51 protein-coding genes and 2 tRNA genes (1 of these 53 only partly in view) are annotated in these 56913 nt (G+C 66.7%); 29 read left to right on the top strand and 24 right to left on the bottom strand.

Annotation, left to right across the window (positions count from 1 at the left end):
- Nucleotides 1-545: the 5' portion of an energy transducer TonB gene (locus IE191_RS18605; protein WP_191325875.1), read on the bottom strand. 220 nt of this gene lie to the left of the window's left edge; only the first 545 of its 765 coding nucleotides appear in the window; its start codon is at nt 543-545; its stop codon lies beyond the left edge, outside the window.
- Nucleotides 546-898: 353 nt separating this feature from the next.
- On the opposite strand from IE191_RS18605, the gene IE191_RS18600 reads away from it, so the two are divergent.
- Complete coding sequence (locus IE191_RS18600) at nt 899-3298, top strand: TonB-dependent receptor (RefSeq protein WP_229815631.1); 2400 nt, start codon at nt 899-901, stop codon at nt 3296-3298.
- 83 nt (nt 3299-3381) lie between these two features.
- Here IE191_RS18600 and IE191_RS18595 read toward each other — a convergent pair whose 3' ends face one another.
- From IE191_RS18595 to IE191_RS18580, 4 genes are read right to left on the bottom strand one after another with little or no spacing between them, the layout of a single operon-like run.
- Nucleotides 3382-4359, bottom strand: a complete 978-nt coding sequence (locus tag IE191_RS18595) for an FAD:protein FMN transferase (RefSeq protein WP_308432947.1) — start codon at nt 4357-4359, stop codon at nt 3382-3384.
- 17 nt (nt 4360-4376) lie between these two features.
- The gene (locus tag IE191_RS18590; protein ID WP_191325874.1) at nt 4377-5378 is read right to left on the bottom strand and encodes a DUF4198 domain-containing protein; all 1002 of its coding nucleotides are present in this window, start codon (nt 5376-5378) and stop codon (nt 4377-4379) included.
- A gap of 14 nt (nt 5379-5392) precedes the next feature.
- Complete coding sequence (locus IE191_RS18585; RefSeq protein WP_191325873.1) at nt 5393-5899, bottom strand: DUF2271 domain-containing protein; 507 nt, start codon at nt 5897-5899, stop codon at nt 5393-5395.
- A gap of 21 nt (nt 5900-5920) precedes the next feature.
- Complete coding sequence (locus IE191_RS18580; protein WP_373299337.1) at nt 5921-6658, bottom strand: PepSY-associated TM helix domain-containing protein; 738 nt, start codon at nt 6656-6658, stop codon at nt 5921-5923.
- A 202-nt stretch (nt 6659-6860) separates the two neighbouring features.
- On the opposite strand from IE191_RS18580, the gene IE191_RS18575 reads away from it, so the two are divergent.
- Nucleotides 6861-8663, top strand: coding sequence for a methyl-accepting chemotaxis protein (locus IE191_RS18575; protein WP_191325871.1), 1803 nt, complete (start codon nt 6861-6863; stop codon nt 8661-8663).
- A gap of 18 nt (nt 8664-8681) precedes the next feature.
- Here IE191_RS18575 and IE191_RS18570 read toward each other — a convergent pair whose 3' ends face one another.
- Together IE191_RS18570 and glpX are read right to left on the bottom strand one after the other, a co-directional pair.
- The gene (locus IE191_RS18570; RefSeq protein WP_191325870.1) at nt 8682-10340 is read right to left on the bottom strand and encodes a hypothetical protein; all 1659 of its coding nucleotides are present in this window, start codon (nt 10338-10340) and stop codon (nt 8682-8684) included.
- A 108-nt stretch (nt 10341-10448) separates the two neighbouring features.
- The gene (gene glpX / locus IE191_RS18565; RefSeq protein ID WP_268249458.1) at nt 10449-11444 is read right to left on the bottom strand and encodes a class II fructose-bisphosphatase; all 996 of its coding nucleotides are present in this window, start codon (nt 11442-11444) and stop codon (nt 10449-10451) included.
- A 110-nt stretch (nt 11445-11554) separates the two neighbouring features.
- On the opposite strand from glpX, the gene IE191_RS18560 reads away from it, so the two are divergent.
- Nucleotides 11555-12067, top strand: a complete 513-nt coding sequence (locus tag IE191_RS18560) for a hypothetical protein (RefSeq protein ID WP_191325869.1) — start codon at nt 11555-11557, stop codon at nt 12065-12067.
- An 87-nt stretch (nt 12068-12154) separates the two neighbouring features.
- Here the strand turns inward: IE191_RS18560 and IE191_RS18555 are convergent, their stop codons facing one another.
- Complete coding sequence (locus tag IE191_RS18555) at nt 12155-13477, bottom strand: homoserine dehydrogenase (protein WP_191325868.1); 1323 nt, start codon at nt 13475-13477, stop codon at nt 12155-12157.
- Between the two features lie 131 nt (nt 13478-13608).
- Nucleotides 13609-14475 (bottom strand): hypothetical protein, encoded by an 867-nt coding sequence (locus IE191_RS18550; protein ID WP_229815629.1) that lies wholly within the window; start codon nt 14473-14475, stop codon nt 13609-13611.
- Nucleotides 14476-14829: 354 nt separating this feature from the next.
- Here IE191_RS18550 and IE191_RS18545 point away from each other — a divergent pair, with 354 nt between their 5' ends.
- The 4 genes from IE191_RS18545 to IE191_RS18530 all read left to right on the top strand — a co-directional run bounded on the left by IE191_RS18545 (nt 14830) and on the right by IE191_RS18530 (nt 17498).
- A complete protein-coding gene (locus IE191_RS18545) occupies nt 14830-15492 on the top strand; it encodes an energy transducer TonB (protein WP_191325867.1) in 663 nt (220 codons plus the stop codon).
- Between the two features lie 84 nt (nt 15493-15576).
- Nucleotides 15577-16338 carry a MotA/TolQ/ExbB proton channel family protein gene (locus IE191_RS18540; protein ID WP_191325866.1) on the top strand — a complete coding sequence of 254 codons (762 nt, stop codon included), beginning with the start codon at nt 15577-15579 and terminating at the stop codon, nt 16336-16338.
- Between the two features lie 126 nt (nt 16339-16464).
- Nucleotides 16465-16995 carry an ExbD/TolR family protein gene (locus IE191_RS18535; protein WP_191325865.1) on the top strand — a complete coding sequence of 177 codons (531 nt, stop codon included), beginning with the start codon at nt 16465-16467 and terminating at the stop codon, nt 16993-16995.
- A 65-nt stretch (nt 16996-17060) separates the two neighbouring features.
- The gene (locus IE191_RS18530) at nt 17061-17498 is read left to right on the top strand and encodes an ExbD/TolR family protein (protein ID WP_191325864.1); all 438 of its coding nucleotides are present in this window, start codon (nt 17061-17063) and stop codon (nt 17496-17498) included.
- Nucleotides 17499-17655: 157 nt separating this feature from the next.
- On the opposite strand, the gene arsC is transcribed toward IE191_RS18530, so the two are convergent.
- The 4 genes from arsC to panC are packed head-to-tail and all read right to left on the bottom strand — an operon-like array spanning nt 17656 to nt 20832.
- Nucleotides 17656-17997, bottom strand: a complete 342-nt coding sequence (gene arsC / locus IE191_RS18525; protein ID WP_191325863.1) for an arsenate reductase (glutaredoxin) — start codon at nt 17995-17997, stop codon at nt 17656-17658.
- 28 nt (nt 17998-18025) lie between these two features.
- Complete coding sequence (locus tag IE191_RS18520) at nt 18026-18535, bottom strand: (2Fe-2S)-binding protein (protein ID WP_191325862.1); 510 nt, start codon at nt 18533-18535, stop codon at nt 18026-18028.
- A gap of 30 nt (nt 18536-18565) precedes the next feature.
- A complete protein-coding gene (gene dacB / locus IE191_RS18515; RefSeq protein WP_229815628.1) occupies nt 18566-19981 on the bottom strand; it encodes a D-alanyl-D-alanine carboxypeptidase/D-alanyl-D-alanine endopeptidase in 1416 nt (471 codons plus the stop codon).
- On the bottom strand, nt 19978-20832 hold the full coding sequence (gene panC / locus IE191_RS18510) for a pantoate--beta-alanine ligase (RefSeq protein WP_191325860.1): 855 nt from the start codon (nt 20830-20832) through the stop codon (nt 19978-19980). Before panC ends, dacB begins: the two co-directional genes overlap by 4 nt.
- 118 nt (nt 20833-20950) lie before the next feature.
- Between panC and IE191_RS18505 the strand changes: the two genes are divergently transcribed.
- The 7 genes from IE191_RS18505 (at nt 20951) to IE191_RS18475 (ending at nt 30906) form a co-directional block, all read left to right on the top strand.
- Complete coding sequence (locus tag IE191_RS18505) at nt 20951-21775, top strand: division plane positioning ATPase MipZ (RefSeq protein ID WP_191325859.1); 825 nt, start codon at nt 20951-20953, stop codon at nt 21773-21775.
- Complete coding sequence (locus IE191_RS18500) at nt 21772-22056, top strand: J domain-containing protein (protein WP_191325858.1); 285 nt, start codon at nt 21772-21774, stop codon at nt 22054-22056. Before IE191_RS18505 ends, IE191_RS18500 begins: the two co-directional genes overlap by 4 nt.
- A 32-nt stretch (nt 22057-22088) precedes the next feature.
- Nucleotides 22089-23492: a phosphoglucomutase/phosphomannomutase PgmG gene (gene pgmG / locus IE191_RS18495; protein WP_191325857.1), complete on the top strand. Its 1404-nt coding sequence runs from the start codon at nt 22089-22091 to the stop codon at nt 23490-23492.
- A gap of 84 nt (nt 23493-23576) precedes the next feature.
- A complete protein-coding gene (locus IE191_RS18490; RefSeq protein ID WP_191325856.1) occupies nt 23577-25283 on the top strand; it encodes an Hsp70 family protein in 1707 nt (568 codons plus the stop codon).
- A gap of 24 nt (nt 25284-25307) precedes the next feature.
- Nucleotides 25308-27413, top strand: coding sequence for a hypothetical protein (locus tag IE191_RS18485; RefSeq protein WP_191325855.1), 2106 nt, complete (start codon nt 25308-25310; stop codon nt 27411-27413).
- Nucleotides 27414-27543: 130 nt separating this feature from the next.
- Entirely contained in the window at nt 27544-28419 is an 876-nt protein-coding gene (locus IE191_RS18480; RefSeq protein WP_191325854.1) for a transferrin-binding protein-like solute binding protein, read from the top strand.
- 57 nt (nt 28420-28476) lie between these two features.
- Nucleotides 28477-30906: a ligase-associated DNA damage response DEXH box helicase gene (locus IE191_RS18475; protein ID WP_191325853.1), complete on the top strand. Its 2430-nt coding sequence runs from the start codon at nt 28477-28479 to the stop codon at nt 30904-30906.
- Between the two features lie 357 nt (nt 30907-31263).
- Here IE191_RS18475 and sucD read toward each other — a convergent pair whose 3' ends face one another.
- The gene (gene sucD / locus IE191_RS18470) at nt 31264-32148 is read right to left on the bottom strand and encodes a succinate--CoA ligase subunit alpha (protein WP_191325852.1); all 885 of its coding nucleotides are present in this window, start codon (nt 32146-32148) and stop codon (nt 31264-31266) included.
- 3 nt (nt 32149-32151) lie between these two features.
- Nucleotides 32152-33351 (bottom strand): ADP-forming succinate--CoA ligase subunit beta, encoded by a 1200-nt coding sequence (sucC, locus tag IE191_RS18465; protein WP_191325851.1) that lies wholly within the window; start codon nt 33349-33351, stop codon nt 32152-32154.
- A gap of 195 nt (nt 33352-33546) precedes the next feature.
- On the opposite strand from sucC, the gene IE191_RS18460 reads away from it, so the two are divergent.
- The gene (locus IE191_RS18460; protein WP_191325850.1) at nt 33547-34329 is read left to right on the top strand and encodes a 3'(2'),5'-bisphosphate nucleotidase CysQ; all 783 of its coding nucleotides are present in this window, start codon (nt 33547-33549) and stop codon (nt 34327-34329) included.
- Between the two features lie 125 nt (nt 34330-34454).
- On the opposite strand, the gene IE191_RS18455 is transcribed toward IE191_RS18460, so the two are convergent.
- Both IE191_RS18455 and IE191_RS18450 read right to left on the bottom strand, forming a co-directional pair.
- Complete coding sequence (locus IE191_RS18455) at nt 34455-35465, bottom strand: aldo/keto reductase (protein ID WP_191325849.1); 1011 nt, start codon at nt 35463-35465, stop codon at nt 34455-34457.
- A 149-nt stretch (nt 35466-35614) separates the two neighbouring features.
- Complete coding sequence (locus IE191_RS18450; RefSeq protein ID WP_191325848.1) at nt 35615-36304, bottom strand: YiaD family glycine zipper/OmpA-like lipoprotein; 690 nt, start codon at nt 36302-36304, stop codon at nt 35615-35617.
- A 193-nt stretch (nt 36305-36497) separates the two neighbouring features.
- On the opposite strand from IE191_RS18450, the gene IE191_RS18445 reads away from it, so the two are divergent.
- Nucleotides 36498-37823, top strand: coding sequence for a hemolysin family protein (locus IE191_RS18445; RefSeq protein ID WP_191325847.1), 1326 nt, complete (start codon nt 36498-36500; stop codon nt 37821-37823).
- A gap of 17 nt (nt 37824-37840) precedes the next feature.
- On the opposite strand, the gene IE191_RS18440 is transcribed toward IE191_RS18445, so the two are convergent.
- Entirely contained in the window at nt 37841-38464 is a 624-nt protein-coding gene (locus IE191_RS18440; RefSeq protein ID WP_191325846.1) for an HAD family hydrolase, read from the bottom strand.
- A 176-nt stretch (nt 38465-38640) separates the two neighbouring features.
- On the bottom strand, nt 38641-38766 hold the full coding sequence (gene ykgO, locus IE191_RS18435) for a type B 50S ribosomal protein L36 (protein WP_008069451.1): 126 nt from the start codon (nt 38764-38766) through the stop codon (nt 38641-38643).
- A gap of 267 nt (nt 38767-39033) precedes the next feature.
- Here ykgO and IE191_RS18430 point away from each other — a divergent pair, with 267 nt between their 5' ends.
- From IE191_RS18430 to IE191_RS18415, 4 genes are all read left to right on the top strand, one after another.
- Nucleotides 39034-39795: a DUF4136 domain-containing protein gene (locus IE191_RS18430; protein WP_229815626.1), complete on the top strand. Its 762-nt coding sequence runs from the start codon at nt 39034-39036 to the stop codon at nt 39793-39795.
- 98 nt (nt 39796-39893) lie between these two features.
- The gene (locus IE191_RS18425) at nt 39894-40508 is read left to right on the top strand and encodes a DUF4136 domain-containing protein (RefSeq protein WP_191325845.1); all 615 of its coding nucleotides are present in this window, start codon (nt 39894-39896) and stop codon (nt 40506-40508) included.
- Nucleotides 40505-41665 (top strand): M14 family metallopeptidase, encoded by a 1161-nt coding sequence (locus IE191_RS18420; RefSeq protein ID WP_191325844.1) that lies wholly within the window; start codon nt 40505-40507, stop codon nt 41663-41665. The genes IE191_RS18425 and IE191_RS18420 overlap by 4 nt, the downstream gene beginning before the upstream one ends.
- A 64-nt stretch (nt 41666-41729) precedes the next feature.
- The gene (locus IE191_RS18415) at nt 41730-41918 is read left to right on the top strand and encodes a hypothetical protein (RefSeq protein WP_191325843.1); all 189 of its coding nucleotides are present in this window, start codon (nt 41730-41732) and stop codon (nt 41916-41918) included.
- A gap of 39 nt (nt 41919-41957) precedes the next feature.
- Here IE191_RS18415 and IE191_RS18410 read toward each other — a convergent pair whose 3' ends face one another.
- Nucleotides 41958-43925 (bottom strand): putative bifunctional diguanylate cyclase/phosphodiesterase, encoded by a 1968-nt coding sequence (locus IE191_RS18410; RefSeq protein WP_191325842.1) that lies wholly within the window; start codon nt 43923-43925, stop codon nt 41958-41960.
- A 216-nt stretch (nt 43926-44141) separates the two neighbouring features.
- Nucleotides 44142-44215, bottom strand: a tRNA-Gln gene (locus tag IE191_RS18405).
- A 270-nt stretch (nt 44216-44485) separates the two neighbouring features.
- Here IE191_RS18405 and IE191_RS18400 point away from each other — a divergent pair.
- The 4 genes from IE191_RS18400 (at nt 44486) to IE191_RS18385 (ending at nt 48120) form a co-directional block, all read left to right on the top strand.
- Nucleotides 44486-45832 carry a Ppx/GppA phosphatase family protein gene (locus tag IE191_RS18400; protein ID WP_308432945.1) on the top strand — a complete coding sequence of 449 codons (1347 nt, stop codon included), beginning with the start codon at nt 44486-44488 and terminating at the stop codon, nt 45830-45832.
- Nucleotides 45829-46509, top strand: a complete 681-nt coding sequence (locus tag IE191_RS18395; protein ID WP_191325841.1) for an RlmE family RNA methyltransferase — start codon at nt 45829-45831, stop codon at nt 46507-46509. The genes IE191_RS18400 and IE191_RS18395 overlap by 4 nt, the downstream gene beginning before the upstream one ends.
- A 122-nt stretch (nt 46510-46631) precedes the next feature.
- Nucleotides 46632-46705: transfer RNA gene (locus tag IE191_RS18390), tRNA-Cys, on the top strand.
- A gap of 164 nt (nt 46706-46869) precedes the next feature.
- Complete coding sequence (locus IE191_RS18385) at nt 46870-48120, top strand: tyrosine-type recombinase/integrase (RefSeq protein WP_191325840.1); 1251 nt, start codon at nt 46870-46872, stop codon at nt 48118-48120.
- Here the strand turns inward: IE191_RS18385 and IE191_RS18380 are convergent.
- From IE191_RS18380 to IE191_RS18370, 3 genes are all read right to left on the bottom strand, one after another.
- Nucleotides 48115-48378: a helix-turn-helix domain-containing protein gene (locus IE191_RS18380; RefSeq protein WP_308432944.1), complete on the bottom strand. Its 264-nt coding sequence runs from the start codon at nt 48376-48378 to the stop codon at nt 48115-48117. The genes IE191_RS18385 and IE191_RS18380 overlap by 6 nt on opposite strands.
- Complete coding sequence (locus IE191_RS18375) at nt 48375-48683, bottom strand: hypothetical protein (RefSeq protein ID WP_191325839.1); 309 nt, start codon at nt 48681-48683, stop codon at nt 48375-48377. The genes IE191_RS18380 and IE191_RS18375 overlap by 4 nt, the downstream gene beginning before the upstream one ends.
- 496 nt (nt 48684-49179) lie before the next feature.
- Nucleotides 49180-50175, bottom strand: coding sequence for a GlxA family transcriptional regulator (locus tag IE191_RS18370; RefSeq protein ID WP_229815625.1), 996 nt, complete (start codon nt 50173-50175; stop codon nt 49180-49182).
- Between the two features lie 74 nt (nt 50176-50249).
- Here IE191_RS18370 and IE191_RS18365 point away from each other — a divergent pair, with 74 nt between their 5' ends.
- The 5 genes from IE191_RS18365 to IE191_RS18345 all read left to right on the top strand — a co-directional run bounded on the left by IE191_RS18365 (nt 50250) and on the right by IE191_RS18345 (nt 56598).
- Nucleotides 50250-51050, top strand: a complete 801-nt coding sequence (locus IE191_RS18365; protein ID WP_191325838.1) for an SDR family NAD(P)-dependent oxidoreductase — start codon at nt 50250-50252, stop codon at nt 51048-51050.
- 42 nt (nt 51051-51092) lie between these two features.
- The gene (locus IE191_RS18360) at nt 51093-51857 is read left to right on the top strand and encodes an SDR family oxidoreductase (RefSeq protein ID WP_191325837.1); all 765 of its coding nucleotides are present in this window, start codon (nt 51093-51095) and stop codon (nt 51855-51857) included.
- Between the two features lie 42 nt (nt 51858-51899).
- Nucleotides 51900-52427 carry a carboxymuconolactone decarboxylase family protein gene (locus IE191_RS18355; protein ID WP_191325836.1) on the top strand — a complete coding sequence of 176 codons (528 nt, stop codon included), beginning with the start codon at nt 51900-51902 and terminating at the stop codon, nt 52425-52427.
- Between the two features lie 593 nt (nt 52428-53020).
- A complete protein-coding gene (locus IE191_RS18350; RefSeq protein WP_191325835.1) occupies nt 53021-55540 on the top strand; it encodes a DegT/DnrJ/EryC1/StrS family aminotransferase in 2520 nt (839 codons plus the stop codon).
- Nucleotides 55537-56598, top strand: a complete 1062-nt coding sequence (locus IE191_RS18345) for a glycosyltransferase family 2 protein (RefSeq protein WP_191325834.1) — start codon at nt 55537-55539, stop codon at nt 56596-56598. Before IE191_RS18350 ends, IE191_RS18345 begins: the two co-directional genes overlap by 4 nt.
- Nucleotides 56599-56913: the final 315 nt, after the last annotated feature.

Genomic DNA, 56913 nt, shown 5'->3' with positions numbered 1-56913 from the left:
GGCGGTGTCGCCTCGATCAGATTGGCCGTGAGGTCTCGCTTGGGTGCTGAGGTCAGGGAGGCTGGTGCCGGTGCCGGGGCGGCGGGCGCAGCGGCTACGGGGGCTGGTGCCGGCACGACCGCCGGAGCCGGTGCGGGCGCGGTGGCCACGGCCGGCGCGGGCACGGCCAGGGTGATCGGCGGCGGGGGCGCCACGATGGGCGAGGCGGGCAGCAGCGGCGACTTCTGCTGTTGCGGTGCAGCCTGGGGCGGTGGCGGCGGGGTCGGGGTGAGATCGGCGGTGAGGCGCACCGCCGTCAGCGTTTCGCGGTGTGGCTTGGCGCCGATCACGCCGAGCGACAGGAACGCGGCCAGCAGGCCGGCGACGGCGGCCCCGGCGCCGACCAGCGCAAATCCGCGTGGGCGGCTGCTGGCCTGATAGCGCGATGGCTGCCAGGCGGCCGGACGCAGTGGCACCACTTCGCCAAGCGGCTGCCCTGGAATCGGGCGGAGCGTCAGGGCGGGCGCGTGGTCCGGCGTGACGATCAAACTGGCCTGGCTGCTCACTATTCTGGCCCCCGTTGGCGGTTCGGCAGGTTATTGAGAGTCATTCGCATAGCATGTTGCATAGTCCCGGTCCAGCGAATTGATCGCAATAGCATTATATTTGTCGCAACCTGAAACCCGCGGAGCGGCAGATCGAGCGGCCCCGGGCCACGCTAATGGGGCGATCCACCTTGGCGTTGATATAGGACAAAACGGCGAATCATTATCAATAGCGTTGCGAGTGATAGCAACTCGCATTAAGGCGGGCTGCGCGACGGATGGTGTCGCGGTGGGGATGCCAGGCAAACGACCGGCAAACGCATTAGCCCCTGCCAAGGACACAAGCCTGGACAAGCCAAGCAAAGGATTGATGAGTGAGGGATTCAGTTGATCGCAACGGTGCCGCCGGCGCCGCCCGTTTCTTGGCGCTGGGCTGCATCGGCCTGCTTACCGGAACCGGCCCGGCCCTGGCCCAGGACAGCACCGCCACGGCAGCGCAGCCGCGCGTGCTGGGCGGCGTGACGGTGACCGACACTGCAATCACCGAAGGCAGCTACAAGACCGAGCGCGCCGCTTCGCCCAAGTACACCGCGCCGCTGCTCGACACGCCGCGCACCATCACGGTGATCCCGTCGCAGGTGTTGCAGGACAATGCCACGGCCAGCCTGGCCGATGCGCTGCGCTTCGTGCCCGGCATCACGCTGGGCGCGGGCGAAGGCGGCAACCCCCAGGGCGACCGCCCGTTCATTCGCGGCTCGGATTCGCAAAACAGCCTGTTCCTCGACGGTGTGCGCGATATCGGCGCGCAATCGCGCGATGTCTTTGCCGTCGATCAGATCGAGGTGGTCAAGGGATCGGACAGCACGATGAACGGGCGCGGCAGCGTGGGCGGGGCGATCAACCTCGTCTCCAAGCAGCCAACCGCGCAGCGCTTCGCCAATCTCTCGGCCGCAACCGGCACCGCAGAATACCGCCGCGTGACCGCCGACGTGAACCAGCCGATCGGCAATGTCGGGCTGCGCGTGGCGGCGATGTATCACGACCAGCACGTCGCCGGCCGCGATGCGGTGTGGCAGGATCGCTGGGGCGTGGCGCCTTCGGTCAAGTTCGGCCTCACCGGGCCGACCAGCCTGACGCTGGACTATTATCACCTGGAGAGCCACGAACTGCCGGATTCCGGCATTCCCTATCTTTACACCACTGCCAACGCGCCGGCCGGTTATAGCGAAACGACCGTGGTCAATACGCCGCGCACCGCGTTCTATGGCCTGGTCGATCGCGATTTCCGGCACACCTTGGTCAACACGGGCACGGCCCGGTTCGAGCACAAGTTCGCCAACGGGCTGACCTTGCGCAACACCACGCGCTATGGCGTGTCGAGCCAGGGCTATGTGCTGACCCAGCCCGACGACAGTCAGGGCAACGTGCTCAACGGCCTCGTCTGGCGCCGCGCCAACACGCGCTACAGCCGCACTACCGGCTTCATCAACCAGACCGATTTCTACGGCACGTTCACGCTCGGCGGGATCAAGAACAGCTTTGCGATCACTGGCGAGGTGAGCCGCGAGACGGCCAATGTCGGCGCCTATCAGTCCAACGCCAGCACCGGCACAGCGCTGGCCACCGGGATCAATGCGGTGGGCGGCCGTTGCGGCGCAGCTTCGATCGCGGCCTACAACTGCACCAGCCTGGCCAATCCCAACCCCTATGACCCCTGGGTCAGCTATACCGCAGACGGTTCGGGCGTGACCGCGCCGATCATGCTGTCGGCGGAAAAGACCTGGACCAAGGCGCGCACCAACACCCAAGCGGTCTCGGTGTTCGACACGGTCAGCCTGAGCGATGCGCTGCTGGTCAACCTTGGCCTGCGCTATGACCATTATGTCACGCGCGTCAGCCCCGGCCTGGCCGCCACGGCGCCCGACGAAAGCGGCCGCGCCTGGTACAGCCGCATCGACAACCTGTGGACCTGGCAGGCCGGCCTGACCTGGAAACCGGCGCCCAACGGCAGCGTCTATGCCTCGGCATCCACGGCCGCCACACCGCCGGGCTCGTATCTTGCCAATGGTAGCGAAAGCAACGCGCTCAACACCACCAGCCAGGCCATCACCGATTCGCTCAAGGTGGAGCGCACCCGCAGCTATGAGGTGGGCACCAAGTGGAACCTGCTGGCCGAGGCGTTGTCGCTGACCTTGGCGGCGTTCCAGACCGAAACCACCAACGCGCGCGCGACCGATGCCAACGGCACGGTGGTCTTCGTGGGGCGCAAGCGGGTCAAGGGCATCGAGCTTTCGGCGAGCGGCAACATCACCGAGCGCTGGGCCGTCTTTGGTGGCTATACCTACATGGATTCGACCATTCTCGATGGCGGCACCACGGCGGTGACTTCAGGCGGGGTGACCTACTACGTGCCCTCGCCAAGCACTGGCCAGCGTTTTCCCAACACGCCGGATCACAGCTTTACCGCCAACACCACCTACAAGGCGACAGACCGCCTCACGCTGGGCGCCAACGCGCTCTACATGAGCAAGGTCTATGGCGGCTATGGCGCGGCGGTCAGCGGCGGCACGGTGACCAAGACGCTGGCGCGCTATGTGCCCGGCTACTGGCGGTTCGACGCCAATGCCACGCTTCAGGTAACGCCGCGCTTCTCGCTTCAGGCCAACGTCAACAACCTGTTCGACAAGCGCTATTACGACAAGGCCTATGCCTCGCACTTCGCCAGCCAGGCGGCTGGCCGCACCGCGATCCTGACGGCCAACGTCAAGTTCTAAAGCGGTTTGCGCTGTTCATGGAAAGAGGCCGTCGGGGCAACCCGGCGGCCTCTTTGCTGACTATGATATGAATTGTATTACTTCTATTCCAGCATGGTCCGCAAAGCCGGGCTGAGCCATTCCTGGCCAGTCGCACACACCAGCCTGACGGCAAGATCGTGCTGCTCGGCAAGGGCCTGTGCGGCGGGAAACGGGGAGACCAGCAGCGCGCTGGCCCAAGCATCGGCCAGAGCGCAATGGGCATGCAGCACGGTGGCGGCCAGTGCGCCGAACACCGGCTGCCCGCTGGCAGGATCGAGAGTGTGATCGCCCAGGTAGCGGCCCGAGGTGGCCATGCCCATCTGGTGCAGCGCCACCCGCAGCGGCGCCAGGGTGGTGCCCGGCGGGCTTTCCACATCGACCCACCACGGATCGCCATCGGGCCGCATGCCGCGCCCGGTGCATTCGCCGCCCACTTCGACCAGGGCATGGCGCAAGCCGAGGTCTGCCAGCATATCGGCCACGGCATCGGCGGCATGGCCCTTGGCAATCGCCGAGAGATCGAGCCAGAGGCCGCCGGGCTGGGCGAGCCAGCCTTCCGCCATGACCAGCCGCTGCCAGCCCGAGGCAGCGCGCGCCGCACGAAGCGTGGCGACATCTGGCGGCGCGGCGTGGCGATTGGGGCCAAGGCTCCAGGCGTCGGTCAGGCGGCCGATGGCCGGATCGAACGCGCCCTGGCTGGCGCGCGCTACCGCCAGGCCGTGCGCCAGCACTTGGGCGAGATCGCCGGGCATGCGGCACCACGTGCCAGGTAGGGCGTGGTTGAAGCGCATCAACCGGCTTTGCCCGTCCCAATGGCTGAGCGTGCGTTCCATCCGGTCGAGCCGGGCCTGGATCTGCGCGCCCAGCGCTTCGGTGGAAGGGGCGCCCAGGATATGGACGCCTGAAGGATGGGCAAGGCGCACCTGCCATTGCGTGCCCATGGTCAGGCCGGACAGGGCGATGACCGGGGCATGGGGATCGAACCCGGCCAGGCAGGCCGGGTCGATTGCCGGGGGCACGGCGATCCGCAGCATGGTCATCGCCGTGCCGGGCGGGGTCAGGGGGCCACCACTTCCAGCGTGGCGGTATAGCTGGTGCGGCGGTGCGCGGCGCGCGGGTTCGACGGGTGATCGTCGGCCAGGCTGGCATTGAGCCAATAGAACCCGGCGACCGGCCACTTGACCGTGACCGTGCCATCGGCCGCCGTGGTCAGTTCCTGCGCGCCTTCGATATCGCGATAGCGCTTGCCGCCGGGGATCACCGTCACCTTGAGCTTGGCGGCCGGCTGCCCGTCGATCAGGAAGCGGAACTTGCCCGGCTCGTCGGTCACCAGTTCGTCGGGGTGAGTCACCGGTACCATTTCCAGCCCCTTGTTGGTGGGCGTGAACGCCTGCGTGGTGGGCGAGCCGGCAGTGACGAACACGAAGTTGCGGTTGAGCGTCTCGGTCAGATCCACGTCGGTGGCGTTGGCCGGAATGTCGGCCACGCTGGCCACCATGTGATCGGGCGCGATCTGCGGGCGCGGCCCGCCTTCACCGCCTGGGCCACCGGGACCGCCCGGCCCGCCGGGGCCACCGGGGCCGCCTGGCATCATCCCGCCCGACATCATCCCGCGCGGCGGCATGCCTGGGCCACCGGGGCCACCGGGGCCGCCCGGAGCACCCGGTCCGCCCATTCCGCCCGGACGGCGCATGCCCACGCCCCACAGCTCGCCATTCACTTTGAACGTGCCCGAAAGATTGGCCATCTCGGTGCCGATCTTCCAGGTGCCGGGCTTGTCGATCGCCACGTCGAACACCGAGCGGGTGCGCAGGCGGGCGGCGTTTTCCACCTTGCCCGCCGTGCCATCGGGCGCCCAGACTTTGACTTGTTCCACCCCCAGCGGGAAGTGGTCGGGATAGAACAGGTCGTTGGATACGGCCGCGTCCACCGTCACCGACTGGTTGGTATCGGCCAGCACCGTGATCGAGGGCAGCAGCCACATGCGGTGGGCCTGGGCCGGGGCGGCCAGGGCCAGCGCCAGCAGCGGCGCGGCGAGAAGCAGGGTCTTGCGATTCATCGGCATCGGTCCTGTCAACGGAGGGAAACGGAAACCTGGCCCAGTTCGGCCCGGCCGCTGGTTCCGGCGGGAGCGGGCTTCACCGGCACGGAGAACGGCACCTGCACCAGTTCACGCCCCCCGGTTTCGCGCGCCGCTTCCACGAAGAGGGTGTAGGCGCCCGGCTTGAGCCCGGCGGGCAGGGGAATGCGATAGGCGCCCGGCGCGCGGGTCTGGCCCGACAGGCCATCGGCGGGCAGGGCGAGCGAACGGCCGCCCTTGCGCCACCAACTGCGCAAGTCGCCCAGCCACTTGGTCCCCGGTTCGCGGCCGACCTTCTTGATATCGTACCACACCCACAGCGTGCGGGCCTGGCCGCCGCCGGTGGGCTCGATCCAGCCGGCCACATAGGGGCGGTGGTATTCGGCCACGCTCAGGCGCGGGATGGTGACGGTGATCGTGCCGGCGGGCGCGGCGGGCGCCGCCACGGCGAGGTGCGGTGCGGCCAGCACGCCAGTGGCCAGGGCAAGGGACTTGCGCATCGGACGGGGGCTTTCTTGCGGTCAGTGGATAAAGAAAAGGGCGATGCCCGCCGGAATCACCAGCCCCAGCGCGACCAGGGGCCATGTGGCGGGGCGATGGCGGGCGTGAAGCTGCAGCAGGATCAGCCCGGTCAGCGTGAACACCACGCAGGCCAGTGCGAAAAGATCGATGAACCAGAACCACACCGAGCCGGTGTTGCGGCCCTTGTGCAGGTCGTTGGCCCAGGAAATCCAGCCACGGTCGGTCTTTTCCGCGGTGATCGCGCCGCTCTGCCGGTTGATGCTGACCCAGCGATCGGTGCCCGGCCCGGGCATGGCGACATAGACTTCGTCATCCGACCATTCGCCCGGCCGCCCCTTGGGATCGATTCCCACGGCCTGGGCCACGGCCTTGGCCACCGCATCGGGCAGCGGGGCATCGCTGGCGGCTGGTGCCGGCGCGATCTGGCGCAGCAGCGGCTGGGGCAGGGTGGCGTTGCGATCGACCACCACCGGCTGGGCGTTGATCTGCGCGGCGTGGTTGAGTGTGAGGCCGGTGATCGCGAACAGCATCATGCCGACCAGCGCGATTGCCGCGCTGATCCAGTGCCAGGTGTGCAATTGCTTGAGCCAGAACTGCCGTGCCTTGCGCGCTTTCTTGCCCGCATGGCGCGTGCCTGCGCCCGCAGCGGCGGCGGGTGCCGACACGCGGAACGGCGTATCGGCAGCAGGCCGGTGAAGCGCAGGGCTGGGGCGATCGATCTCTTCAAGCGTGTGCAAGGGATGGTCCATCGAAGGCAAAGGATGCCTTGCTCCTAACCTAATGCGAGTCATTTGCAAGTTTGCCATTGTATCAATTCTGTTACGGAATTTGCCGTGCTCCGCACGGTTCTCTCCGCATTTCTCCGCAAGCCGCGCAGCCCAAGCATTAAGCATCCCGTGGCTAGGAAAATCGGGAAATCCGTCCACCGGAGTGTTCTCGATGCTGAGCGTGCAAACCCGGCAAGCAACACGGCTTGTCATCGGCCTTGTTGTTCTCGCCCTTGCGCTGGCCGCGTTCGTGGTGGCGCAGATTCGCTTTGGCGGCCCGATGCATCATGAAAGCCTGCTCCAGGACGAACTGCTGGCCGACATTCTGCCGCCACCGTGCTTCGTGGTGGAGCCCTACCTGCACACCACGCTGATGCTGACCGATCCCGGCCATGTCGAGCCCGGGATGAAGGCGCTTCAGGAAGAGGAAGCCCAGTTCCGGCAGCGTCTGGCCTATTGGCAGGCGGCCCCCGTGCCCGATGACATGCGCGGCGCGGTCAACGCCACGCTCGATGCCGAGGTGGAATTCTGGAAGACCGTCGACGACCAGTTCCTGCCGGCCGCACGGCGTGGCGACACTGCCATGATGCGCACGGTGCACGATGGCGCGTTGAGCCAGGCCTACCAACGCCAGCATGATCGCGTGAATGCCCTGGTGACCCTGTCCAATGCGGAGCGGGCGCGTCTGCTCGATGCCGGATACCGGCGGGTGCTGGTCTCGCTGGCGTTGTCCGGGCTGCTGGCGCTGGCGGTGCTGGGGGCCATCGTCTGGGCCGGGGTGCAACTGCGCCGCCGGGTGATCGCGCCGCTGGTGGATACGGCCGCGGGCATTCAGGAAATGGCCAAGGGGGATTACGATTACCCGATCGACGGCAACACCCGCCCGGACGAGATCGGCGAGATCGTGCGTGCGCTCGATGTCTTCCGTGGCGCTGCCAAGCGCAGCCAGGCCGGCCGCCGCGATCAGGAAATGGTGGTCACGGCCCTGACCCAGGGGCTCGACGTCATGGCCGCGCGCAATCTGGAAGTACGCCTGGAAGAGCCGTTCCCCGGCAATCTCGATACCTTGCGCAACAACTACAACTCGGCTGTCGGCGCCATGGCCGAGGCGCTGCGCGCGGTGCGCGTGGGGGCCAACAAGGTATCGCGCGCGATTGCTGAGATCCGCGCCGCGTCCGAAGACCTGGCCCAGCGCAACGAGCAGCAGGCCGCCAGCCTGGCGACCACGGCCCATTCGCTCGACACGGTGACCAGCAGCGTGGGCGAAACGGCGGCTCGCGCCGCCAGCGTGCAAAGCGCGGTCGGTGCCGCGCAGCGCGAGGCGGAGGCGGGGGGAGAAGTGGTGACCCGCGCCGTGGCAGCCATGGCCGGGATCGAAGCCTCGTCCGAGAAGATCGGCCAGATCATCAGTGTGATCGATGGCATTGCCTTTCAGACCAACCTGCTCGCGCTCAACGCCGGGGTCGAGGCGGCGCGCGCCGGGGACGCGGGCAAGGGCTTTGCCGTGGTTGCCAGTGAAGTGCGCGCCCTAGCCCAGCGCTCTGCCGATGCGGCGCGCGATATCAAGGAACTGATCGGCGAAAGCACGCTGCAAGTGAGCCAGGGCGTGACTCTGGTGGGCGAAACCGGCGAACGGCTGGGCGATATCGTCGCCCGCGTCGGCGAGATCGGCGGCCTGGTCTCCGGCATTGCCGAAGCGGCGATCGAGCAGGCCGACAAGCTGCGCGACGTGAACCGTGCCGTGAGCGACATGGACCGCATGACGCAGCAGAACGCCGCGATGGTCGAACAGTCTTCTGCCGCGACGCGCAGCCTGGCGACAGAGGCCGAGGCCCTGGCCCAGCTCGTTGGCACGTTCCAGACCCGCGACGTCGCCAACCGCCCCGCCCATGTGGCCAAGGCCACAGACCTGCGTCGCGATTCGATGCTCGATCAGGACCGCCCCGGCCCGCGCCTGGCGCTGGCGGCGGGCTGACCAGGGGCGCCTGTCCCGCTATTTTGCCGCTGCGCCGGCCTTGGCGCGCTGGGCCAGTGCGTCGGGCGAGGGGATCACCTGGCCCAGTTCGGCAATGACCGGATCGGGATCGATCAGCAGCGCTTCAGTCGCGCGGCCGTCGCCCTTGGTGCCCAGGCGCACCCAGGCAATCGACGGTTTCTGGCCGTTGACGAAGAAATTGAACATCTTGCCCTGTGCCTTGGCCATGAGCGCGGCATGCAGCAGCAAGGCATCGGGCTGGGTCAGGGGCGCGCCATCGTTGAAATAGGCCACCAGGCCATTGGGCCTCGGCTCCTTGGGCATGATCGCCATTTTCGATTTCTGGGTGTTCCACACCTGCTTGCTCTGCGCCTCGAACGCACTGACGGCGGCGTAAGGGAGGATGTAGGAAAACAGCGTGCGGTTGTTCTTGTCGCGCTCGGCCAGGGCGGCCAGCATCCGTTCACGCTGGCGGTTTTCGCGCTGCAGCCGCGTTTCGGCCAGCATGCCGATCCGCTCTTCGGGCTTGCAGCCGGGCAGCAGCAGCGCGGCCACGCCTTCGGCGGCCCCTATCGAGGGGGCAGTCCATTCGCTGCGCGCGGTGAACACGCGCCGGGCTTCGGCTACCTTGCCGGCGTGGAACGCGGCCACCACGCCGTAAAGGTCCAGCAATTCCACCACGTTGCTGGCGTCTGTCTCGGCCTTGCCAGCGGCACGGCGCGCTTCCAGATTCTGGCGCGCCTCTTCGGCCCGCTTCGCCGCCTGTTCCCACTGGCCGGCCAGCGCAAGCGTGAGAGCGCTGCCAGCATAGACCGCGGATTCGCGCGTTTCGGCCAGTTGCGACTCAAAATCAGCCAGCAGCGTCTCCCGCCGTGCGGCTGCCTCGGCAAAGCGGCCGGCATCCTCCAGGCGGATCGCAGCGCGCAGCAGGCTGAGGGTATCGAGCACGGCGGCCTGGTCGTAGAAGCGCAGCTCGTCTGCGGTCAGGGCCATGCCCGCCACGAAATAGGGCTGTGCGGTGACTTTGGGATACCAGGACCATGGCATCTTCAAGGCGCCGCGAATCCGCACGGCGGTCGAGCCTTCGGGGTCACCCAGTCGCAGCCGTGCCTCGCTTTCCAGCAGGTCGAACGACAGGCCCATCGACCGGTCGAAATAGGGATTGCCGATCAGGTTTGCCGCCTGCGCCTCGGCACGGGCCTTGCCCACGTCGGCCGCGGCGCCGCTGAAATCCTTGGCCTCAATGCGGTGCGCGGCGCGCGCCAGGATCAGTGGCAGGCGGCGGATCACGTTGTGCTCGCCTTTCTGCGGATCGTCGATCAGGCGAGTGCAGGCTTCCACTCCCTTGGCGCCGAACTGGCGTTTTGCGGGATCGGCCAGCTCGCGCGCGGGGGCCAGCAGGCCCAGCAGCGTGACAGCCCCCACCAGCCGGGCAAAGCTTTCGCCTCCGGTCAGGTTGTTGGGATTGCCGTCGCAGCGCAGGTACCATGAGCCGTTCTTGCGGAAATCTTCCAGCTCGGCTGCCTTTGCGGCGGCCTCTGCATCGCGTTGCTGTTCCTTGGTCAATGGGGCAGGCGGTGCTGTGACCGGCGCAGGCGGGGCGGTATCGGCGGCCTGCGCCACGGCGCCATGCAAAATGGCCAGGGCAGCGGCCCCGGCCAGGATGAATCGGTTCATTATGTCTTGCCCCCTGCTGCGTTCGACGACGCTGCCCAGCAAACTGCATTTCACAGTGTTTCGCAATATGTCGCTTGCGCGCGATCGTGGGCAAGGCAAGCTGAAGGCTTACCGCGTCCCGCGGTGCTCCCCTTTCACCCAGCGCACCGTGCCCGACGACGCGCGCATCACCACGCTGTCCGTGGTCATCACGCCGTTCTTGCGGATCTTCACGCCATCGAGCAGCGAGCCATCGGTCACGCCGGTTGCGGCAAAGATGCAGTCGCCCTTGGCAAGGTCGTTGAGATCATAGATCTTGTTGAAATCGGTGATGCCCCATTTACGGGCGCGGTTGCGTTCGGCCTCGTTGCGGAACAGCAGGCGCCCCTTGAACTGCCCGCCCACGCAGCGCAGCGCGGCCGCCGCCAGCACGCCTTCGGGCGCGCCGCCGCTGCCCATGTAGAGATCGACGCCCGTGTCTTCGTTGGTCACCGCGATCACGCCGGCCACATCGCCGTCGGGGATCAGGCGGATGCCGCAGCCCAGCGCGCGCAGTTCGGCAATCATCGCTTCGTGCCGCGCGCGATCGAGCACGCAGACCACGATGTCGGACGGTGCCACGCCCTTGGCGGCGGCCACGGCGCGGACATTGTCGCTGACCGACTTGTCCAGATCGATCACGCCGGCGGGATAGCCGGGGCCGACTGCCAGCTTTTCCATGTAGACGTCGGGCGCGTTGAGCAGCCCGCCTTCCTCGGCCACGGCCAGCACGGCCAGCGCGTTGGGACCAGCCTTGGCGGTGATCGTGGTGCCTTCCAGCGGATCGAGCGCAATATCGATGCGCGGGCCTGCGCCTGGGGCAGAGCCGACCTTCTCGCCGATATAGAGCATCGGCGCCTCGTCCCGCTCGCCTTCGCCGATCACCACCGTGCCATCCATGTAAAGTTCGTTGAAGGCGGCGCGCATGGCCTCTACAGCAGCAGCGTCGGCTGCTTTTTCGTCGCCGCGGCCGATCAGGCGTGAAGCACCGATCGCCGCAGCTTCGGTGACACGAACCATTTCGAGCACGAGGACACGGTCCAGAACCTGGGATGCTGCGGGCGTCTCGGGAGATTGGGCGGTCACGATGGCTCCTCTATGGGCGAACTGCGCAGTCGTATGCACGATAGGTCTGGGCAGCCCCTAGACGGGAGGTAGCCGTGTTGTCGAGAGTCCCGCTTGCGAAGATCGCGCCGATGGCAGCGGCCCTGTTCGGGCTGGTTCTGGCGGTTGTGCCCGGCGCCCCGGCACAGGCCCAGAATGCAGCAGCCGCGTCGGCTCCGGCCGATCCGGCACCGATCGATCCGGCCCAGGCCATCACCGTGCCGCAGGTGGCCGGGCCGGGCCTGCCCACCCTGGGCGATACCGACGGCAATCTCGCCCAGCGCATCATCACCGGCAGCCAGGCCACGCGGTGCCGTCCCGGCCGGGCGGCAGACGGCTCGATCGTGGTGTGCCGCGATGCGCAATCCCGCGAAAAGGAACGCCTGCCGCTCCGCGACCAGACCGACACCGCGCAATCGACCAACGATGGCCTGCCGCGCGCGCCCAACGTCTCGGGCCTGCCGGAATGCTCGGGCAAGCACACCTGCCTGGGCTTTGGCAGCGTGCCGCCGCCGATGTACTATTTCGACATCACCGCGCTGCCGCCGCCGCCGCCCGGCTCCGACGCCGATCGCATCGCCAAGGGCGAAATCCGCGCGCCCTGACAGCCCGCGTCGCTCAAACGACAAGAGCCGGGAAAGGCTGTCCTTTCCCGGCTCTCGCGGATGGGTGTCAGAGTGCCGAGCGGGCGCTCATTCCTCCAGGATCGGCAGCACCACCGGCGGCTCGGTCAGGCACGGCGAATCGCACAGCAGCGCCATGGCGCGCTGGATCGCGCTTTCCGGGCCATCGTGGGTGACCATGTGGACCAGCACCGTATCGGCATCGCCCGCCGCTGCGCCGGGCGTGCCCTTCTGGATCAGGCTTTCGATCGAAACTCCGGCATCGCGCATCGCGGCGGTGATTTCCGCCAGTGCGCCGGGGCGGTCGGCCACGTTGAAGCGGATATAGGCGCTGCCGATGCGGTCGCCGGTCTGCGCGGGCGGGGCTTCACCCAGTTCGGCCACGGGGATCGAGAACGGCGCGCCGATATCGCCACGGGCAATGTCGATCAGGTCGGCCACCACGGCGCTGGCGGTGGGGCCATCGCCTGCGCCGGCGCCCTGGAACAGCAGGCGGCCGACGAAGTTGCCTTCGGCGACCACGGCGTTGGTCGCGCCGTCGACGTGTGCCAGGGGATGATCGCGGTGGACCAGATGGGGCTGGACGCGCTGCACCAGGCGGCGCTGGCCGGCTGCGTCCACTTCGGTATCGGCCATGCCGATCAGGCGGATGTAATAGCCCAGCACGTCGGCCTGGGCGATGTCGGCAGCGAGCAGACGGCGGATGCCGCGCGTGGTCACGCTCTTGAAATCGATGCGGGTGCCGAACGCCACGCTGGACAGGATCGCCAGCTTGTGCGCCGCGTCGATCCCGTCGATGTCGAACGTCGGATCGGCTTCGGCATAGCCCTTGGCCTGCGCCTCGGCCAGCACGTCGGCAAAGTCGCGGCCGGTGTCTTCCATCGTGGAGAGGATGTAATTGCAGGTGCCGTTGAGGATGCCATAGACGCGGCGGATCTCGTTGGCCGCCACGCCTTCCTTCAGGCTCTTGATCACCGGGATGCCGCCGGCCACCGCCGCTTCGAACTTGAGCGCGGCGTCGGCCTGTTCGGCCAGCGCGGCCAGTTCCAGGCCATGGTGGGCGATCATCGCCTTGTTGGCGGTGACCAGGTCCTTGCCGGCATTGAGCGTGTTGCGCGCCAGGGTCAGCGCCGGACCATCGGACCCGCCCACCAGTTCGACGACAACGTCCACGTCCGGCCGGGCGGCCATCGCGGTCATGTCGTCTTCCCAGGCATAACGCGAGAGATCGACACCGCGATCCTTGCTGCGATCGCGCGCGGCCACGGCCACGATCTCGATCCGCCGCTCCGCCCGGCGGGCGATGAGGTCGGCATTGGTTTCGATCAGTCGGATCACGCCACCACCAACGGTGCCGAGGCCGGCGAGCGCGATGCGCAAGGGTTCGCTCATGGTCTTCCCACTCTCGTCATGTTCTGGCCGGTGCCCTAGGCGAGCCTCGGCCAAAAGGCCAGAGGTCCGGTCTCGGCGCCTCAGCGGTGCCGCACGGAAAATGCGCCTTGGCGCATTTTCCAAACCGGCTTTCAGCCATGCGGGCGGTTGCGGGTGCAGGCGCCCAGTTCGCGCACCACCTGGGCATAGTCTTCCTGGGCGATCTGCTGATCGTCCGCGCTGCCGCCGATCAGGCTGCGCGCCGGCAGTTCTGCCGGCAGGGCGCAGGCCAGGCGATACCAGGCCAGCGTTTCGGGCTGTGGCGGCTTGGCCGACTGGTCGACGATCTCGGAAAAGCTCACGCCCCAGGTGGTCGGCTGGCCGGGGCGGCGCAAGATCGAAAGCGAGGCCGGCTTGCCCCCGGTGGTGGACAGGAACACCTGCGTCTCGCCTTCGCCGGTCAGGTTGCCGGGCACGTGCATGGTCTCGCGTACGCCGGTGATCACCGGCGGCTGGCCGGGGTTGACCAGTTCGGTCAGGATCGGGCGCAGCCGCGCTTCCAGCTCCGGCGTCCACGGCAGCATGGCATCGGGTGCCACCAGCCTGAGCTCGCCAGGGCGGCCAGGCACCGTATCGCCCAGTAGCAGCACGGGCATCTTGCGCAGCTTGGGCACCTTGCCGCGCGCATCGAGCGGCACGTCGGCCAGGAAGCTCAGCGTCTCGCCGATGTCCGTGCCCACCAGCAGCGCGGTGGTGCGCGCCTCGATATAGAGCCGCACTTTGCCGGGGGCCACATCGGTGGCGATTGCGGGGTTGATCGTGGAGACGGCCGTGATATCCGCCTTGACCACCACGTGCGCGGGCAGAGAAAGATCGACAAGGTCGGCGTAGGTCAGCGCCGGGGCGTCAAGAGTGCGAATCGTGGATGGCGCGCCTTGCGCATGCAAGGGCGCCGAAATGCTGGCAAACAGCAGCGAGCCGGCGACAAAATTTCGCACCGGATGCGCAGATTTGGCCATATTCCTCCTTCCGTGCGGCGCAGCGCCGCAAAATTGCTAAGATTTCCTTGCGATTGCGGGACGCATCGCTGAATCATCCCTTAACCGATAAAGCATTTGCGCCCTTATGGGTTCGGCGTTAAAGCTCCCGGTCGTTCGGGCAAACAAAAAACCAAGTCCGAACCATGCCGCCGCCGGGCCCTCTGCGTCCGATGTCGGCGGTCCGGGTTGTTCGGCAGGGTGGAATGAAATCGCTGGATTGTCTCGTCGGCCGGAACGGTGATTCCGGGCGTCGGTCCTTTCTGGGCGCGATGGGCGTTGTCTTATGGGCGATGTATCGGGCCTGGCCGGGACGTTCAGGAGTATTGGAGCTGAATGGCATACGCTGACCAACAGATGAGCGGTAACAAGATCACCGCGCTCATCATCGTTGCTGTTCTTCATGTCGTCGTGGGGTATGCGCTGGTCACCGGCCTTGCCTACTCGGCGTTCAAGAAGATCAAGGACGTGACCACCGCGGTCAAGATCGAGGAAGAAAAGCCGAAGGAGCCGCCGCCGCCGCCCCCGAAGCAGCCTGATCAGCCGCCGCCACCGATCGTTGCGCCGCCGCCGCCGATCAACCTGAATCTGGCCCCGCCGCCGATTCAGGCTGTGACGACGCCGCCGCCGGTCGCCCCGCCGCCGGCTCCGGTCGTGCTGCCGCCGGCTCCGCCGGCGCCGCCCCCGCCTCCGCCTCCGCCGCCGCCGGTTCCCGGCACGCCGCGTGGCAACCCGGGTGACTGGGTGACGCCGAACGACTATCCGTCGCGTGCACTCCGTGAAGGCGCCACCGGCACGACCGGCTTCCGTCTGGATTATGACGCAAACGGTAAGCCGACCAACTGCGCGATCACGCGTTCTTCGGGCAACCAGGAACTTGACGCGGCGACCTGTCAGAACCTGATGCGTCGCGCCCGTTTCAAGCCGGGTACGCAGAACGGCCAGCCGGTCGGCAGCTCGTACAGCAGTTCGGTGCGCTGGCAGATCCCGAAGGACTGATGCCCGGCATCACCCTATCGGACCTGCCACCGTCCATGCGCAGCTTTTTGCACTTGCTATCGAATTCTTGAGAGGAAGACCCGAATGTTTATCCAGACGCTTGCCGCTGCTGCGGCCAATGCCGCGCCGCAGAACAAGTTCGGCTTCGTTGAAGCCCTGCAGGCCGGCGGTTTCATTTCGTACGCCACGGTGACCATCCTCGGCATCATGTCGTTCGGCTCGTTCTTCATCCTGTTCACCAAGTTCTTCGAACAGTCGAAGATCCTGGGCCAGTACAAGGCTCTCGCCAACTTCTGGCGCGCGCCCACGCTGCGTGAAGGCGCTGCCAAGCTGGACAAGAACAGCGCATGGCGCCAGCTCGTCGACGACGGCATCGCCGCCGAAGACCAGCACGCCAAGATGACCGACGCCCTGGAAGCCCATGACTGGCTGCACGGCTCGCTCGCTCGCTCGGAAGCCGCGATCAACGCGCGTCTCGCCGGCGGCCTGCCCTTCCTCGCCACCGTGGGCGCGACCGCGCCGTTCATCGGTCTGTTCGGTACCGTGGTCGGCATCTATCGCGCCCTGATCGCCATCGGCCTCGCCGGTTCGGCCTCGATCGACAAGGTCGCCGGTCCCGTCGGTGAAGCTCTGATCATGACCGCGCTGGGTCTGCTGGTCGCCGTGCCGGCCGTGCTTGCCTACAACTGGCTCCAGTCGCGCAACAAGAAGATCGCCGAGCTGCTCCAGGGCTTCTCGACCGACGTTCTGGCCAACATCACCTCGAAGGGCGCCGTGAAGCCCGCCGTTGGTCCGGCTCCGGCCGCCAAGCCGGCTGCCCCGGCTGCTGCTCCGGTCAAGAAGTAAGCTGTCACCCCAAGACCGGTGGCATCCGCTACCGGTCTTGTCCGCAGAACGCGGGTCATGGCCAGGGCGGCCTTCCAGCCCACACCCTGGCCCCTCCCGCGGCTTCAATCGGATAGGATGTAACCAATGGCAATGTCTGTAGGCGGCGCTGGCGGAGAAGAACGCCCGATGTCGGACATCAACACCACGCCGCTCGTGGACGTGATGCTGGTGCTGCTGATCATCTTCCTCATCGCGGTTCCGGTCGCGATCCAGACCGTCGAGAAGCTCAAGGTTCCCGTTCTTGCCTCGGAAGAAACCCAGGACAAGGTCGAAAACCTGCTTCTCGCCGTTGTCTCGACCGACGCGAACGGCCGCAGCCCGCGCGAACCTGGCTACCAGGGCTCGACGCGCAACGGCGAATGCCGCGTCTATTTCAACAACGTGACTCCGGTGGACAACACCGAGCTGTACAAGCAGGCTTTCGATCGTCTCGACGCGATCGTGAAGCGTGAAGGCGGCGCGGCCAACATGGACCCGGAAAAGATCCCCGAAGTGCACATCCGTGGCGACGTCAATGTTCCGTGGAAGTGCATCGCCGGTGCGATCTACAACGTGCAGGCTGCGGGCTATCCCAAGGTCGGCTTCATCTCCACCCCGGTCGATCCCAACGGCTAAGCCCTGACGGAGACCGTCCGGGGCGCGCCTTTCGGGGCGCGCACGGCGAACAGGAGTAACACACCATGGCAATGAGCGGCGGCAAGGACGATGGCGCGCCGATGATGGAAATGAACACGACGCCGTTGATCGACGTCATGCTCGTGCTCCTCATCATGTTCATCATCACCATCCCCGTGGCCACGCACTCGGTCAACGTGAACCTGCCGCAGGCGACTCCGCCTACGAACCAGCCGCACGTCGACCCGGTGAAGAACAAGCTGATCCTGACGCAGGACGGTCAGATCCTCTGGAATGGTTCGTCCATCACCGAAGGCAACCTGATCTCGCTGCTCCAGGCGACCAAGGCGATGAACCCGGAGCCGGAACTTCAGTTCCAGCCGGACGCCTATGCCAGCTATGAAACGGCCAACCGGCTGCTGAAGGACATCACCGAATCCAAGGTGACCAAGTTCGGCTTCGTCGGTAACGAAAACTTCGCCACCTTCGGGAAGGCGCAGTAAGGCTTCACGGCCCGTTTCCTCCGGCAGCCACGCCGGGAAACCCGATCCCAAAGATCGAATAAAGAGGGGTGGAGCAATCCGCCCCTTTTTCTTTGCCTTCCCGCTTTGCGCAGGGCGCCGCTGTCCTTCGCGGGAAGCCCGGTTTGGCAGTCCCCGCTCAGAGAATCTCCGCCACCTTCTCCTTGGGCCGGCACAGGCGCACGCCCTTGTCGGTTTCCACCAGGGGGCGCTCGATCAGCTTGGGCTCAGCCACCATGGCGGCGAGCACGGTGGCATCGTCGGCCTGGGGCAGGCCGCGCTCCTCGGCATCGGTGCCGCGCAGGCGCAGGCCCTGTTGCGGCGTCAGGCCCGCGTCGCGATAGAGTTGGGCTAGCTTGGCCGCGCTGGGCGGGGTCTTGAGATATTCGATCACGGTGACCTCGGCGCCAGCCTCCTGCAACAGAGCAAGGGTATTGCGCGAGGTGCCGCAGGCGGGGTTGTGCCAGATCGTGGCGTGCATCGCAGTCTCCTGAATGGTTGGTATAAGGTCAGAACCCGCCGGTCGTGGCGGTGCGTGGGGCGGGCAGGCGCACGGGGCGTTCCTGCCCGCGCAGGATGCGGCCGGCGCGTTGCACCGCGCGCACCAGCCGGGGCTGTACCCCGCAGCGGCAGACATGCGGCAGGGCGGCAAAGACATCCGCCTCGCTCGGATCGGCATTGTGCGCCAGCAAGGCCGCTGCGGCCATGATCAGGCCGGGAGTGCAGAACCCGCACTGGATCGCCTGCTCGGCGGCAAAGGCCTGCTGCACCGGATGGTTGCGATCCGGCGAAAGGCCTTCGATGGTAGTGACGCTACGGCCCTCCGCTTCACCCAGCGACAGCGTGCAACTCGGCATGGCCTGGCCATCGACGATCACCGTGCAGGCTCCGCATTCACCCGTGCCGCAGCCATACTTGGTGCCGGTGAGATTGGCAGCGTCGCGCAAGGCCCACAGCAGCGGCGTGTCTTCCGGCAGGCGGATGTCGAGCGGCTGGGCATTGATCGTCAGGCTGGCCATGGCCGGGTTATAGAGCGGCCGGGCGCAGGCTCAATGCCCGGCGGTGTCATACCCGCCCAACGCCAGCAGCAGGGCATCGACCACCGGAACGGCGCTGGTGCCTTCGGGCAGGTCGTTCACCAGCGCGGCAAAGGTCAGCATGTGCCCATCAGTGCTGGGCAGGATGCCGGCGAGAGTCTGCGTGCCCAGCAGCGTCCCGGTCTTGGCGCGCAGCCGGCCATCGAGTGCGGTGCCGCGCAACCGGCCTTTCAACGTGCCGCTCTGGCCCGCAACGGGAAAGCCATCGAGCCAGGCGGCGCCCCAGGGTTGCGCCTGTCCCCAGCGCAACAGGTTGACCAGCGCGCGCGGCGTCACGCGGTTGTGGGCGGACATGCCCGAGCCGTCATAGAGGCTGACGCTGCCCGGCGCGAAGCCGACTGGCGCCAGTGCGGCACCACGCGCCGCAAGCCCGGCGCTCACCGTGCCGGACGGCGTCAGGCGGCGCAGCAGCAACTCGGCATGCAGGTTCTGGCTTTGGCGCAAGGTGAGCGCCACGTCCTGCACCAGTGGCGGTGGGACCAGGCGCGCGAGCGGCGCCGGTTCCGCCCCGGGCACATCGTCGGCGCGATGGCGGGCAAGCACTGGGCCGCTCACGGTAACGCCGCGCGCCACCAGCATGGCCCACAAGACCGCAGCGGCGCGGGCGGCCGGGTCTGCCACGGAAAGCACCAGCCGTTGCGTCGTGCCGGGCGCGATCGTGCCGGACAGGCGCCAGATGTCGGATCCGGGCAGCGTGCTGCGCGCGATGGCAGGCTGCGCCGTGCCCGTCAGGATGGTGCCGCTCACGGTGATGCCGGCAGGCGGCTCGATCCGCGCGGGCGCTCCTGAGGCGCCGCCGATCACCTGGGCCACGGCGATATTGTCGTCCAGCGTCAGCGCCGAGACAGCCGTGGCCGAAACCGTGGCCATGTTGTCCCAGCCCATGCCCGAGGGCCAGCGCTCGTCGGCCATGGCGCTGTCGTCACCGATCACGCGGCCGACGCGATGGGTGCGGGCGGCCACGGCGTCGGCCAGGGTCGCCAGGCAGTCGCTCCGGCAATCGGGGGCGGAGGACAGCCGGGCATCGCCATGACCGCGCAGCACCACGTCAGGCGCACGGGGCGATCCTTCCAGCGTGACACTGGCGCCGCCGGTGGCATCGGGCTGATCGGTTGCGGGGAGCAGGGCCAGCGCGGCGGCGGTGGTGAACAGCTTGGTGGTGGAGGCGGGCACCATGCGCGCATCGGCATTGCGCTCTGCCACCACGGCGCCGGTTTCATCCACCACCAGCAGGCCGATCCGCGCGCCGCTGGGCAGCCGCGCTAGGATCGCGTCAAGCGCAGCGGCATCCACGCCCCGGCCCTGCGCCACGGGCGCCACCAGCAGCAGCGCCAGAGCCAAAGCCAGGCGACGGCCGCCCCGCATCATTCCACCGGCCAGTTGTCGATCAGCCGCGCCTTGCCCAGGTGTGCGGCCACCAGCACGCGGGCCGGGCGGCTGCCGAGGCCATCGAGCGCTTCGAGCGTCTCGGCATCGCGCAAGTCGGCATAATCGACGCGGGCAAAGCCGCCGCGCAGCAGGGCGGTGCGCAGGTCTTCCAGCGCGGCATCGGCATCGGCCCCGGCGCGCAGATCGGCGATCGCCGCCTGGATCGCGCGAGGCAGGGCCGCCGCCTGGGCGCGTTCCGCAGCGGTCAGGTACTGGTTGCGGCTGCTCAGCGCCAGGCCATCGGCCTCGCGCACGGTGGGCACGCCGATGATCGCTTCGGCGCGGGGGAAGGCCAGGTCGAGATCGCGCGCCATGCGGCGGATGATCGCCAGTTGCTGCCAGTCCTTTTCCCCGAACAGTGCGAAATCGGGCTGCACCTGGTTGAACAGCTTGCACACCACCGTGGCCACGCCATCAAAGTGGCCGGGGCGCGCGGCGCCGCACAGTGGTTCGTCCAGCCCGGCCACCGAAACCGTGGTGGCAAAGCCCTCGGGATAGACCACGTCCGGGCTCGGCGCCCAGAGCAGGTGCACGCCTTCGGCCCGCAGCAGCGCGGCATCGTCTTCCAGCCGGCGGGGATAGGCATCGAAATCCTCGCCCGGCCCGAACTGGCGCGGATTGACGAAGATCGACACGGCCACGGCATCGGCCAGTTCGCGCGCCCGGCGCACCAGGGTGAGGTGCCCTTCGTGCAGGGCGCCCATCGTCGGCACCAGGGCCAGGGTTTTTTCCCCTATTTTGGATGAAGCTACGGCCGCCCGCAGGTCTTCCAGGCGATAGATGGTTTGCACGCCGGGTGCCTCTCCTTTAAGCCGGGGCAACAACCGGCCGCGCGGCGGGGTTTCCCCTAGCCGCGCCGGGTCCGGTCTTCAAGCGTTCGGTTAACCGCCCAGATCGAGAGAGAGCCGCGTGTCGACAGGTCCCCATCGCATCGTGTTCGCCAACGAAAAGGGCGGTACCGGCAAATCCACCACGGCCGTGCACGTCGCCGTGGCCATGGCCTATCAGGGCGCGCGGGTGGCCGCGATCGATCTCGACAACCGCCAGGCCACGCTCAACCGCTATCTCCAGAACCGCGACGAGACCGCGCGGCGGCGGCAGATCCCGCTGCCCAACGCCACCCACGTGGTGTTCAACGATACATCGCCCGAAGCGCTCGACGCGCTGGTTGCCGATCTTTCGCAGGACCATGATTTCCTGATCTTCGACACGCCGGGGCGCGACGATCCGCTGGCCCGCCACGTCGCCACCGGGGCCGATACCCTGGTCACCCCGCTCAACGACAGTTTCGTCGATTTCGACCTGATCGGCCAGGTCGATGCCGAAACCTTCCGGGTGCGGCGGCTGTCGTTCTATGCCGAGCTGATCTGGGAAGCGCGCAAGAAGCGGGCCATGGCCACGATCCAGCAGGCCCGGCGCGAGATGGACTGGGTGGTGGTGCGCAACCGCACCCAGCACGTGGAAGCGCGCAACCAGAAGCGTATCGACCAGGCGCTCAACGAACTGTCCAAGCGGGTGGGCTTCCGCATTTCCAACGGGTTGTCTGAGCGCGTGATCTATCGCGAGCTGTTCCCCAGCGGGCTCACCCTGCTCGACAAGGGGCACCTGGGCGAACTGGGCACCAGCCACCTGGTGGCGCGGCAGGAACTGCGCACGCTGGTGGCCGGGCTCAACCTGCCCCTGCCCAATCACCGCGCGGCGGGCCAGGCGACGCCGATGGTGGACGTGGCGTGACCAAGCTGCTGCTGCTGGCCGCGCTGGTCTGCCTGGCGGTCAAGGCGCTGACCCAGCGCTGGCCCTGGGAGCTTGGCCAGCAACCGGCGCGATCGCTGGCGGAAACGCGGGCGCGCAATCTGCTGGGCGTGGGGCCGGATGCGCCACGCGAACAGATCATCGAGGCGCACCGCCGCCTGCTCGCCCTGGTCCATCCCGATCGCGGCGGCAGCAACGAAGCGGTGCACGAAGCCAATGCCGCGCGCGACCTGCTGCTGGCGCGGCTGGTGGAGCGGCGCTGATCCCGCTTCACGCGCCCAGTGGGAGAGCCGGCATGAGCCACACGTTCGATCCCGTGATCCTGCGCGAATACGATGTGCGCGGCGTGTTCGGGCAGAACCTGGGCGCGGAAGACGCGCGCGCCATCGGCCGCAGCTTTGGCACGCATGTGGTGCGCAACGGCGGTGGCGCGGTGGCAGTGGGGCTGGATGGCCGGGTGAGTTCACCGATCCTGGAACATGCCCTGGTCGAGGGCCTCACGGCCAGCGGGGCCGACGTGCTGCGCATCGGGCTGGGGCCAACGCCGATGCTCTATTTCGCCGCCGCGACGCTGCCCGGCGTGGCTGCCGGCGTGCAGATCACCGGCAGCCACAACCCCGCGCATCACAATGGCGTCAAGCTGGTGTGGCAGGGGCGGCCGTTCTTTGGCGAGGCGATCCAGGATCTGGGCCGCCAGGCGCAGGCCGGCGATTGGGCCAGCGGCATGGGCACGGTGCGCGAGGTGGCGGTGATCGATGCCTATGTCGACCGGCTGCTCCAGGGCCTTGACGGGATCGACCGCGCCAGCCTGGCCGATCTCGCCATGGCCTGGGACGCGGGCAACGGTGCGGCCGGGCCGGTGCTGGAGCGGCTGGTCGGCCGCCTGCCGGGCCGCCACCAGGTGCTGTTTGCGCAAGTGGACGGGACGTTTCCCAACCACCATCCCGATCCCACGGTGGAGGCAAACCTGACGGACCTGCGCCGGGTGGTGGCGCAAGACGGGCTTGATTTCGGCGTTGCCTTTGATGGCGACGCTGATCGCATCGGCGCGGTCGATGGGCAGGGGCGGGTGGTCTGGGCGGACCAGATGCTGATCATCCTGGCGCAGGACCTGCTGGCCCGCCACCCCGGCGCGCTGGTGCTGGGCGACATCAAGATGGGCCGCGCCCTGTTCGACCGCGTGCGCGCGCTGGGTGGGCAGGCGCAGATGTGGAAATCGGGCCATTCGCACATGAAGACCCGGTTGCGCGAAAGCGGCGCCCTGCTGGCCGGGGAAATGAGCGGGCACGTGTTCCTGGCCGATGCCTGGTATGGCTTTGACGACGGTATCTATGCCGCGATCCGCCTGATCGCGGCCTGCGCCCGGCTGGGCCGATCGCTCACCGAGTTGCGCGGCGCGATGCCGAATACGATCGCCACGCCTGAATTGCGCTTTGCCGTGGATGAGGCGCGCAAGTTTGCCGCGGTGGAGGAAGTGAAAGCCCGGCTGGAGGCCGAGGCGGCCGACATGGTGGCGATCGACGGCGTGCGCGTGACCACGCCCGATGGCTGGTGGCTGCTGCGCGCCTCGCACACCCAGGCCGTGCTGGTGGCGCGCGCGGAAAGCGAGACCGAGGAAGGCCTGGCGCGGCTGCTCGACCAGATCGACACCCAACTGGCGCTGTCAGGGCTGGCGCGCGGGGACCAGGTGGCGCACTGAAACGTACCGTGATCGGATGGATGGCATCTTGCCATCCACGCCGATGCCCGGCCATGATGCTGCCATGGCAACGGGCAAGACGGCATGATCATCGGGATAGACCTTGGCACCACCAATTCGGCGGTGGCGCTGTGGGATGGAGAAGCGGCGCAGCTCGTGCCCAATGCGCTGGGGCAGATGCTGACGCCTTCGGCCGTTTCGGTGCTGCCCGACGGCACCACGGTGGTGGGCCAGGCCGCGCTGGAGCGGATGGCGGCCAAGGACGGTGCCACGCAGGTCAGCTTCAAGCGCTACATGGGCACCGATCACAAGCTCAAGCTGGGCCGCAACACTTATAGCGCCGAAGAGCTTTCGGCCCTGGTGCTGGCTTCGCTGCGCGATGACGTGGCGGCGCAGACCGGGCAGGTGCCGACCGAGGCGGTGATCACCGTGCCGGCCTATTTCAACGACAAGCAGCGCAAGGCGACGCGCCGCGCCGGGGAACTGGCTGGCCTGTCGGTGCGCCGCCTGATCAACGAGCCGACGGCGGCGGCGCTGGCGTTCGGCCTGGCCAGCCGGGGCGAGTACGAGCCGTTCCTGGTGTTCGACCTGGGCGGCGGCACGTTCGACGTGTCGATCGTGGAGATGTTCGCCGGCATCGTCGAAGTGCGCGCCTCGGCCGGGGACAACCGCCTGGGTGGCGATGATTTCAACGAAGCGCTGGCCAATGCCCTGCGTGCGCGGCTCGATCCCGATGGCCTGCTTGACCGGCAGAACCCAGAGCGGGCGCGCGCCCTGCTGTTGCAGGCGGCCGAGCGCACCCGCCGCACCCTGTCGGACAAGGCCGAGGCAGAGCTGGCCGTGACGGTCGAGGATCGCCGGCTGGCCTTGACCGTGACCACGGCCGATCTGGAAGCGGCGGTGGAGCCGCTGCTGCGACGCCTGCGCGATCCGGTGGTGCGGGCGCTGCGCGACAGCCAGATCGACACCGCCAGCCTTTCCGAAGTGGTGCTGGTCGGCGGGGCGACGCGCATGCCGGTGGTGCGCAAGGCGATCACCCGGCTGTTCGGGCGCTTTCCCAATTCCACGGTCCATCCCGATCATGCCGTGGCGCTGGGCGCGGCGATCCAGGGCGGGCTGATCGCGCGCGATGGCGGGCTGGACGAAGTGCGGATCACCGACGTCTGTCCGTTCACGCTGGGCGTGGACCGCAGCGAGCGCGACGGGCGCGGCGGCGTGGTAAGCGGGCTGTTCACGCCGATCATCGAGCGCAACACCCCGGTTCCGGTCAGCCGCGTGCACTATTTCCAGACCATGGCCGACAACCAGCGCCGCGTGGAATTCGGCATCTTCCAGGGCGAGGCGCGCGAGGTTTCCGGCAATGTCCGCCTCGGTGGGCTGGATATTCCGGTGCCGCCGCGCCCGGCCGGGGAAGTGCAGGTGGACGTGCGCTTCAGCTATGATTCCTCCGGCCTGCTGGAAGTGGACGTATCGATTCCGCTGACCGGCGAAAGCCGCAACGTGGTGTTCGTGGACGAGGAAGACCGCAAGGACGCGGCCGAGCTGGACCGCCGCCGCCGGGCGCTGGCCGCGATCAAGGTCCATCCGCGCGAAGAGGCCGCGAACCAGGCGCTGCTCGCCCGTGCCGAGCGCATGTGGGAAGACCATCTGGGCGACGTGCGAGAGGCGATCGGCCACTGGATCATCGCTTTCCAGACCGCGCTGGAAAGCCAGGATCATCGCACGATCGCGCAGGCCAGCGCCGATTTGGCGATGCGGCTCGATAGCCTGGATGCCGAGATGCCCCTATGAGCAAACCCCTGTGAAGGACGCCTTGTGAGCGGAGCCTTGCGCGGCGCGTGGCGCCGGCTGGGGATCGAACCCACCACCGACCAGGGCGCGATCCGCCGCGCCTATGCCGATGCCCTGCGCGCGATGGACGTGGACGCCGACGTGGCCGGCTTTGCCGCGTTGCGCGATGCGCGCGATACGGTGCTGGCCTGGGCGCGGCAGCAGCCCAAAGACGCAGCGCGAGAAGCTCCGGAGCCGGAATCCCCGGCGGCGCCTGCGGACGAGCCCGCGTTCGTGCCGGGCACGTGGCCGCATGCCGCGCCACGGCTGGACCTGCCCGGTAGCGCAGAGGGCGCGGGCGTGGTGGCCGGCGAGGACCATGGCCACGATGCGCTGGTGCCGGCTCCGGTCTTTGTCCCGGCGCAAGGCCCGGCCGATGCGCAGTTCGTCATGGCGCAGCCGACACTGGGGCCGGCGCAGTTGCCGGCGGGTGAGCTACCGGTCGAGGCTGCGGCAGTGGCCGCTGCGCGCCGGGATGCGCCGCGCGCCGATCATGCGCTGCATGCGTTGCTGCTCGACGGGCCGGGCACCGAATTCGGCCTGGCCGAAGCCGAGCGCGCTCGCGCCGCGGCCTTGATCGACGAACTGGTCGCGCAGGCCGATGCCGGCGGCGTGGACCTGTGGGCACGCACCGAGGAATGGCTGGCCGAAACCCTCGCGCGCGCTTGGCCACGCTCGGCGCCTTTGCTGGATGGCGTGGCGCGCACGTTTGGCTGGACCGATCGCCCGGCGACGACGGGCGATTCTCCCGCCGTTGCTTTCCTGATTCCGCGCCTGAACGAAAGCCCGCTGCTGCGCACCGCCCGGCCCGCCGAAGACGCGCTGTTCACGCTGCTGATACCTGACGAGGGTTCGGACGAGCCGCTCGACGAGGCGGGCGAGGCGGCAGCGATGCAGGCGCTGGGCGCCGTGCTGGACGAAGCGCGCGATGCCCGGATCGAGCGTTCGGCAGAAATCGAAGGCTGGTTGGCCGATCTGCTGGTGCAATCCTGGCCACGCTCCGCCCCGCTGCTTGAACCGGCAGCGCAGGCTTTCAACTGGGAAAGCGAACATGGCCATCTGAACGAACGGCCGCAGATCGCCTATCTCAACGCCCGCCTGCGCGGCTTGCGCTTTGTGCAGAAGGTGCAGGATAAGGGTCATCCGTTGCACCGCGCCTGGCAGGAACTGACGCGGCAGGGCAAGCGCAAGAGCCTGTTCGCGCCCAAGGCCAAGGTGCGCCAGTTGATCGACGGCGTGCGCAGCAACTTTCCCGAACTGGAGCAGCATTTCAACCCGATGCTGGTGGCCGCTTGGGAGGGGCGGCGGCTGTCGGGCAAGGGCGCGAACTTTGGATGGATGGCGATCCTGCTGATCGGCCTGATCCGCATGGTCATCGCGATTGCCGATTACGGAAACGATCACCCGGTTTCCGCGCCTCGGTTGCCCTATGAAACCAGTGTTCCCGCTGCGCCGGGGCAGGCACCGGACCCGCCTTTCGATCCGGCCCGCGATCCGGTGCTGGCTGACACCGTCCACCGATTGTTCGGCGCGGACCTGTCCTATGCCGATCTGGCCCGGCGCAATCCCAATCTCGCCGAAACGCTCCAGGCCAACCGGCGAATGACGGCCGATGCCGAGCAACTCGCCCGCAAGGCGCAAACCGTGCTGAACATGCGGTTCTTTCTGGCGCACTTGAATGCCAAGTCGCCGCGACTGGACGATCTGGCGCGTTGGCGACTGGACCAGATGGCGGCGGCGCGGGCGGATGGCCCGGATACCTGCCTGAGCGTTGCCGGCGGGGGCGACCTGCCGCCAGGCCGCACTCTGCCCGAAGCGGCGCTGGCGCGGCAGCAGAAGCTGGCGCGGGCCATGCTGGCGGCGGGCGAACTCGATGCCAGCCGGCCGCAGGGCACCAGCCGCAGCTATGCCATTCCAGGGGCAATGGTCGATCGCGTGATTGCCCTCAGCCAGTTGTCCGAAGCGCGCGTGCGCGCCGCTTTTCACAACCAGGGCAGCGCCGCTGACCAGTGCGCGGTGCGCATCGCGCTGATCAAGGCCGCCTTGGCTTGGCAGGGCACGGACCGGGTGGCGATCCTGCAAGGCACCTGACAGGCGCGTGTGCATTCGTCCGCGCGGCGGTGCGCCCACAACGGGTACATAGCCGTTTGAAACAATGAGCAATATATGCCAGGCCTGTCGGGCTGGATGAGCGTGGCTCATCACCGACAGGGGACCCTTGATGCCTGATATTCACTTGGCCTTCCCGGCCTTGCTTGCGCTTGCTCTGCCGCTGGCTGCCTGCGGAGACGGCGGTGGCGGTAGCGTGGCCAGCACGCCCACGCCGCCATCTTCGCCCAGCTATGCAACGCTCGATACGCTTTCGGGCACACACACGATGACGGCGACAGGTGTGCGCATGGCATCGTTCGACGGGGCGAGCCAGCAAGTGCAACTGACCATCGACTATGATCCGGCCGCCGGCAGCTATGTCATCAAGGAAAGCGGCAATACGCTGGTGACCGCCACGGCCGCCAACAAGCTGGGTGCTGCCGCCAACGGTGCAGTGGCCGAATACTACAGCAATGCGCAGACGCCGTGGTATGACCTTTTGATCTATCGGCCGAAGGTCAATGGCGTCCAGCTCAGCTATACGCAGATCGTGGGCCTGAGCCTGACGGCCAACGCCAATTCCAATGGCAATATGCTGGTCACCGGCATTGCCACCCGCACCGATGACATGCCCAAGTCGGGCACGGCCCGCTATATCGGCACGGTTTTCGGCCAAGGGTACAGTGATCGCAACGCCTACACCTTCACCCAGAAATCCACCGCCAACCTGTCTGCCAATTTTGCCACCGGAGCGATCAGCACCGATCTGCACCTGATCGGCACGTCGAACACCGGCGGGGCGGACAAGGACTTGGGCACCCTGAGCGGCACCGGAGTCCTGGCGACCAACGGCTCGACCTTTGCCGGCACGTTTGCCGGCACCACGGGCGCCGGGTTTGCTGGCGGCTTCTTCGGGCCGGCGGCGAGCGAGTTCGGTTATGGCTATGCCTTCAACAAGGGCGATACCACGTCCGTGGTCGGCTACGTTGCCGGCAAGAAGAACTGATGCCTTTGCCCCGGACGCCAGGTGGACCTGGCGCCCGGGGCTTCCTATCTAAGCCCCATGGCCATGATCCCGCTCGAAATTGCCGATTGGTTTGCCGGGCGGGGCTGGCGGGTGCGGCGGCACCAGGCGGAAATGCTCGATGCCGCTGACGCCGGGCAGCATGCGCTGCTGGTGGCCGATACCGGCGCGGGCAAGACGCTGGCGGGGTTCCTGCCCACGCTGGCGGCGTTCTGCCCCTCGCGGCTGGGCGGGAAGGCCCCGCCCGAAGGGTTGCACACGCTCTATATCTCGCCGCTCAAGGCGCTGGCGCATGATGTGCAGCGCAACTTGCTCACCCCGATTGCCGAGATGGGCTTCAACCTGCGGGTGGAAACGCGCAGCGGCGATACCCCGTCAGACCGCAAGGCGCGGCAGCGGGCCAGGCCGCCGCACGTCTTGCTGACCACGCCCGAATCGCTCTCGCTGCTGCTCAGCTATCCCGAGGCGTCTGAAATCTTCAGCGGGCTGAAACGGGTGGTGATCGACGAGATTCACGCCTTTGCCACGGGGAAACGCGGCGATCTGCTGGCGCTGGCGCTGGGGCGGTTGCAGGCGATCAGCCCCGATCTGCAACGCGCCGCGCTGTCTGCCACGGTAGCCGAACCGGAAAGCTTTCGCGGCTGGCTGGCGCCCTGGGGCGAGATCGACAGCGTGGCCCTGGTCGAGGGCGAGGAAGGCGCGCCGCCCGAGGTGGAAATCCTCTTGCCGCAGGAAGAGCGCGTCCCGTGGGGCGGCCATGCCGCCGCCTGGGCGGTGCCGCAACTGATCGCAATGATCCGCGCCAACCGCGTCACGCTGGTCTTCACCAACACGCGGTTTCTGGCCGAATACATCTTCCAGCTCTTGTGGGATGCCAACGACGAGAACCTGCCGATCGGCATCCACCATGGCTCGCTTTCGGTCGAGGCGCGGCGCAAGGTGGAAGGGGCGATGGCGCGGGGTGAATTGCGCGCGCTGGTGTGCACCGCCAGCCTCGATCTGGGCGTGGACTGGGGCGATATCGACCTGGTCGTGCAGATGGGGGCGCCCAAGGGATCGTCGCGCCTGTTGCAGCGCATCGGCCGCGCCAACCACCGGCTGGACCTGTCGAGCCGCGCGGTGCTGGTGCCGGGCAACCGCTTTGAATACCTGGAGGCCATGGCCGCGCGCGACGCGGTGAACGAAGGCCAGCGCGATGGCGAGGATTTCCGCCCCGGCGGGCTGGATGTGCTGGCCCAGCATGTGATGGGCTGCGCCTGTGCCGGGCCGTTCCGGGAAGCGGACCTGCTGCGCGAAGTGCGCTCGTGCCTGGCCTATGCCTGGGTGGACGAGACGGCCTTTGCCCGCGTGCTCGATTTCGTGGCGACGGGTGGCTATTCCCTGCGCGCCTATGACCGCTTTGCCCGCATCGTGCGCGATCGCGATGGCACGTGGCGGCTGACGCATCCCGAACAGGCCGCGCGCCACCGCCTCAATGCCGGGATCATCGTCGACGCTGAAATGCTCGAAGTGCGCTTTCGCAATGGCCGCTCGCTGGGCAAGGTGGAAGAGCATTTCGGCGCGCAACTGAGCCCGGGGGACACGTTCCGCTTTGCCGGGCTGGACCTGGAAGTGGAAGGCGTGCGCGACCTGGAACTGGTGGTGCGCGCGGCCAAGAGCGCCGGGCAGATCCCCAGCTATGGCGGGGCGCGCATGCCGCTGACCACGCACCTGTCCGCCCGCGTCCAGGCCATGCTGGCCAATCGTGGCACCTGGGCGCGTTTCCCCGACGATGTGCGCGAATGGCTGGAAATGCAGGACTGGCGCAGCCGCCTGCCCGCGCCCGGCGAACTGCTGGTGGAAAGCTTCCCCCATCGCGGCCGCGCCTATAGCGTGTTCTACACGTTCGAGGGATGGAACGCGAACCAATCGCTGGGCATGCTGATCACCCGACGCATGGAAGAGCGCGGGCTGGCACCGCTGGGCTTCGTGGCCAACGACTATGCCCTGGCGGTGTGGAGCCTGCGCCCGATCACCGACCCGGCGCCGCTGCTTTCGCCCGACATCCTCACTCACGAATTCGTCGAATGGGTGCAGAACTCGCACCTCTTGCGCCGCGCGTTCCGCGAAGTGGCGGTGATTTCCGGCCTGGTGGAACGCCAGCATCCCGGCAAGCGCAAGAGCGGCAAGCAGGTCACGTTCTCGACCGACCTGATCTATGACGTGCTGCGCAAGTACGAACCCGATCACGTGCTGATCGAGGCAGCCTGGGCCGATGCCCGCACCCGCATGACCGACGTGGGCCGCCTGGCCGACCTGCTCGATCGGTCTGCGGCGGAACTGGTGCATGTGGAACTTGAGCGGGTGACGCCGCTGGCCGTGCCGGTGCTGGTGATGATCGGGCGCGAAAGCGTGGCGCAGGGCGAGGCGGATGACGAACTGGTGATGGAGGCCGAAAGCCTGGGCGGGCTGGCGATGCGGCCGGATTAGGCTGGTGCGCTTGCCGGCTAGGGGCTTCGACAAGCTCAGCCCGAACGGGTTTCACAGAATTTTCAGCAACATCCGTTCGCCCTGAGCTTGTCGAAGGGCGGCCGGCACGGCGCCTGACTGTCAGGGGCTTCGACAGGCTCAGCCCGAACGGAATTCGGGGAAGTTCCAGGAACTTCGGTTCGCGGCCATATCTCCCCTCCTCTTCAGAGGAGGGGTTGGGGGTGGTGAGAGGCCTTGCGCCAGGTTTCCACCACCCCCCGACCCCCTCCTCTGAAGAGGAGGGGGAGGTCTCTGATATTTAACAAAAAGGGCCGGAAGGTTTCCCCTCCGGCCCCTTTGCAAACCGAGATCGGTCGATCAGCCCTTGAGCACTTCGGCCAAGGTTTCGCCCAGCAGGCTCGGCGAGGGGGAGACGCGGATGCCCGCGGCTTCCATCGCGGCGATCTTGCTTTCGGCATCGCCCTTGCCGCCCGAGACGATCGCGCCGGCGTGGCCCATGCGACGGCCCGGAGGGGCCGAGCGACCCGCGATGAAGCCGGCCATCGGCTTCTTGCGGCCACGCTTGGCTTCGTCGATCAGGAACTGCGCGGCCTGTTCTTCCGCATCGCCGCCGATTTCACCGATCATGATGATCGACTTGGTTTCCTCGTCGGCGAGGAACAGTTCGAGCACGTCGATGAAGTTGGTGCCGTTGACCGGGTCGCCGCCGATGCCGACAGCCGTGGTCTGGCCGAGGCCGATGTTCGAGGTCTGGAACACCGCTTCATAGGTGAGCGTGCCCGAGCGCGAGACCACGCCGACCGAACCCTTCTTGAAGATCGAACCGGGCATGATGCCGATCTTGCATTCATCCGGGGTGAGCACGCCGGGGCAGTTCGGGCCGATCAGGCGCGACTTGCTGCCCTGGAGCGCGCGCTTGACGCGCACCATGTCGAGCACCGGAATGCCCTCGGTGATCGCCACGATCAGTTCCATTTCGGCGTCGATCGCTTCCAGGATCGAATCGGCCGCGAATGGCGGCGGCACGTAGATGCACGAGGCGGTCGCGCCGGTGGCGTGCTTGGCTTCGGCCACGGTGTTGAAGTTGGGCAGGCCGATGTGGGTGGTGCCACCCTTGCCCGGAGTCACGCCGCCGACCATCTGGGTGCCATAGGCCAGGGCCTGTTCCGTGTGGAACGTGCCGGTGGCGCCGGTCATGCCCTGGGTGATGACCTTGGTGTTCTTGTTGACCAGAATGCTCATGGATCAGGCGACCTTCTGCACTTCGGCGACGATCTTCTTGGCGGCATCGCCAAGGTCGTTGGCCGGAACGATGGGGAGACCGGAGTTGGCGAGGATGTCCTTGCCGGCTTGCACGTTGGTGCCTTCGAGGCGCACGACGAGCGGAACCTGGAGGTTCACTTCCTTGGCAGCCGCGACGATGCCTTCGGCAATGATGTCGCACTTCATGATGCCGCCGAAGATGTTGACGAGAATGCCCTTCACCGCCGGATCCGAGAGGATCAGCTTGAACGCGGCCGTCACCTTTTCCTTGTTGGCGCCGCCGCCCACGTCGAGGAAGTTGGCCGGGAACATGCCGTTGAGCTTGATGATGTCCATCGTCGCCATGGCCAGGCCCGCGCCGTTCACCATGCAGCCGATGTCGCCATCGAGCTTGATGTAGGCCAGGTCATACTTGCTGGCTTCGATTTCGGCCGGATCTTCCTCGGTTTCGTCACGCAGTGCAACAACATCCGGGTGACGGTACAGCGAGTTCGAGTCGAAGCTCATCTTGGTGTCGAGCACCAGGAGCTTACCGTCCTTGGTTTCCACCAGCGGGTTGATTTCCAGCATGTCGCAATCGAGCGCAACGAACGCGGTGTAGAGCTGCTGGGCGATCTTGGCGGCCTGCTTGTTGAGGTCGCCCGACAGGCCCAGGGCAAAGCCCACGGCGCGGCCGTGGTGCGGCATGAAGCCCTGCGCCGGATCGATGGTGATCGTGGTGATCTTTTCCGGAGTCGCGTGGGCGACTTCCTCGATGTCCATCCCGCCTTCGGTCGAGACGATCAGGGCAACGCGGCCGGTGCCACGGTCGACGACCAGCGACAGGTAATATTCCTTGGCGATATCAACGCCATCGGTCACGTAGAGGCGGTTGACCTGCTTGCCCGCTTCACCGGTCTGCACGGTGACGAGGGTGTTGCCGAGCATTTCCTGGGCGAAGGTTTCGACTTCCTCGATGCTCTTGGCCAGGCGCACGCCGCCCTTGGCATCGGCCGGCAGTTCCTTGAACTTGCCCTTGCCGCGGCCGCCGGCGTGGATCTGCGCCTTGACGACATAGAGCGGCCCGGGAAGCTGCTTGGCCGCAGCCACCGCTTCTTCGACCGTGAGGGCGGCGATGCCGGCCGGAATGCCGACGCCAAATTTCGCCAGCAGTTCCTTGGCCTGATATTCGTGGACGTTCATGCAGGATCCCCGCTTACGTATGAGTGAAGGGATGGCTTGCGCCGGGATTTTCCGCGCTGCCATAAGCACAGGTTTTCGCAGTTGCAAAGACCTTCATTGAGCGATTAACTCGTGCACTGTCGGAATTGCCAGTGCGCGGCGGGTTTCGCCCCCCTCTTGCCAAGTGCGGGCGCCGCGCCCAAGGCTGGCCGGCGCATGTTCGATCCCGTCACCCTTGCCACCATCGTCACCGAGGCTGCCGATCGCGCGCTGGCGCTGTGGCCTGGCCATGGCCACGCTCCGAAAGTGTGGGACAAGGGGCACGACAACCCGGTGTGCGAGGCCGACCTGGCGGTCGATGCCTTTCTGCACGAAGCGCTGGGCGCGCTGGTGCCGCAGGCCGGCTGGCTCTCCGAAGAGACGGTGGATGATCCGGTGCGGCTGGACCACGGGCTGTGCTGGGTGGTCGATCCGGTGGACGGCACGCGCGATTTCGTGCGCGGGCGGCCGGGCTGGGCGGTCTCGGTGGCGCTGGTGGAGGCCGGGCGACCGATCGCCGCGATGCTGGCCGCGCCGGCACGGGGCGAGGTCTGGCTGGCCCAGGCCGGGCAGGGGGCGACCCGCAACGGCGTGCCGCTGGTGGCCAGCCAGCGCCTGGACCTGAACGGTGCGCGCATGCCGATGGACCATCTGCCGCCGACCAGCGTGGACCTGACCATGGTGGCCAAGCCCAATTCCATCGCCCTGCGCATGGCCATGGTCGCTTCGGCCGAGGCCGACCTGCTGGCCACCTGGCGCTGGGGCTATGAGTGGGACATCGCCGCCGCCGCGCTGATCGCGCAGGAAGCAGGCGCGGTGGTGACCGATGCCCACGGCGCGGACCTGATCTTCAACAAACCCGATCCGCGCGCGTTCGGCGTGCTGGTGAGCGCGCCGGCGATCCATGCGGAAGCCCGCCGGCGCGTGGCCCCGACCACGTCGAAGGCCTTGCGCGGGTAAGCTCTCATGCTTCGGCCTCGGCTTGCTCCCCCACCCGACCTTCCAACGTCAGTACCCTATGGGAGGTTGGGTGGGGGAGCGGGCCGGGGCCGAACTGCCACATTCGCATTTCCGCGAATGTGGCATCAAACGGCGAAATCCTCGGTGTCGATGGTGGGCAGCATGGCGCCGGCATAGCGGTGGCCGGCGACGGTCTGCTGGTTGATCAGCGCGTCGATCTCGGCGGTGACGCTGGCGGGAATCGCCCAGTCCCAGCGGGCGATGTTCTCTTCAAGATGGGTGATCTTGCCGGTGCCGGGGATGGCGACGATGTGTTCGCCCTTGCCCAGCACCCAGGCCAGCGAGAGCTGCGCCGGGGTGACGCCTTCGCGTGCGGCAAGGGCGTTGAAGGCATCGACGAGCGCGAGATTGCGCGGCCAGTTGTCGGCCATGAAGCGGGGCATGGCCTTGCGGATATCGCCCTCTTCCAGCGCCTGCGGATCGCGCACGCCATTGGCCAGCGCACCGCGCGCTACCGGGGAGAAGGCGACGAAGGTGGTGCCCAGATCGCGGCAGGCCTCGATCACGGCGATTTCCGCCTGGCGCGTCCACGGCGAATATTCGGTCTGCATCGCGGCGATGGGATGGACGGCGGCGGCGCGGCGCAGCGTATCGGCGGACATTTCCGACAGGCCGATCGCGCCGATCTTCCCTTCCTGGATCAGGTCGGCCATCGCACCCACCGAATCCTCGATCGGCACGGTGAAATCGCGGCGGTGCATGTAGTAAAGATCGATGTGATCGGTCTGGAGCAGGGTCAGCGACTTTTCCAGCTCGGCCCGGATCGTGTCGGGGTGGCAGTCGATCCCGCGCTTGTCGCCGCTGGCGAAAATGCCCATCTTGCTGGCAAGGAAGACCTTGTCGCGCTTGCCCTTGAGCGCCTGGCCCACCAGCGTTTCGTTGTGGCCATGGCCATAGAGGCGCGCGGTGTCGAAGTGGTCATAGCCCAGGTCGATGGCGCGGTGCAGCAGGGCGATCCCCTCGGCATCGCCCGGGCGGCCACCATAGGCCCAGCTCAGCGACATGCAGCCAAGGCCGATCGGGTTGACCATTCGGCCGGCAAGAGGACGGCTGGTGATCTGCGAAACGGTGGACATCTGCGGCAACTCCTTGTTGCCGCGCGGGATGCCAGCCCTTGCCGCACCGCGTCAACCACCCTGACCAGCAAATCAAAGGGGCTGAAAGCGAAAGAGCGCCACCCGATCCGGATGGCGCCCCTTCTGGCGATTGCTCGCGATGCTGGCGCTTATTGGCCGCGGGCGCGGGCCACGTCGTCCTGCGTCACCGGCACGATCTTGATTTCCACGCGACGGTTGGCGGCGCGGCCGCTGTCCGTGGCGTTGGACGCGATCGGGCGGGTCTTGCCAAAGCCCTGCGCGCGGATGCGGGCCGGGGCCACGCCGCGCGACGAGAGGTAATCGGCGACGGCCTGGGCGCGGTTCTGCGACAGGGTCATGTTGTAGGCATCCGACCCGGTCGAATCGGTGTGGCCGTACACGTCGATCAGCGAGTTGGGATACTGCACCAGCGACTGCGCCACGCGATCGAGCGTGTCGCGGAAGGCGGGCTTGATCACCGTGCTGTCGGTGTCGAACGTGACGCCGTTGGGCAGGTTGACGAGGATCGCCTGGCCGTTGTCGGTGGGCGTCACATCCACGCCCGAGCCGGCGGTCTGTTCACGCAACTGCTTGATCTGCTTGTCCATGGTGTAACCCACGGCGGCGCCGGCGATGCCGCCGATGCCCGCGCCGACGATGCGACCGGTGCCGCCGCCGATCAGGCCGCCCAGCAGCAGGCCACCCAGCGCGCCTGCGCCCGCGCCGATCGCGGTGCGCGACACCTTCTGCTGGCCGGTATTGGGATCGGTGACGCAGGCCGACAGGCTGACCAGCGAAACGGCGCACAGGCTGGAAACGACCACCCGACTGAACTTCATGACAAATTCCCCTTTTGGCATCCATTGCCCGGCAGCTTGGCCTGCCTGGCATCCCGACATGATCGGTAATTCGGACAAGCCCAATACACCAGCCCCGCCTGAATGGTTCCCGAATACCGGATGGAATCGCAGGCCCTGGCCGGGGCGATGCGGGGTCTTCGCGGCGCCGCGCAAATCTGCTAGGGGCCTTGGCGTGACATCCTTTCCGTGGCCAGACGCCCTCGTAATCCTGGGCCTTGTCGTGCTCAACGGCCTGTTTTCCATGTCGGAACTGGCCATCGTCTCGGCACGGCCGGCGCGCCTGAAAGTGCTGGCGGAAGGGGGTAGCGGCGGCGCCCGGGTAGCGCTGGACCTTGCGGCCGATCCAGGTAAATTTTTGTCAACCGTGCAGATCGGCATCACGCTGGTGGGCATCGTCGCGGGTGCCTATTCCGGATCGAGCCTGGGTGGCCCGGTGGGCGAGCGGCTGGCCGCACTGGGCGTGCCGCAGGCCTATGCCGCCGAGGCCGGCTTTGCCCTGGTGATTGCGGTGACCACTTATCTCAGCCTGGTGGTGGGCGAACTGGTGCCCAAGCAACTGGCGTTGAGCGCAGCCGAGCCGATTGCGGTGGTGGCGGCGCGGCCGATGGTGCTGATGGCGCGCATCACCGCGCCGTTCGTGTGGACGCTCAATCGCTCGTCCGGGCTGATCCTGCGCCTGCTCGGCCTGTCCAAGGGCGGGGAGCAGGAAGTGACCGCCGAGGAACTCCAGATGATCTTTGCCGAGGCGACCCGCTCCGGCGTGATCGAGGAGGAAGAGCGCGCACTGATGACCAGCGTGATGCGCCTGGCCGATCGCCCGGTGCGCGAAGTGATGACGCCGCGCATCGAACTGCACTGGATCGAGCAGGACGCCCAGCCGGCCGACCTGGACGAGGCGATCGAGGACAGCCCACATTCGCTGCTGCTGGTGGCCGATGGCTCGGTCGACCGCATCGTGGGCGTGGTGAAAGTGCGCGACATCCTTGCCGCGCGCCTGCGCGGGACGGAGCCGGAGCTCGGCAGCCTGATGAAGAAGCCGGCGATCGTGCCCGACCGGCTGGACACGATGGATGCGCTGCGGGTGATCCAGCAGGCCGAAGTGGCCCTGGCCCTGGTGCACGACGAATATGGCCATCTGGAGGGCATCGTCACCCCGGCCGACCTGCTGGCCGCGATCGCCGGCAATTTCGTGGCCCATGGCGACGAGGGTGACGGGCCGATGATCACCGAGCGCGAGGATGGATCGCTGCTGATCGCCGGTGCCTTGCCCGCCGATGCCATGGCCGACCGGCTGGGCATCGACCTGCCCGAGGACCGCGACTATGCCACGCTGGCGGGCTTTGCGCTTTCGGTGCTGCGCAAGCTGCCCACCGAAGGCGAGCATTTCACCGAGCAGGGCTGGCGCTTTGAAGTGGTCGACATGGACGGGCGCAAGATCGACAAGCTGCTGGTGCAGCGCGCCAAGGCCGCCACGCCGCCCGCCGAGCTGGACGGGTAACGGCGGCGCAGGCCGCTTTACAGCAAGCCGTGGGCCTTCAGGTCTGCTTCCAGAGCCGCCGCGCCGTTTGCGAAGTGGTGAGTGTGCCAACCGAGCGCGCGCGCCGTGGCGATGTTGGCGGCGTTGTCGTCGATGAACAGCATCGTTTCCGGCGCATGGCCGAATCGGCCCGCGGCCAGTTCGAAAATGGCCGGGTCGGGCTTGATCAGCCGTTCCGCGCCGGACACCACGATGTCCTGGCAATGATCGAGAATCGGGAAAGTGGGGCGGAACAGCGCCCAGGCATCGACGCCGAAATTGGTGATCGCATATTGCGGCACGCCGCGCGCGGCCAGGCGGCCGACCAGATCATGGGTGCCGGCCACCGGGCCGGGGATGCTGTCCAGCCAGTGGCTGGCATAGCGCGCGATCAGATCGGCATGTTCGGGAAATTCCGCGCTGCGCGCCGCGACCATGGTGGTCCAGGGCACGCCGGCGTCATGCTGGCCGTGCCATTCCTCGCTCACCACCTCGGCCACGAAGCGGGCGCGCTGCGCCGCGTCGGGAATCGCCTGGCGGTAGATCAGCCCGAGATCCCATTCCACCAGCACGCGGCCCACGTCCCAGACGACGACAGTGGGCGGGGTTGAAGCGCGAGTCATCGGGCGGAACCTTTGGGCAGGGCGATCAGCGCAGGATCGCGCAGGCAGCACAAACGAGACCAGCCCGCTTCCCGGACCGGAGCCGCACGAGGTGCGGTGGCCGGGCCGGGAAGCGGGCTGGAAGCAGCGTTACGCCTTGCCTGCAAGAGGCACGGCGCATGCGCGCGACGGGCTGATCAGCCCTGGCGCGCCTTGAAACGACGCTGGGTCTTGTTGATCACGTAGGTCCGGCCACGACGGCGGATCACGCGGTTGTCCCGGTGACGGTCCTTGAGCGACTTCAGGCTGTTGCGAATCTTCATGGCTATTCCCTTTGCCCGAATCCGACCCGGGCGCGAAACTGAAGGTGCGCCGTTAGTGGGCGCCCTGTGGAAAGTCAACCTTGGGGTGAGCTTCGTTGTTGGACCAATCCTTGCAGCGGGCGATAAACTGGCCCATGCTCGCAGGGTTTGCAGCGCGGCCGCGTTAAAACAGATGGTTCAGCCGCGCGACAGCCGCCTTCGGGCATCGCCGTGGCCTTGTTGATGGGATCCCCTGCCATGTTCCGCCGCGCGCGCGCCCGCTTTTCTTTGTCTCTTCTGGCCCTTGCTGCCGGCATCGCACTGGCCCCGGCGGCGCAGGCCCAGGCCTGGGGCGGCTGGGGTGGTGGATATGGTCCCGGTTGGGGCGGCCCTGGTTGGGGCGGTTATGACGGGCCGCGTCGCGGTGCGGGTGCGGCCGAACCGTCGAGCCGGATCGACGTGACCTCTTACCGCAGCGCCGATGCCCTGGCCCTGCTGGGCAAAGGCAAGATCGTGGTGGCGGGCGTCGATGCGCCGGCCGAAGACCTGGAGCAGGGCGCTGACGAGCCTTCGCCCGACAAGCTGCCGGTCTATGAAGCGGCGGTGGTCGATGCGCTGGTGGGCCATGGCTATGATACCCAGACGGTGAGCGATGCCGGCCAGATTGCGCAAGTGGCGGTCAGCCACCAGGTGGTTGTGCCCGAAGAGCAGAAGCGCTCCCCGGTCAGCGGCGCGATGAGCACCACGGTGAGCAACCGCGGCTCGGCCGTGTCGCTGGGCGTGGCGCTGGATTTCACCAAGCCGGCCAAGGCGATCGTGTCCACGCGCATGGACGTGCGGATTCGCGACAAGGCCAGTAGCCGCGTGTTGTGGGAAGGCCACGCCGAAGGCATGGCGCGCGAAGGCGAGGGTGGGCTGGACGACGGCAAGATGGCCGCGCGGCTGGCCAAGGCGCTGTTCGCCCGGTTCCCCGAAGGCCAGGTGGTCGTGGCCGATGCCAGCGGGGCTCCCAACGCCGCTCTCAATGCTCCGGCCGACGCCACGCCCTGATCGCAGGCACCCCTGCTCTTGAGCGGGCGCCGCGGCATCCCTATCTCGATACACACTGTTTCGCATTGCGCGGGCAGGTTTCAGAGGATGCACACGCCATGCGCCACTTTGCCTTTGCCATGCTGACTGCCGCGCCCCTGCTTGCCTCTGCGGCGGTTCCAGGCACCGTCCTGGCCGCGCCCGTGCAGGTGACTCGCTTTGCCACGCCCGATACGGTGACCCGGCTGGGGCATGGCGCGGCGGCGGTGGTTTCGGTGAGTGGTGGTGCTGCGGCCGATCCGCAAAGCCTGGCGGACCAGCCCTGGCTGCTGGCGGTGCAGCGCGAACTGGCCGGGTTGGGCCTGGGCGCGGCCACGCCCGGCGCGGCGGACGTGGTGGCCGAAGTGGACGTGCAGCGCCAGACGCAGGAGCGCGGCGGCGGCAATGGCCCGGTCAGCCTGGGGCTGGGTGGCGCCACCGGCGGCCGGCACAGCAGCCTGGGCATGGGGCTGGGCTTCAACATCGGCGGTGGTCCGCGCCGGGTGGATGCCACCTGGTTGCGCGTGATCCTGCGCGATCGCGCCACGGGCCAGCCCTTGTGGGAAGGGCGGGCGGAAAATGCCGAAAAGAGCGGTTCGGCGGCCGCCTCGGCCGATGTTCTGGCACCGCGCATGGCTCGCGCGCTGTTTGCGGGCTTCCCCGGCAAGTCTGGCGATACTATCTCGGTCAAATGACGCAAGATTCCTCCCCCGCCGCCCCGATCCTGATCAACGCCGCGTTCGACGCCGGCAATATCGAGGTGCTGGCCGTCGATGGCGCCCGCGCCACGCTGGCCATCCGCCGCGACAACCAGTCCGAATTCGCGCAGTGGTTTCATTTCCGCGTCAGCGGCGTGGCCGGGCGCGAACTGGACCTGGCGATCACCGGCCTGAACACTTCGGCCTATCCCGATGGCTGGCCCGGCTATTCCGCCTGCGTTTCCGAAGATCGCCAGGAATGGACCCGCGCCGCATCGGATTTCGATCGTGGGCGCGATGGCGGCACGCTGCACATCCGCCACCGGCCCGAGGGCGACCAGGTGTGGTTCGCCTATTTCGCACCCTATTCGCTGGAGCGGCACAACGACCTTGTGAGCGAAGCGGCAGCCAGCCCGGGCGTCGCACACCGTGTGCTCGGCCTGACGCTTGACGGGCGCTCGATCGATTGCCTGACGTTGGGCACCGGCGCGCGCCAGGTGTGGCTCTATGCCCGCCAGCATCCGGGCGAGACCATGGCCGAGTGGTGGATGGAAGGCGCGCTGGAGATGCTGACCGATCCGGCCGATCCCCATGGCCGCGCACTGCGCCAGGCCTGCACGTTCCACATCGTGCCCAATTGCAATCCCGATGGCAGCGCGCGCGGGCACCTGCGCACCAACGCGGTGGGCGTCAACCTCAACCGCGAATGGCACGAACCGAGCACGGAGCGTTCGCCCGAAGTGCTGGCGATCCGCAATGCGATGGATGAGACCGGCGTAGACTTTGCCATCGATGTGCACGGGGACGAGGCGATTCCCGCCGTGTTCCTGGCCGGGTTCGAAGGCATTCCGGGCCTCACGCCCGAGCAACTTGCCGGCTATCAGCGCTATCGCGCGATCCTGGATCGGCGCACTCCCGATTTCCAGGTGCGCCGTGGCTATCCCGAAAGCCGGCCGGGCCAGGGCAACCTGGCCATGTCGACCAACCAGGTCGCGGAGCGCTTTGGCGCCGTGGCGATGACGCTGGAAATGCCGTTCAAGGACAATGCCGACCTCCCCGACCCGGTCCATGGCTGGAGCGCGGAACGCAGCAAGCTGCTAGCACGCGATTGCCTGGCCGCGCTGTGGGAATGGTTGCAGACCGGACCGGCGTAATTCGGGCGTGAGCCGGGGGCCCATCTTTACGGCGCGTTAATTCCTCCCGGACCATGAAGGGAGCATGGCCCGTGCCCTGCTTCTTTCCGCTCAGACCGTTTCCGGCCGCCTGTTTGCAGGCAGGGGCCTGTTGGGCGACGAGCCCGTGGTACTGTCGCGCTGGCCCGTCCGCGCGCGGCAGGCGCTGGCCAGTGTGCCGGTGCTGGGTTGCGCTGCGGCGCTGATCTGTGCGGGACGCGCGCTTCCCTTCTGAAATCCGTTACTGCGCCTGGTTTGTCTGCGGCCGGCGCGTTCAGGCGGCGCCCCGCTGCGGCGAATCGACACGCCACGGGTGCTGTTCCCACTGCGCATGGAGCGACAGCAGATCCTCAACCGCCAGCGGCCGGCTGAACAGATAGCCCTGGGCGTGCTTGCAGCCTGCTTCCACGAGCATCGAGCGCTGCCGCGCGGTCTCCACCCCCTCGGCCACGCAGCGCAGCCCGATCGTGTGGCAGAACGTGATGATGGCGCGGGCGATGGTGTCGCCACCGGGCTGGTCGATCGCGGTCACGAAGCTGCGGTCGATCTTCACCTTGTCGAGCGGCAGGCGCTGGACGTAGCCGAGACTGGAATAGCCGGTGCCGAAATCATCGAGCGCGACTCGTACGCCGATATCGCGAAATGCCTGCAAGGCTTCGGCCGCCACCTCGGCATTGGCCATGACGGCAGTTTCGGTCACTTCCAGCCAGATCCGGCTGGGGTTGATGCCGGTGCGCTCGATCTCGCGCCGGATGAAGGCGAGCGTGGTCGCCGAGGTGAGGTCGCAGGCCGAGATGTTGAACGAGATGGCCACCATGTCCGGCAGTTGCAGCGCGGCCTGCAAGCCCTTGCGGATCACCGCTCGGGTAATGCTGTGGATCGCGGTGGAGCGTTCGGCCACGGCGATGAATTCGGTGGCGGAAACATCGCCCAGCACCGGGCTGTTCCATCGTACCAGCACTTCCACCGCGCTCATCCGGCCGCTGTCGAGTTCGACGATGGGTTGCAGCACGATGTCCAGTTCGTCTTCCAGCGTGCTGCCCTGGAGCGCCAGTTCTATCGCGCGGTCGGCGCGCACGGCGGTTTCGAGCGCCGCGGTGAACACGCAGACGCCGCCGCCGTTGTTGTGCTTGGCGTGGTAGAGCGCATAATCGGCGCGGTCGAACAGGTCGGCGGCCTTGGTGCCGGCCTCCGGGCAATGCGCCACGCCCAGCGATCCGCCCACGTGCAGCACGATCTCGCCCACTGCCAAGGGCGCCTGGATCTGTTGCAGCAGCCGTTCGCAGGTGCGGGAAAAGCCGGCCACGTCGGGATCGATCAAGCCGAATTCGTCGCCGCCCAGGCGATAGACCTGCGCTGATGGCCCGGCGGCCAGGCGCAGCCGGGTGCCGATCTCGGCCAGCAGGCGATCGCCCACGTGATGGCCATAGGTGTCGTTGATCGGCTTGAACCGATCGAGATCGAGCACGCCCACCGCGAACGGCGTGCCGGCATGGGTGGTGGTCCACGCATCGAGATCGGCATGGAACTTGCGGCGGTTGGCCAGGCCGGTGAGTGCGTCGGTCAGCGCAAGACGACGGTTTTCCTCGTTCAGCCGCTGCAATTCCTCGTGCTGGGCGGCCAGCAGCGTGCCGGCCAGCACCTGGTTGCGGAAATAGGCAAAGCTGTTGAACAGCACCCGCAGCAACACGGCCAGGACCAGCGCCACGTTGATGCCCACGGTCACGAAGATCAACTGCTGGCGGGCCAGGCACATGATGATGAAGGCTGGCAGCACTGTCATGGCCACCAGCATGGCAGCCTGGGGCAGAACGATCAGGCAGAAGATGCAGCCGATCACCGTGGTGGAGATATAGAGACCGACGTGGGCCTGCTCGAACGGCCCGCCATAAGGCGCCAGGGCCAGCGACCAGCCGACATAGGCCAGTGCCACCGGCCCGGACACGGCGGTGATCGCGCGCAGTTGCCGTCGCGCCTGTTGCGGCGTGGGCACGCCCTTGCGTGCCTGGCGCAGCCAGTGGACCATGCGGATGAAAGTGATGATAAACAGCGCGGCGGGCACGCTGACGGTGAGCACCGACGGCGCCTGGTTGCGATGGGTGATGGCAACGGCGAAGGAGTTGATCAGCAACAGGCCATAGAGCAAGGGAACCTGGCGTTGCAGGTTTGTCGCCTGCGAAACGGCCAGGGCCGGATCATCCCCGATTTCCGCAAACCAGCGAAACGCACGCGACGCACGCAACTGCATTCTCCCCAGATCGCTGAAATTCTTCGCAACCAAGACCATGCACTGCAAAGCATGAAAAGAATCATACCGGCGCGACGGGGATGGCCGCTGACGGCGGGGTACCTGGCACGATGCCGTTCTGGTCACGCCGGACACACATCATGCCTGCGCATGCGACTGGTCAAAAAGCCAGAAGCAGTAGCGCGACATAAAACAACGATTTCAGGGATTTGGATGCCCCGCGAGGATTCGAACCTCGATTGACGGAGTCAGAGTCCGTAGTCTTACCTTTAGACGACGGGGCATCGGGAGGCGCCCCTCTAGTCGGGGCGTTTCAGAGCGTCAACCCACTTTTTCGCAGGTCCGTGGCGGCATCGGATGGCGCGTTCCGGGGCGAACCTTGCCGCGCGGGCGCCATGACGCTACGGTGACGGTCAAGTACCCGACCGGCACCGATGCCAGCGGGAAAACATAAGCGAATGTGTATCATGGCGGAATCCACTCCGCCGGCCAGGGGGCGAGGGCCGCGATCCGGCGGAAGGAACAGGCAGCGAGGGCCGCGCAAGGCCGCACCCGTGCCCGATGCCGCCGGACAGCCGCCCACCGCCTCGCCGGCCGGCCACACCACGGCGAAGGGCGCTGCACCAGCCAAGGGCAAAGCGCGTGCCAAGGGGCGCAACCGATCGGCGGCGCGCAAGGGCAAGGGGGCACCTGCCATTGCCAGTGCGTCATCGTCGCGCGTTGCCGCGCCGCCGGCGCAACCCCTTGTCGACAGCGCCGCCGACCCCATCGCCAAGACCGATGCGCTGATCGCGCCCGAAGCGATCTTTGCCGCCAACGGCACTGCCGGGCTTGGCCTGCCGGGCGCGCGTGCGTGGCAAAAGCCGGTGCCGTTCCACCGCCAGGCCTATGCCGCCATCGACCTTGGCACCAACAATTGCCGCCTGCTGATCGCGCGGCCGGCGGGCGCCCATTTCGTGGTGATCGATGCGTTCAGCCGCGTGGTGCGGCTGGGCGAGGGGCTGGCGCAATCGGGCCGCCTGTCTGACGCGGCGATGGATCGCGCGCTGGCCGCGTTGCATGTCTGCGCGGAAAAGCTGCGCAAGCGCAACGTCCACCTTGCGCGCTCGGTGGCGACCGAAGCGTGCCGCCGCGCCAGCAACGGCGCCGAGTTCATTGAGCGGGTGCATCGCGAAACCGGCATCCGGCTGAACATCATCACCGCCCAGGAAGAGGCGCGGCTGGCCGTGCTGGGCTGCCATATCCTGCTCGAGCATGGCGACGGGCCGGCGATGATCTTCGACATCGGCGGGGGATCGACCGAGATGGTGCTGGTCGATCCGGCCGATCCGGTGCCGCGCATCCTCGATTGGCAAAGCGTGCCCTGGGGCGTGGTCTCCCTGACCGAAGGCGTCGGTCCGATTGCCGACAGTCCGCAGGCGCGCGCGGCCGCCTATGCCGAGATGCGTGCGCGCGTGGCCGAAGGCTTTGCGCCGTTCATCGAGCGGATCGCGCCAACCCGTGCCCGTGCCCTGGCCGAAGGGGCGATCCGCCTGCTCGGCACCAGCGGCACGGTGACCACGCTGGCCAGCCTGCACCTGGGCCTGCCGCAATATGATCGTCGCGCGGTGGACGGCCTGATCGTGCCGACGGAAGCGATGCGCGCGATCAGCCAGCGCCTGGCGCACCTGTCCCCGGCCGAGCGCATTGCCGTGCCCTGCATCGGGCGCGAGCGGTCCGACCTGGTGGTGGCCGGCTGCGCCATCCTGGAAACCATTTTCGATATCTGGCCGGCCGATCGGCTGGGCATTGCCGACCGCGGCATTCGCGAAGGCATCCTGCGCTCGCTCATGGCCACCGGCGGCGATGCCGTGCGTAGCCGTGAAGCCTTGCGCCAACTCAACAGCGGAGCACCCCAATGAGCCGTTCCGGCAAAGATCCGCACGAGCGGCTCAAGACCGCCAAGAAGCGTACCGCATCTTCGGCGCGCTGGCTTTCGCGCCAGATCAACGATCCTTATGTGAAGCAGGCCAAGGCCGAAGGCTGGCGCAGCCGTGCCGCGTTCAAGCTGATCGAACTCGACGAGCGCTTTGCCCTGCTCAAGGGCCGCCAGCGCGTGGTCGACCTCGGCATCGCGCCGGGCGGCTGGAGCCAGGTGGTGCGCAAGAAATCCCCGTCCGCGCGCGTGGTGGGGATCGATCTGCTGCCGACCGAACCGATCGAGGGCGTGACCATCTTCGAGATGGACTTCATGGCCGACGAAGCCCCCGCCGCGCTGGAAGGCGCGCTCGACGGGCAGCCCGACCTGGTGCTGTCCGACATGGCGGCCAACACCGTGGGACACAAGCAGACCGACCATTTGCGCACCATGGGCCTGGTGGAAACGGCGGTGGACTTTGCCATCAACACCCTGGCCCCGGGCGGTGCCTTCGTCGCCAAGGTCTTTGCTGGCGGCACTGATGGCGATCTGCTGACCATCCTCAAGCGCAATTTCACCAGCGTGAAACATGCCAAGCCGCCAGCGAGCCGCAAGGATTCCTCGGAATGGTACGTGATCGCCCAGGGCTTCAAGGGCCGCGCACCGCAAACCGAACCATAAGACTGATTTTCCGTTCCGGGAATAATCCCCGGCGCGGGCAAAGAATCCCGTTGCGATGCGCGTCACTCTCGGCTAACCGCCCCTCTCCCACCCGTGGCCCGGATCGGCGCCACGCGACGAGAGGCCCGATGGCGGAGTGGTGACGCACCGGACTGCAAATCCGTTTACGCCGGTTCGATTCCGGCTCGGGCCTCCATTTCTCCGTTTGAAGACATCCGGTAGCGTCCACCAAACGGCTGTTTTCCGACACTTTTTCTGGTATGTTTGCCCGCATCAGTTCGGACGGTTCCACCAGCATCCCGGCACAATGATGGTACAGGTGATGGATCGGACCCCGAGCATGAATGCGGAGGTCCATCAATGTCGGACGGTGCGAAACGCAAGACGGGCCTGACCGCAAACGCGGTGAAGCACGCCAGACCCCGAGAGAAGGATTACAAGCTGTCGGATCGCGACGGCCTGTACCTGCTCGTGAAAACCACCGGCATTCGATACTGGCGGATGAACTACCGCTTCGGCGGACAGCAACGGACGTTGTCGTTTGGGCGCTGGCCGGAGATTCTGCTCGGCGATGCACGCGATCTGCTACTCGAAGCGCGCCGCAAGCTCGCAAAGGGGCTTGATCCGCTTGAACAGGCCAAGCTGGACAAGATCGCCAAATCGATCGCTGCTACCAACACGTTTCAGGTCGTGGCAGAGGAATGGCTTGAGAAGATAGAGAAGGAGGGCCTTGCCGCCATAACGCTCAAGAAGGCCCGCTGGCTGCTAGCGCAAACCTACCCGGCATTGGGCAAACGTCCGATCTCCGAAATCACCGCCCACGAATTGCTGCTCGTCCTCAAGAAAATCGAAGCCTCGAAGCGGTACGACACCGCCAACCGGATCCGCAGCACGTGCAGTCAGGTGTTCCGCTATGCCATTGCAACGGCCCGCGCTGAACGGGACATCTGCTCTGACCTGCGCGGCGCGCTCATCACCCCGCGCACCACTCACCGCGCCGCGATCACGACTCCAACGGAAGCTGGCGGACTGCTTCGCGCGGTCGAGGACTACGACGGCAACGACCTGACCCGGATCGCGCTGCGCCTGCTGCCCCACCTGTTCGTCCGCCCTGGCGAGCTGCGCTGGGCGGAATGGAGCGAGTTCGATTTCGACAAGGCAGTCTGGACGATCCCCGACCACAAGATGAAAATGCGCCGCCCTCACGCCGTGCCGCTTTCACGGCAGGCCTTGGCGATCATCGGTGAAATCGAACACGACGCCAGCTACAGCGCCTTCCTGTTTCCGTCGTTACGCGCTCTTGACCGCCCGATGTCAGACAACACGATCAACGCCGCATTACGTCGGCTGGGTTTCAGCAAGGATCAGATGACCGGTCACGGCTTTCGCGCCATGGCCGCCACCTTGCTCAATGAGATGGGCATCTGGAACCCCGATGCCATCGAGCGCCAACTTGCCCACGCGGACGGCAACTCGATCCGCCGCGCTTACGCCCGTGGGCAGTACTGGGAGGAGCGCGTCCGCATGATGCAGCACTGGTCCGACTACATCGATCAGCTGCGCGACGGCGCGACCATCCTGCGCCCCAAGTTCGGCCACAGCGCATCATAACAGCCCTTGCCTCGCGCGCTCGATCAGAGCGTGCAGGCTGGCTACCGGGACCAGAGTGCACCGCCCGATTTTGACCGTCTCCAGGTCACCTGAAGCGATCAGTTCATAGAGCTTGGATCGCCGGATGCCGGTCAACCGAATGGCATCCGCGATCCGGACGGAGATTGGCTCGAGCGCGGCTTCCGTCACAGCGGGCTTGGCGAAAGGCAGCGCAAGCTGCTCGCCATCGCGCAACATTGATCCTGTGCGCCGGATCATTGGCCCTGCTCCGGATCGGCCGGTGTTACCTTGCGCCGGTGGGCTTCATGCACCCGGCCGCGAAGGGACTTGTCCGGATGTTCGAGAAGCAGGCCATCGAGCGCCACGGCAATGAACGTCAACTGCCGCTTGATATGCTCGACATTCCTGCGGCCTTCCTCCCGGAACTCCTGGCCCTGAAACAGATCGGTGACGATGGCGCCGATCCACTGGCTGCGGCTCTGCTTGGCACGGGTGGCCTCATCCTGAAACCAGGCAGCAACATGCTTGGGCAGGTAGGTTTGGATGGAAACATTGCGTGTCATGCTGGGCTCCATGGTAGTGGAGCCTGGAACACACTGCGAAAGGCAAGTAAGTTCTACTAATGTTCCATCTAGGCGTCAAGAGACTGGCGATTGCCGGAAGCCCGATATTTCCTCGACCAGTTGATTTGCCACAGAAAGCTGGATGCACGGTAAGTCAGATTCGACTGAGAAGCTGCCATGTTGAAAAACTGGAATATTATGACATTATTTCATAGTTTTAGCCGCTGCGATTTGTCGCGTACGGTGTGTATTGAACTGTAACCAACTTTGGGGCCGGGGCCAGCCTATGCAGTCCCTTTTCGCACACGGCATCTGCGCTTTTGTATCGTTGGAGGCGAAAGCATCGGTGGAGATTGAACCGACTGAAGTCGACCAGAGCCGGTCGTCGTGCGACGAACACCGGAATGGCAGTTCGCTCCCAAAGCGGTCTAAAATCCGGTCGGCGCCAGTGCAACTGACGTGCACTGATTGTTGGCGGCCTCTACAGATTTTGCACCTAAGGCGCCTTGGCCAGCCTGCGCAGGGCCTGTGGTGGCTGTCCATACTGCCGCATGAACGCCTCACGCATACGGCGAATGTCGACGAAGCCCGCCTCGCGCGCGATACTGTCCATCGGGTGGCGCGTTTCCTCGATCAGCAAGCGCGCGGCTTCCAGTCGCATCTGCTCGACTGCTTTGGCCGGGGTCTGGCCGGTTTCGGCGCGGAAGGCACGGGCGAACTGGCGCGGTGAAAGAGCGGCGACCTCGGCCAGCTCCTCAACTGTCAACGGATTGGCAAGATGGGCCTTGGCAAAGATCACCGCCTTCTGGATGCGGTCGCTGCTGGGGGCGAGTTCGAGCAGTTCGGAGTGCTGTGACTGCCCACCGGCTCGGCGATGATGCATGACAAGGCGGCGGGCAATCGCACCTGCCGCGTCGCGACCAAGATCTTTCTCGATCAGCGCGACGGCAAGATCCAGCCCCGCCGTCAGTCCTGCCGAGGTCCACACCGCGCCTTCGTTGATGAAGATGCGATCATCCTCGATGCGGACGTTCGGGAAATCCTCGCGCATCTGGCGAGCGTAGGACCAGTGTGTTGTCGCGCGGCGGCCATCTAGCAAGCCCATTTGTCCGAGCAGGAAGGCGCCAGTGCATAGCCCTGCCACACGGCGAGATTCCCTTGCAATGATACGCAGCGTGTCGAGTGTTGCTTCGTCTTGTCGTGGCGGCGGCGTGAGCCCGGCAAGCAACAGCAGGGTGTCTACCTGACCGACTTCGGCCAGCGGTACTGTGGGGACGGCAAAGCCGCTGGAAGAGGTGACCGGGCCGCCTTCCACCGAAGCGATCGACAGCGTGTAGTAGGCCTCCCCCTCGACCGCATTAGCCAGTTCGAACGCCGCCTGCACGCCGAGTGCAAGGAACTGGAAACCGGGGGAGAGCACCATGGAAACGTGGGGCATATAGCCTCCCGAGGTAATGACTGAAAAACGTAGTTTATACGTCATATCGGACATGGCGATTCGCGTCCATAAGGTTTGTGTCGAGAGCGAGGGCGCTCTCACTGACACACACACAGGGACGCCTACCCATGACCAACAATTCCAAAGGAACCGCTCTGATCACCGGCGCATCGACCGGCATCGGCGCCATCTATGCCGACCGTCTTGCCGCCCGTGGCTACGACCTGATCCTCGTGGCCCGCAACAAGGATAAGCTGCAGGCACTGGCCGCGCAGATCTCGGACAAGACCGGCCGCACGGTCGAAGTGCTGGCGGCCGACCTGGGCGATGCCGCTGACCTCGCCCGCGTGGAAAAGGTGTTGCGCGAGGATGCCAGCGTGACCGCGCTGGTCAACAATGCCGGTATCGGCACGCACACGACGCTGCTGGAAAGCGACATCGAAAAGATGACAGCGATGGTGCAACTGAACGTCACCGCGCTGATGCGCCTGACCTATGCCGCAGTGCCGGGCTTTGTGGCGCGCAGCGGCGGCACGGTGATCAACATCGCCTCGATTGTCGCGGTCGCCCCCGAACTGCTCAACGGCGTCTATGGCGGCACCAAGGCTTTCGTGCAGGCCTTCACCACCTCGCTGAACCACGAACTGGCCGACAAGGGTATCCGCGCTCAGGCCGTGCTGCCCGGCGCCACCCGCACCGACTTCTGGGCATTGGGCGGCCTGCCGATAGAACACCTGCCGAGCGAGATCGTGATGGATGCCGAGGATATGGTCGATGCCGCGCTAGCCGGCCTTGACCAGGGCGAGACCGCCACGATCCCGGCGTTGCGCGATATCGAACTGTGGAACGCCTTCGAGACTGCCCGCACCGCGCTCGGTCCGCAGCTTTCTTCCACCCGCTCAGCCCCGCGCTTCCACGTTGCGGCCTGATCCCTCCTTCCCATCCCTCTCCAGATCAAAGGACAATTCGACATGAAACTCACCGGCAACACCATCTTCATCACTGGCGGCACCAGCGGCATCGGCCGTGGCCTTGCCGAGGCGCTGCACAAGATGGGCAATCAGGTGATCATCTCCGGACGCCGCACCGCACTGCTTGACGAGGTGACTGCGGCCAACCCCGGCATGGCCTCGATCCAGCTCGACGTAACCAGCCTCGAAAGCATCCAGAACGCGGCGAGCGAATTGACCCAGCGCTTCCCCGATCTCAACGTCGTGTTCAACAACGCAGGCTTCATGCCGTTTGATGACGTAAGCGGGCCGGTGAACGACAATCTGGCGCAGGAACTGATCACCACCAATTTGCTCGGCCCGATCCGGGTAACCTCCGCCCTGATCGAGCACCTCAAGACCAAGGCGGAAGCCACCGTGCTCTACACCAGCAGCGTTCTGGCCTATGTGCCAATCGCCAGCAATGCGATCTATTCCGCCACCAAGGCCGCGCTGCATTCCTACGCCCTGTCGCAGCGGTTCCAGCTGCGCGGCACCGGGGTGCGGGTGCAGGAAATCGCACCGCCATGGGTCGATACCGACCTGATCTACAAGAGCGGCGATCCGCGCGCGATGCCTCTGCCCGATTTTATCGAGCAGACGCTGGTGGCGCTGGCTACCGATGCACCCGAGGTGATCCTCGATGGCATCAAGGCGATGCGCGACAATCCGGGTGCCAATGAACACGCCCTGTTCGAGGCCTTTAACCAGAGCCTTGTCGACAATCCGATCCCGACTGGCGCCTGAATTCCCCCCCGATCAATTTCTTGAAATACGAAAGGAAAGACCATGTCTCGTATCACCATCCCCGAAACCGCCGCTGCCCCGGAAGGATCACAGGCCACGCTGGGCGCGATCAACGGCAAGCTGGGTCGGGTGCCCAACTTCTTCCGCGTCCTGTCCAACAGCCCGGCAGTGATCAATGCCCACGCAGCGTTGAACCAAGGGCTTGGCAAGGCACTTGATCTCAAGACCCGCGAGCGCATTGCCCTTGCCGTGGCGGCGGTGAACGGCTGTGAATACTGCGATGCGGCGCACAGCTACACCGGCACGACTTTCGCCAAGCTGAGCAAAGAGGAAGTGGAACTTGCCCGCCAAGGCACCTCGGCCGATCCGGACGCTGCAGCAGTTACAGCCTTTGCCCGCAAGGTGGCCGAGGCTCGGGGCAAGGTTTCGGCGGACGACATCGCAGCCATCCGCCAGGCTGGCTTCAGCGAAGGTCAGATCGTTGAGATTGTGGCCGTTGTCGCCGAAAACTTCTTCACCAACCTGATCAACAATGTTGCTGGCACTGAAGTGGATTTTCCGGCGATCTAGGTCAGCGCTCTCAATGCTGACAAATCCGGCAGCCTTGTGCGGTTCGAGACCGCACAAGGCTGCGGCTTATGGAAGGACGGCTAACGGCAACGCCGGTCGTTGATCAGATCTTCCACGAACAACCGCTTTGTCCCAATCAAAGTCCGCCCAGGCGCGAGGTGATTCGGCGAAGGGGAAGCATTCTCGATCCCGGCTTTGGGAATTGAACCCATTTTGAATTTGATGGTGATGGACCGATTGATGGATTGCTTCTCGTGAAGGTCAATAATATTGTATCTAAACAATATATTAGATTAAGAATTGGATTCCGGCTCGGCCATTTTCCTCTCGGAAAACGGCGAAGAATGGCTGATTTTAGCCATTTCTTGCTGTTGTAATCGGCACGACGGTCCGGACTGACCTGACCGCATGCATGACCTTTGATGGTCCCGATGATCGACTCCTTTCCGGCAATGCCAGGAGGATTGGGCGCAGCCCGTCGCATCGCACTGTTCCGCACGGGGACAGGCTGAAATCTAACAGATTGCTAACGGCATGTTAGGGATGGCAAGGCAGACAGGCGCGCGTTGCTTGTTGCCAGGAATGCCCTGCCCATGCCGTCGATACCGCTTATTGCGCCCAATCCGCCGCGTTTCAGCGACCTGGCTGCCGAATTGGCGGAGATCGAGGCGCGCGGGATTTTCAGCAATGGCGGACCGGCCGTGCGCGCGTTCGAGGCGGAGGCGGTGGCGCGGCTGTTTGGCGGGCAGGGGGACTGCCTGGCCGTGGCCAACGCCACGCTTGGCCTGATCCTTGCCATTCGCCACGCGGCGGGGCGACGCCTGCGCCCAGGTGCGCTCGCGCTGGTGCCGGCCTTCACCTTTGCCGCCACGGCACAGGCGGCGGCCTGGGCCGGGCTCACGCCACTGATCCATGATGTCGATCCCCACACCTGGGCATCGGACCCGTTGATCGAAGAGCAATTGCTGGCGCGCCATGGCGACCGGATCGCCGCGATCGTGCCTTATGCTGCGTTCGGGCGCAGTCTGGACCTGGAGCGCTATGCCTGGCTGGCACGGCGCCATGGCGTGGCCGTGGTGATCGATGCGGCGGCCTCGCTTGGCAGCTGTGACGAACGTGGGCTCAATTTCGGGGCCGGTGCGCCGTTTGCCGTGGTCTATTCGATGCACGCGACCAAGACCTTTGCCACGGCCGAAGGGGGGCTGGTGTACAGCGGGGACAAGGATCTGATCGCCGCGTTGCGACAGATGGGTAATTTCGGGTTCGGCAGCGCGCGGGCGGCGGAAGTGCCTGGGATGAATGCCAAGCTGAGCGAAGTGGGCGGCGTTCTGGCCATGGCCAAGCTTGGCCAACTCGATGTGGTCTGCGACCATCGCGCCACGCTGGCGCAAGCCTACCGCGCGGCGCTGCCCCGGCTTGGAGCCGGCTTTGCGGAGCAGGCGCCGATGGCGAAGGGCCGCCAGGCGTTACAGTTCTGGTCGATGCTGCTGCCCCCTGCGCTGGCGGCGCACCGGGCAGACCTGATCGCGGCGCTGGCCGCCAAGGGTATCGGCAGCGGCCACTATTTCGCCCCGCACCTGGGCATGCAGCCTTGGTTCCAGGCCAACGCCCTGATCGAACCGGTGCCGGTGAGTGACAACCTGGCGGCGCGTGTTCTCTCGCTGCCGATCACCGACGGAATGACCGTGGCCGACGTGGAAACCGTGGTGGACCATCTGGTCGACGCGCTGGCGCTGCTCGCGCCTGACGGGGCTGTCGCTGCACCGGCGGTTCTTGCCTGTTCGGTGCACGAAACCGTCCTGATCGGCGGCGGCCCCGCCGGGACCGCGATGTTGACAGCGGCGAGCAAGCAGAACCGCCTCGCGGCGCTGACCGAAGGGCTGGCCGTGGTGGAGCAGGGCGCCGCGCTGGGGCGGGGTGAACTGGGGGGGTATGCCATCCGCTCGGACAGCACGGCCGAGACGTTCCTCAGCGCGGTGCAGGACAACGTCCATCCCGAACTCGCCGCCCTGGTCGATCATCCCGCAGGCATCGCCATGGCGCAACATATCGGCGCCCTGGGTGCGCCGCTGGTCGATGCCGGCGATCTGCTGGCCGTGACCGGAGACCGCCTGCGCGACGTGGCGCGGGCGCATGGGGCCAGCATCTTGACCGGCCACACGGCGCTGCACGCGCGGCGCGAAAGCGACGGACGCTGGCGCACCACCGTGCGCGATGGGGCGGGGCAGACCCGCGAACTGCTGTCGCGCAACATCGTGCTGGCCACCGGAGGCTATCAGTGCCAGCAGGCGGTACAGGCGGCAAAGCTTGCCGGCGGCGCGCTGGGCGACTTGGCCGGGGATCGGCTGGTGCTGTCAGACTCGTTCCTGCGCCTGGGCGGGCTCGACGCGCTGTGCAAGCGGTTGACGGATGTGCGCAGCCCGCGGATTGCCATCGTGGGCGGCTCGACCAGCGCGCTTGCTTCGGCGGTGCTGCTGCTCAAGGCCGATCCGGCGCTGGCCCTTGGCGCCGGCGCGATCACTCTGCTGCATCGCCGTCCGCTGCGGCCGTTCTACCCGTCGCGCGAGGCGGCCCTGGCCGAGGGCTTTACCGATTTCAGCGATGCCGACATCTGCCCGGTCAGCGGCTTTGTCTATCGGCTCGCTGGTTTCCGACTGGAGGCGCGCGAACTGGTGCTGCGCATGCTGGCTGTCGGCGGCCGCGTGCCCGAACCGCGCCTGGCCCTGTTCCAGCTCGACCAGCACGGCGATGCCGAGGCGCGGGCCGTGCTTGATGCGGCCGATGTGGTGATCGGCGCAACCGGCTATCGCCCGCGCGCCTTGCCGCTGCTTGATGCGCAGGGCGCGCAGATCGTGCTGGCCAGCGACGCACCGGAACCCGGCGAGCTGGTTGATCGGCACTGCCGCTTGCGCGACGCGGCGGGGCAAGTGGTGCCGGGCGCCTATGGCATCGGTCTTGCCGCCGGCTTCGTGCCCTGGGGCGCGCTCGGGGGCGAGCCGAGTTTTCGGGGCAATGCCAATGGCCTGTGGCTGTGGCAGAACAACGTGGGGCAGATGATCGTCGATGCCGTGCTGCCCGCTGAACCCGGCGCGATACGGCAGGCAGTGGCATGAGTTCGGCGCCGCTGATCAGCGTGGTGATGGCGGCATATAATGGCGGCGTGCTGATCGAGGAGACGATTGCCAGCGTGCTGGCGCAGACGCTGGGCGATTTCGAACTGGTGGTGGTGGACGACTGCTCCACCGACGATACGCTCGACCGGCTGCACCAGGCGCAGGATCCCCGCGTGCGGGTCATGGCCGCGCCGCGCAACGGCGGCCCGGTGGTGGCACGCAACATGGCGTTTGCGGCGGCGCGGGGGCGCTACATCGTCGGGCTGGATCAGGACGACCTGTGCCATCCCACCCGCTTTGCCGCGCAGCATGCCTATCTGGAAGCCCACCCCTCCGTGGTTCTTGTCGCTTCGGCTGTCGATCTGTTGCGCGGCAGCCAGCGGTGTGCGCCGCCGCCGCCGGTGCAGACCACGCCGGCGCTGATCGCGTGGCGCCTGCAACTGGGCAATCCGCTGGTGTGGTCCTCCGTGATGTTCCGCGCCGACGCCGCGCGTCGCCTCGAAGTGTTCGAGCGCGAGGACCGGCTCTATGCCGAGGACTTCGATCTCTACCATCGCCTGGCCCGCTTCGGGCAGATCGCCCGGATCGACGCGCCGCTGGCCAGCTATCGCATTCATTCCGGCGGTGCGTCCCAGCGCTATACCGCGCGCATGGAACAAAGCGCGGCGGCGGTTCTGGCCGAGCCTTATGCGGCTCTGTTTGGTGAGGATGCGGCGGACGCGGCTTCACTGGTGCTGCATCATTTCAGCGGCGGCGCGCCGGTGTGCGATAGTGCCACGCTGCGGCGCGTGAGCGAACTGGTCGATGTCGTGCATCGCCATTTCGTGACGACGCAACAGCCGGATGTCGACGACCTTGCGCGGATCATGGCGGAATATGGCCGGCTTTGGTGGCGGCTGGGCGATGCCTGTGTCCGGTCGGGCACGCTGACCCTCGGGCAAGTGCTCGCCGCCTGTCCTGCGGGCCTGGCGCGGGACTCGTCTTCGCGGGTACGCTTGGCCACGTCGCGACTCATTGGCGGGGGCCGCGCGCTGGCGTCGCGACTCAAGAAAGCCTGATTTTCGGCCGGGTGACCCGATGCGAGTCGCTGCGGAACACTCGCTAAAGCGGCAAAATGCAGAAAAATTGGCGGCTAAAACGCCGATTTTATCGGGCTTTTTGAGTGCAATGGGCTGCTTGTGGAAAAATGGTCGTTGACGGTTGTGGGAGTGGTCCATATATGCCGCTTCACCGACGCGGTGAGGCCGGTTTTTCCGGTTGCTTGGTTGTCTCCGAGTGGTTGCGTTGGTCGCCAGATAGGTCGGACGGCTTGGGTTTCCGGTGAGAACCGGGGATGGAAGGTTGTCCGGGTTTTGCTGTCTGGATTGGTCTTT

This window comes from Novosphingobium pokkalii (assembly GCF_014652855.1).
Lineage (GTDB): Bacteria > Pseudomonadota > Alphaproteobacteria > Sphingomonadales > Sphingomonadaceae > Novosphingobium > Novosphingobium pokkalii.
This window is presented reverse-complemented; position numbering and strand designations above follow the sequence as displayed.

Excerpts from the sequence above, each read along its gene's own strand:
- IE191_RS18595 (WP_308432947.1), bottom strand. The coding sequence starts at position 4,359 with ATGACCATGCTGCGGATCGCCGTGCCCCCGGCAATCGACCCGGCCTGC.
- IE191_RS18590 (WP_191325874.1), bottom strand. The coding sequence starts at position 5,378 with ATGAATCGCAAGACCCTGCTTCTCGCCGCGCCGCTGCTGGCGCTGGCC.
- IE191_RS18585 (WP_191325873.1), bottom strand. The coding sequence starts at position 5,899 with ATGCGCAAGTCCCTTGCCCTGGCCACTGGCGTGCTGGCCGCACCGCAC.
- IE191_RS18575 (WP_191325871.1), top strand. The coding sequence starts at position 6,861 with ATGCTGAGCGTGCAAACCCGGCAAGCAACACGGCTTGTCATCGGCCTT.
- IE191_RS18570 (WP_191325870.1), bottom strand. The coding sequence starts at position 10,340 with ATGAACCGATTCATCCTGGCCGGGGCCGCTGCCCTGGCCATTTTGCAT.
- IE191_RS18560 (WP_191325869.1), top strand. The coding sequence starts at position 11,555 with ATGGCAGCGGCCCTGTTCGGGCTGGTTCTGGCGGTTGTGCCCGGCGCC.
- IE191_RS18555 (WP_191325868.1), bottom strand. The coding sequence starts at position 13,477 with ATGAGCGAACCCTTGCGCATCGCGCTCGCCGGCCTCGGCACCGTTGGT.
- IE191_RS18550 (WP_229815629.1), bottom strand. The coding sequence starts at position 14,475 with ATGGCCAAATCTGCGCATCCGGTGCGAAATTTTGTCGCCGGCTCGCTG.
- IE191_RS18545 (WP_191325867.1), top strand. The coding sequence starts at position 14,830 with ATGGCATACGCTGACCAACAGATGAGCGGTAACAAGATCACCGCGCTC.
- IE191_RS18540 (WP_191325866.1), top strand. The coding sequence starts at position 15,577 with ATGTTTATCCAGACGCTTGCCGCTGCTGCGGCCAATGCCGCGCCGCAG.
- IE191_RS18535 (WP_191325865.1), top strand. The coding sequence starts at position 16,465 with ATGGCAATGTCTGTAGGCGGCGCTGGCGGAGAAGAACGCCCGATGTCG.
- IE191_RS18530 (WP_191325864.1), top strand. The coding sequence starts at position 17,061 with ATGGCAATGAGCGGCGGCAAGGACGATGGCGCGCCGATGATGGAAATG.
- arsC (WP_191325863.1), bottom strand. The coding sequence starts at position 17,997 with ATGCACGCCACGATCTGGCACAACCCCGCCTGCGGCACCTCGCGCAAT.
- IE191_RS18520 (WP_191325862.1), bottom strand. The coding sequence starts at position 18,535 with ATGGCCAGCCTGACGATCAATGCCCAGCCGCTCGACATCCGCCTGCCG.
- dacB (WP_229815628.1), bottom strand. The coding sequence starts at position 19,981 with ATGATGCGGGGCGGCCGTCGCCTGGCTTTGGCTCTGGCGCTGCTGCTG.
- pgmG (WP_191325857.1), top strand. The coding sequence starts at position 22,089 with ATGAGCCACACGTTCGATCCCGTGATCCTGCGCGAATACGATGTGCGC.
- IE191_RS18490 (WP_191325856.1), top strand. The coding sequence starts at position 23,577 with ATGATCATCGGGATAGACCTTGGCACCACCAATTCGGCGGTGGCGCTG.
- IE191_RS18480 (WP_191325854.1), top strand. The coding sequence starts at position 27,544 with ATGCCTGATATTCACTTGGCCTTCCCGGCCTTGCTTGCGCTTGCTCTG.
- IE191_RS18475 (WP_191325853.1), top strand. The coding sequence starts at position 28,477 with ATGGCCATGATCCCGCTCGAAATTGCCGATTGGTTTGCCGGGCGGGGC.
- sucD (WP_191325852.1), bottom strand. The coding sequence starts at position 32,148 with ATGAGCATTCTGGTCAACAAGAACACCAAGGTCATCACCCAGGGCATG.
- sucC (WP_191325851.1), bottom strand. The coding sequence starts at position 33,351 with ATGAACGTCCACGAATATCAGGCCAAGGAACTGCTGGCGAAATTTGGC.
- IE191_RS18460 (WP_191325850.1), top strand. The coding sequence starts at position 33,547 with ATGTTCGATCCCGTCACCCTTGCCACCATCGTCACCGAGGCTGCCGAT.
- IE191_RS18455 (WP_191325849.1), bottom strand. The coding sequence starts at position 35,465 with ATGTCCACCGTTTCGCAGATCACCAGCCGTCCTCTTGCCGGCCGAATG.
- IE191_RS18450 (WP_191325848.1), bottom strand. The coding sequence starts at position 36,304 with ATGAAGTTCAGTCGGGTGGTCGTTTCCAGCCTGTGCGCCGTTTCGCTG.
- IE191_RS18440 (WP_191325846.1), bottom strand. The coding sequence starts at position 38,464 with ATGACTCGCGCTTCAACCCCGCCCACTGTCGTCGTCTGGGACGTGGGC.
- ykgO (WP_008069451.1), bottom strand. The coding sequence starts at position 38,766 with ATGAAGATTCGCAACAGCCTGAAGTCGCTCAAGGACCGTCACCGGGAC.
- IE191_RS18425 (WP_191325845.1), top strand. The coding sequence starts at position 39,894 with ATGCGCCACTTTGCCTTTGCCATGCTGACTGCCGCGCCCCTGCTTGCC.
- IE191_RS18420 (WP_191325844.1), top strand. The coding sequence starts at position 40,505 with ATGACGCAAGATTCCTCCCCCGCCGCCCCGATCCTGATCAACGCCGCG.
- IE191_RS18415 (WP_191325843.1), top strand. The coding sequence starts at position 41,730 with ATGGCCCGTGCCCTGCTTCTTTCCGCTCAGACCGTTTCCGGCCGCCTG.
- IE191_RS18395 (WP_191325841.1), top strand. The coding sequence starts at position 45,829 with ATGAGCCGTTCCGGCAAAGATCCGCACGAGCGGCTCAAGACCGCCAAG.
- IE191_RS18385 (WP_191325840.1), top strand. The coding sequence starts at position 46,870 with ATGTCGGACGGTGCGAAACGCAAGACGGGCCTGACCGCAAACGCGGTG.
- IE191_RS18380 (WP_308432944.1), bottom strand. The coding sequence starts at position 48,378 with ATGATCCGGCGCACAGGATCAATGTTGCGCGATGGCGAGCAGCTTGCG.
- IE191_RS18375 (WP_191325839.1), bottom strand. The coding sequence starts at position 48,683 with ATGACACGCAATGTTTCCATCCAAACCTACCTGCCCAAGCATGTTGCT.
- IE191_RS18370 (WP_229815625.1), bottom strand. The coding sequence starts at position 50,175 with ATGTCCGATATGACGTATAAACTACGTTTTTCAGTCATTACCTCGGGA.
- IE191_RS18365 (WP_191325838.1), top strand. The coding sequence starts at position 50,250 with ATGACCAACAATTCCAAAGGAACCGCTCTGATCACCGGCGCATCGACC.
- IE191_RS18360 (WP_191325837.1), top strand. The coding sequence starts at position 51,093 with ATGAAACTCACCGGCAACACCATCTTCATCACTGGCGGCACCAGCGGC.
- IE191_RS18355 (WP_191325836.1), top strand. The coding sequence starts at position 51,900 with ATGTCTCGTATCACCATCCCCGAAACCGCCGCTGCCCCGGAAGGATCA.
- IE191_RS18350 (WP_191325835.1), top strand. The coding sequence starts at position 53,021 with ATGCCGTCGATACCGCTTATTGCGCCCAATCCGCCGCGTTTCAGCGAC.
- IE191_RS18345 (WP_191325834.1), top strand. The coding sequence starts at position 55,537 with ATGAGTTCGGCGCCGCTGATCAGCGTGGTGATGGCGGCATATAATGGC.